Source organism: Exiguobacterium sp. s193, from assembly GCF_018618755.1.
Taxonomy (GTDB): Bacteria; Bacillota; Bacilli; order Exiguobacteriales; family Exiguobacteriaceae; genus Exiguobacterium_A.
Window position 1 is genome coordinate 1 of record NZ_JACSMR010000013.1, and the last position, 57,671, is coordinate 57,671.

Consider the following 57,671-nt stretch of genomic DNA (forward strand, 5'->3'; position numbering starts at 1 on the left):
ACAAGCGAACCGATTTCCTGCACAAGGTATCGACCGAGATCGTCAAAAACCACGACGTCATCGGCATCGAGACCTTGCAAGTGAAGAACATGCAGAAGAATCGCAAGTTGAGCAAGTCCATCTCCGAGGTCAGTTGGTCGGAGTTCTTCCGCATGCTCGGATACAAGGCGGCATGGTACGGGAAGACCGTCGTGAAAGTCGGCAAGACCTTCGCCTCTAGTCAACTGTGCTCCCGTTGCGGACATCAACACAAAGACGTGAAACATCTTGGCTTGCGTGAATGGACATGCCCGAGTTGCGGCATCCATCACGACCGCGATGTGAATGCAGGACTGAACCTCAAACGAGAAGCTGAACGCCTCTTAGCTTCTTCAACCGTCGGGACGACGGGGTTAGCCTGACCAGGTTTCGACCGTTAGGTCGGATGACTCAGGAATCCTCCACCTCTAAGCGAAGCGTAGGTGGAGGTAGTTCAACTAACATTTTTAATTCCACTAATCCACGATGGATCGACATCTCAATCTGCTCGATGTTCGCCACTTCCTTTTTAGATACTCGTGAGCTCCGCTCTACCTTTTCAGCATAGCAGAAAACACTTTGAAAATCGGACAATTGATGTTCCATTTAACCTTACAAACTTGTCATATACTGATTTATCTTCATGTTATAATTCCATTATCAGGATATTCATGTTAAGAAAACGGAGGAACTGAACGCATGCCACACAGACTGCAATTGACGGCCCCCCGGACGCTCGAATGGATCGAGCGCACCTTAGCGCCCTTGCAAGCAGATGAAGTACTCATCGAGACATTACATGGAGCGATCAGCATCGGCGCTGAATTGCCGCAAGTCATGGCGACCGACCGGTCAGACCTCGCCCCGACCTATCCGAAAGAAACGGGATACGAGAGTTACGGGGAAGTGCTGGCGATTGGAGCGGACGTCTCAGACATCCGTGTCGGTGACCGCGTCGTCGCTTTTTACGGCCATCACGACATCGCCATCGTCCGCGCAGCAAAAGTCATTCCCGTCCCGCGCGACCTGCCGCCGCAACTCGCCTTATTGACGATCTTATCGTGTGACGCCGCAAAAGGCGTCCATAAACTCAATCCCCGTCCGTCGGATGCCGTCGCCGTGACGGGGCTCGGGACGATCGGATTATTGACCGTCTTTTACTTACGTCACTATTTCGGTCTCTCGCGCATTGACGCCGTCGACCCGGACGAAAGGCGCCATGCACTCGCAAAACAGCTCGGGGCAACCCGCACGTTGACGTCCGGAAACGACCTCGAGCTGAATACTTATGCCGCTGCCCTCGAATGTTCGGGGCGGCAAACCGCGTTTGCGCATCTTCAGGAGGCACTCGCTCCAAGCGGTCAGCTCTGCATTCTCTCTGACGGCAATTACGACGTCTTGTCGCTCTGTCCAAGCTTCTATGAGAAAGAGTTACGGATCGTCGGATCGAGTGACGGAATCGATTACCGCGCCCATGCGGACTGGTTTTTGCCGGTCGCCCGAAAGACACCTGCCTTAGTCAAGCTGTTTGAACAGTCAGTCGACTGGTCGGAGTTGATTCCATGTTTCGAGGCTTTACAAACAGGCGTAAAACCGTTAAAGGTGTTTGTCAGCTACGACCGGTGAACGTGTTTGTCTGACAGACACACCGTTCGGATCGACGGCTTCGATGTCTTCCCCCGTAAAAATGACTTGCTGTAAGACGGTATGATCGCCAGGCACCGTCGTCACTTCATCGATTGCCCGTCCGAACAACCGCTGCAACTCCTGTTCGAAGCCGATTTGTTTTGTTGACAGCTCAAGCCGTTTCAGTGGTTGATCGTCTGATAAAATCGCATCGTGATGCGTCTGCAGTTCAATCCGGCAGGCGTACGGGGTCTGGATGAACGTCCGCCGTTCATTTGCTTGGATGGTCCAGCCCATCTGTTGTGCACGTTCGAGAAGCAGCGTCCGTTGTTCGGGTGTCACGAGAAAACCGAGATGGTCGAAGCGGACGACTTTCCCGTGACCGAACGTGACGTTGATGGCACCGAGTTTCATCTCGATGATTCGAAAGCGGACTCCGTCGTCCCGGAAGTCATGCCATGTCAACGGTGGGTCAAATGCCGAAAATGCACCGTCGACCTTTCCAATCCGTTGCGTGACCGTAAAACCTAATTTTTCATAAAACTGTTCCGTCGCCTCGACGTTCGGCGTCCAAAGATGATAATGAAACAACATCGGCACTACTTCCCTTCGCGATCAGTTCAGGGAACGTCATCACGTCTACGTCCCGACTATCGTCTAAAAATTGTTTTAATAGCGGTAAATGGGCGGCACCATAGAGGACGAGAATCCGTTCTCCCGGCTCCGCCAAATCAAGAATCCGGTTCGCAATTAACAGATTGCGGTAGTACCAGTACTGGATGACCCACCTCGCCCCGACATGCGTCGCCGGATCAAGCCGGGCAAGTTGTCGGTACGTCCGGTGACTTGCTTCGACCGCCTGTTTGTCATTTAGTTGTTCAAGAAATGAGAGGTAGGTCTGCCCGAGTAATGCCGCTTCGAGTGCCTCGGATTTTTGTTGCTCGGTACGCATCAACCGGTCATACGCGACCGGGTCGAGCTGTTCAAGTTCCGCAAGATTCGGGACACCTTCTACCGTCTGATTCCAGTCCACCGCCTGCAGACTGGTCAGCCCTGCCGAGCGCGCCACCCGAAACCCGAGTTGATGGCGTTCATTCGCCGTCAGCGTATAGGTTTGCTTGAGGTAAGCGGCATAGTCGGCATTTAGCGCGTCCGCCTGCTCAGGCAAAATCTCTAGCGCAACTTCTGTCGGACGAAACGTTTGCAGGACTTCGACGACCTGTTGAATCTCCTGCTGCCGTTCGTCTGAAAACACATCAAAGATGCGCGGACGAAACAAGTCCCCGTTGTCAGGACGGTCCAGATGAACGGTCCCGACGAGTAATACGGTTGCGCGTTGTGCCATCGATACTCCCCCCCTTCTATCATTTCCATTTTACTGTAAACAGGAGGCTAATCCTAGTCGGTTTCTTTAAAATAGACCTCTCGCTAATTATCAGAGGCGACTCGATCTGACTTCCGTCCAAGTAGAAGGAGAAGACGAACTGCGATGCAGAATCCATATACTTGCCGAAAGATTCAATCCGGCAGAAAAACTGAACCGATTCATGTCAGCTCAGTGAATTTAAAGGAATTAAAAAAGTAAGCGCATCAAAATTAATCCGCGAGGAGTATCCGTCTATGAAAATGAACATCCGTCAACTGCCCGTTCATGAGAACCCTCCGATGGAACTTTTGTTAGCAGCAGACCCTTCTCAAAAAATAGTTGATGAATACTTGAAGAGAGGTCGATGTTTCATAGCTGAATCTAGGAATCAACGGATTGGCGTGTATGTGCTTCTCCCGACAAGACCGCAAACGATTGAACTTGTAAATCTTGCAGTAGTTGGGCAACATCAAGGTTACAGCGTAGAAAAATACCTTTTACGGCATGCCATTAAAACCGCGCAAATGATGAAATATACGACAATTGAAATCGGAACAGGCAATTCGAGCATCGGACAGTTGGCACTTTATCAAAAATGTGGATTTCGGATTGTCGGAGTCGACATAAACTTTTTCTTGAGACACTACGAAGAGGAGATGACAGAACACGGTATCCGGTGCACAGACATGATTCGGTTGGCTCAAGACATTTGAAACACCTCCACCTATACTTCGCTTAGAGGTGGAGGTAGCTCAAATGCATTCATCCAATCAGCATCTGCTTAATCAATAACGTCTTCCCGCTACGTTCACGCGGAATCTCACTGACCGCCTGCAGCGAAATCAGCATGTCGCTTCCGAGTAGCCGCTTCAAATAATGACCGAGTTGTTTTTCATCGTTTGTTGAAAAACGTGCGGCATCCGCAATGTATAACAATATGATTTCCCGGTTACTTTTTTGAACATACTGAATTCGTTCGACACTGTTCGGCAACACTTTGACGACACTCGCGAGCTGTCCCTCGAACACTTTTTGTCCGTCTGGTCGGACAAGATAACTTTTCCCGCGGCCGTCAATCGAATCGATGACCGGTCCTTTGTGACCACAGGAACACGTCTTGCCGCTGATCGTCATCCGGTCTCCGACCCGGTAACGGATGAGCGGGGTCCCGTGTGTGTCAAAACTCGTGACGAGGACTTCGCCATCGGTGTCGAGTTCGACGATGCCCATCTCATGATGCAAATGTTTTTGACCGAGCCGACACTCGGATATGATCGGCGCCCCTTCCGACGAGGCATACTGATCAAAGACGGGCGCATGGAACACGTCCTCCAGTAATTGACGCTCCGCTTCCGTCATCATCTCAGCCGTCGGGAAAATCGCCAGTGGACGACATGTCATCTCCATGCCGCTACGTTTCGCATGCCGCGCCAGTTCAATCATCGCCGATGGCAGACCATCGATCGAGTCCGGTTGAAACGTATTGATTGCTGCCAAATACGCCGTCATCGTCGCCGGATTAATCTTTTTGACCGTAAACAGTAATTGATTCAACGCCCGGTTCATCCGCCAATAGACCGGTGTTTGTTGGTGTTCAGCGACCAACACTTGCGCCGTGAAACTAATCCGCCGCATCCCTTTTTTGACGCCATGCGTATATTTAAAATAATCTAAATGTGCCATCCGCCGTTGCATGTCTGCTTTCGTATAGTGGACTTGAATCGATTGTCCCGTCGTCCCACCCGTTTTTCCGAGAACCGGGGCCGCGACATCGGTGCGAATTCGTTCGATTTGGTGGCGTAACGAATCTTTTCGTAACACAGGAATTTGTTTTAATTGATTGAGATCCGTCAAGGGTAACGTGACGTCGTGTCGCTTAAAAAGCTCTTGGTAATAGTTGCTATGCATCGCACAAAACGCCAAAAAAGCATTCAGCCGTTTTAGTTGTTCGGTCGCCACGTCGACAGGTTGTTGTTCTTTTACAATCAATTCTTGAAAGCGATCTTGATAAAACGCACCGTACCGTTCCCGCTGCAAGTGATACCCATGAAGTGTCGTCAATACGTTTTGTAAAAAGATTGGTACGTGCATATAAACCTGTTCCTTGATTCCCATCCCTACACGTCCTTTCTGATAACGATTCACCACGATGCGCCGAGTGCTTCAACACGATTTCTTGATAGGTTGTTTTTACCCGGTATTTCTGACAGGGACATGATAAAAACTCCCATTCAACAATTTCCCCTTAAAGTTTTACACAAAAAAGACTAGCTCTTTTTCAGGGCTAGTCCGTTTAGTTCACTTGTTCACTTTCAGGAATCAACTGTTTAATCAACAACGTTTTCCCACTGATTTCTTTTGGTATTTCGGGAACTGATTTCAACAGGACTTCCATCTGTCCGTCAAATAACCGTTTTAAGACAAAATATAATTGTTTTTCGTGTTCGATTTTGAAGCACCGGTCGTCCGGTACATAAAGTAAAACGACTTCTTCTGTATTTTCCTGGATATATTGGACACGTTCGATACAGTTCGGAAAAGCACGGACGATTCCCGCGAGTTCGCCTTCAAAAATTCGGTGGCCATTTTTTAATTGGATATAACTCCGCCCACGTCCGTCAATCGACGCGATGATCGGTCCACCGTGTCCGCAACGACACGTCTCATGACTGAGCGTCATCCGGTCGCCGACCCGGTAGCGGACGAGTGGTGTACCATGTGTATCAAAACTTGTCACGAGGATTTGGCCATCCGTTTCCACCTCGATGATTCCCATCTCATAGTGGAGATGTTTTTTTCCGTACGAGCACTCGGCGACGATCGGCGCCCCTTCGGACGAGGCATATTGATCAAAGATCGGTGCATGAAACACTTCTTCTACTAAGGACCGTTCATCCCGTGTCATCATTTCAGCAGTCGGAAAAATCGCTTTCGGACGGAATGTACAGACGATACCGTGTTTTTTTGCGTAACGTGCGACTTCTATCATCCCAGACGGTAGACCATCAATCGATACCGGATTAAACCGGTTCAGCTGTTCGATGTAGCCAGGAATCGTCCGGGGGGAAATATTTTTGATTGAAAACAGCATTTGATTGATCGCTTTGTTCGTCCGCCAGTAGACGGGTGACTTTTGATGTTCGGACGCCAAGTGTTGGCCGGTGAAACTGGCCCGACGCATTCCTTGTTCGATACCGTGCGTCCATTTGAAATAATCGAGGTGCGCCATGCGGATTTGCATGTCTTCTTTCGTATAGTGGACTTGAATCGATTTTCCCGTCGTGCCACCTGTTTTCCCGAGAATCGGTGCATCGATTGTCGCATGGACCTCGGCATTACGTGTCCGTAGTGTTTCCTTATCGAGCAAGGGAATACGCTTTAAGTCAGACAGCTGCGTAAACGGAAGCTCAATCCGGTTCGTCTCGAACAACTCTTTGTAGTACGGGCTATAGGTCTGACAAAACAATAAAAATTGATTCAGACGGGATAATTGCTCCTGCTCGGGATCAATCAGTTGGCGCTCTTTTCGCTTCAACTCTTCAAAGCGGGCATGATAAGCAGCCCCATACCGTTCCTGATATAAGACCCGTCCGTAAATCGTCGTTAAGATGTTCTGAATGAAGATTGGTGAATGGAAATAAATCGATTCCTTGAGCTGCATACGTTCACTCCTCTCACATCATTCAATTCGTGTGTTATCCGACAGACACATATTGCTTGTTACTTACATCTTATTTCCAGTCTTTCCGTTAAACAATCAAATCTTAAGGAATAAGCTTAGCTTTTATTTAGATGCTGATTTACGTTAATAAGATTAGTTCACAAACATATCGCACCGTTACTTTAAATTAAAAAAAGTCGACACCGTTTCGATAACGATGTCGACTTTTTTTAATTAATGACCGTCTGATTGACCGAACGAACGGATTTGAATGGCACCGAGTGCGAGTTCAAGTTCCTTCGCTTCCAACTGATCAATGATTTCAATGACAGTCAAGGTCGTTCGTCCATTGTAGAGTTGGACGAGTAATTGCCGTTCGACTTCAATCGACGAATCTTCGACCGGTTCCGCTAATAATTCTTGATAAAAAAATTCACCTGTCTCCGGAAAAAAATAATCGCTGAACAATTGTAAGAGTTGTAGATTACCGGTCGCGAGAAACAAAATGGCTTGAAAGGAATATTCTGTCCGGTGCCGTGTATTCAGTCGTTTCAATATCATTTGGTAACGTGTATGATGACGTTCGTCCATAAAACAGACAGCGTTCATATCCGCTTCCCTCCCCTAAAAAATGATACGATCCATCTAAAAAAAACAGTACAAGTATTGCCATTACTTCTTTTCCCTTTTTTCACAAGATGAAGCATTCGTTTTTACTATACCATTCGTTTGATTAATTCGCAGTTGGTTCGGGTAAAACCTTCTAGTAAGCAGTAAAATTAGGAGGAATCAACTTGACACAGACACGTAAACGACTAGCCCTTGCCGGCGCGACCGGATATATTGGACATAATTTATTAAATGAGTTGAAAAAAAAGTATGACGTCATCGCCCTCTCCCGTAACGGTGACGATAAGGATGACGAATCAAACGTCGAGTGGCGGTCATGCGACCTCTTTTCGTTGTCCGATACGACAGATGGTCTTGCCGGAGCGGACATCGCAATCTACCTCGTCCATTCAATGATGCCGTCCGCTAAGTTGACCCAAGGCTCTTTTGAGGACATGGACTTGATTTTGGCTGATAATTACGCCCGGGCCGCAAAAGCGAATGGCATCCAACAAATCGTCTACTTAAGCGGCATCATACCGGACGACACGGAAAATCTTTCACGCCACTTGAAAAGTCGACTCGAAGTCGAACGTGTCCTCGGTGCATATGGAACACCCGTCACGACGATTCGGGCCGCACTCATCGTCGGACCAAAAGGCTCGTCGTTCCCGATTTTATCAAAACTCGTCAAACGGCTTCCCGTCATGATGTTGCCGCGCTGGACGCGGAACAAAACACACCCCGTCGCCCTGCCGGATGTGATTCACGCTTTAGGCGCAAGTGTCGACCGGGACGACCTGAAAGACCGTGCCATCGATATCGGCGGTCCGGAAGCGATGACTTATAAAGAGATGATTTTAAAGACGGCGGACGTCATGGGCAAAAAACAACCGACCGTCGACCTGCCGTTGATGACCGTTAAGCTGTCGCGTCTATGGGTGACACTTGTTTCCGGTGAACCGAAGGAGACCGTCTATCCGCTCGTCGAAAGTATGGTCCACGAAATGGTCGCCGATCCTGAAAAAATGGTCGACGGAATCAGTAACGGAAAGATTTCCTTCGAACAATCCGTCCGGATGGCGATGGAAGAAGAGTCTGACTCTAAAAAATCAAGTTCTTCCAGCTCGTCTGAGAAACCGCAAGTCCTCGACGTCCGGTCCGTCCAGCGGGTGCGGCTTCCTGACGGTCGAAATGCCAATTGGGCTGCCGACAACTACGTCGAGTGGTTATCGACGTTCGCAAAACCTTTTTTGACGTCTACGACAGCGGAAGAGACGATTGTCCGCATCCATGTGCCGTTCTTGCAAGCGCCATTGCTCGAATTGACGAAGGAACCGTTCGAAGACGCGCAACAAGCAACGTACCGGATCACTGGCGGCTTGTTCGCTGACGTCAAAGAGGACAGCAACGGACGGATTGAATTCCGTCAAATCCCGGGTTCGCAAGAATGTATCATCGCGATTCATGAGTATGTACCGGCCTTACCTTGGTTGCTCTATAAAACGACGCAAGCGAACGTCCATCTCATCGTCATGTATCTCTTTAAACTCCACCTGCTTCGTTTGATGCAGACGACAGAACAACAACCGGACGAATCTGACATGATCGTCCCTGAACCCAACTAAACGAATAAAGCCGTCCTGAGGTCTCTCACTGCCCGTGAGAGCCTCTTTTTTTAAACTGATACGGTTGATGACGAAAGCAAAATAAACGTGATACACTTACACATGACTGTAAGAAAGGGGTTTCAACAGCATGCGCTCATTTGAAGAACGATTGACGAACCACTTAGAAGCAACGGCGCTTCTTTCCACACTGATTCAACCTTCATCCGATCAACTTCGGCTCGATAAATTAGATACATTTTCTAAAAAATTATTACGACGGGACTTCATGATTGCATTTGCCGGTCACTTTTCGGCCGGTAAATCGAGCATGATCAACGCCTTGACCGGTGAGTCGATTTTACCGACAAGTCCGATACCGACGAGTGCGAATATCGTCACGCTCCGCCAAGGCGAAACGGATCAAGCAATCGTTTCATTCCACGATCGTCCTGCGGTTCGTTTAGCATCAGAGGACGACTTGCATCATTTAAGTCAGCTCGGGCGTGACGGATCTGTCAAACAAATCGACATCACCCATGCGACATCCGCTTTACCTCCTGGTCTCGTCCTGATGGATACGCCAGGGGTCGATTCCGTCGATGATGCACACCGGATTTCGACCGAGTCGGCACTGCATGTCGCTGATTTGATTTTTTACGTGATGGACTATAACCACGTCCAGTCGGAACTGAACTTCACCGTCACCAAAGACTTGGTCGCGTCCGTCCCGGAACTATATTTAATCGTCAACCAAGTCGACAAACATCAAGCGTCCGAGCTGTCGTTCGACGCGTTTAAACGTTCTGTCGAGAGATCGTTTGCTGCCCATGGCGTCAAACCAAAAGGCATCTTCTTTACGAGCCTCCGCGATGCCGATTTTGACGGGAACGACTTCGACACCGTCAAACAATTGGTCGACCAAAGCATGCGTGACGCCCAGCCGAAACTCATCGAATCGACACAGACGACGCTCGAAGTCCTGCACGAAGAGCATGTGGACTATTTAGAAGCACAAATCGAAGACGCTACGCAAGTGATGCAGGATACGGTCTCGGCAAACGAACTTGCAGACGCTGCTTCCTTATTCGAGCGTCTCGCAAAAATCGAACATCAGTTGACATTATTTGCACCGGAACAGTGGACTAGCCGCTTTTCGAGCCACCGCGAAAGTTTACTCCGGAATGCGACCTTGATGCCGTTTGAGCTCCGGGAGAAAATGAAAACATTTTTAGAGTCGCGCCAACCGTCCTACAAAGTCGGTCTGTTCCGAAGTGCAAAAAAAACACAAGAAGCACAACAAGTCATCGCGGATGATGTCCTTCGGGCGCTCCAATCGGTCACAGCTTCAGAAATCAACCTCCACATTCGAAAGTTGATGAAACAATCGTTAGCCGAGATTGACTTGTTGTCCGATCACCACTCGTTACGGATCGACCAGCTCCCGCTCGACCTGCCGCTCAGCGTCATCGAGGAAGCGCTCCAAGACGGGATTACGATTACCGGCGAATCCGTCCTGCAGTTCACGAACCGGGTCGTCGCGTCCGTCAGTGCCTGGTACGTCAAGGAGACGAACGTATGGCGGGACGGGATTCGAAAAGAATTAACTGAAGAGACGATTCTCGTAAAAGCAGAACGTGAAACGGAACGTCTGTCACTCAAAGAAAAGACTGCGCGGATTACGGCATTCAACGAAACCGAACGCGTCCTCGCCCGTTACCTGCAACATGCGGATGAGCCGACACCGTCCGACATGGAGGCCGCGCGCGACCAACTCACACAGTGGACACTCGAGTTAGCGCAGTCGACGGCAGACATCCTGCCATTCGAAGGGATCGAAACGGCTGCTGCGCAAGAACAAGACAACACGCCAGAAGTGATTGTAGCGCCCGTTCCGTCGCGCTATCAGTTGGATGATATCCAGCGCATCCAGGCGATTCTCGCTGACGTCCGTGGTTTCGAGGACGCCGCGACTTACCTGCAACAGAAGTTAGACCGTGTCGCGACAAGCGACTTTACGATTGCCTTGTTCGGTGCCTTCAGTGCCGGTAAATCGTCCTTTTGTAATGCCTTGCTCGGTCAACGGGTCTTACCGGTCTCTCCGAACCCGACGACTGCTTCGATTAACCGGATTAAACCGGTTACGGCGTCGCAACCACACGGGACGGCAACGATTCAGTTTAAGTCGGAAGCGGATCTCCTAAATGACCTCAATGAAGCGTTACAACCGTTCGCCATCTCGATGAACACTGTCGCAGACGTCGTGACTTGGCTAACTGCCCGGTCGGCAAACGAGTTGCATGATGCCTCGTTCTTACGGGCGTTCTTACGTGGGTACCCGACAGTCAAGTCCTTCATCGGAACCGAACAAACGGTCGATCAGCCATCGTTCGAAGACTACGTCGCCCAAGAACACCTCAGTTGTTTCGTTGATGTGATTGATCTTTATTTCGACAGCCCGTTGACACGGCTCGGCATCACGCTCGTCGATACACCAGGTGCCGACTCGATTAACGCCCGTCACACGGATGTTGCCTTCGAGTACATCAAAAACGCCGATGCGATATTATTCGTCACCTATTACAATCACGCCTTCGCCCGCGCCGACCGTGAATTTTTGATTCAACTCGGCCGGGTCAAAGATGCGTTCGAGCTCGATAAGATGTTCTTTATCGTCAATGCAATTGATCTTGCGACGTCTGCAGCGGAACAACAAGATGTCTTACAATACGTCGGGACAGAATTGAAACGGTTCGGCATCCGGGCGCCCCGCCTGTTCGGCGTCTCGAGTCTTAACGCACTGGCTGAAAAACAACGTGGAACGGATGAACAATCCGGGATGGAAGCGTTCGAAGCAGCCTTCCACCACTTCTTGAACCATGATTTAAAAGGACTTGCCGTCCAGTCGTTGACGGAAGAAACGGACAAGACGATCCACCGGCTCGACCGTTTGATTGAACAGACGGAGCGGAACATCGCCCGCAAAGACGCCCGTCTCGCAGAACTGGCTGTACTGGAAGAAGACGTCATGACACATTTCACCGATACGCGGGTCGATCTTATGCACCAGGACTTGTTCGCTGAAATCCATGAATTGTTACATCACGTCAACCAACGGATTTATTACCGTTTCCCGGACTTCTTTAAAGAAGCTTACCATCCGGTCCGCTTTGCGAACGAAACGAAAGCCGTCGCCCTGCAACAAGCACTCGTCGAGTTACTCGGGTTCTTGCGCTACGATTTCGAACAAGAATTACGCGTCACGCACTTCCGGATTGACAGTTGGGTACAGAAAGCGGTCGAACGGCGCCTCGAGGAAGAAACAGCCTTCGTGACGAAGTTGAATCCTTCGTTCCAATTGCCGCCGATCGATGTATCACCATTGCCGGCACTGACGTTTAGCGGTCCATTCCAGGATGATACGAACTATCGGTCCGTTAAACGTTATTTCCGCAATCCAAAAGCCTTCTTCGAACGCAATGAAAAGGAACAGCTAAAAGATGCCTTGATGGCCTTAACGAAACCAGATGCCGTCAGCTACCTCGAACACGAGGAATCACGTCTCCGGCAAACGGCGGAGCAGCACCTCGAGGACGTGTTCGCGACAGTCTATCCGCAGTTAACGGACACGCTGTTGAAACAAATCGAAACGGAACGGTCGACCCTGACGGATGCGAATCCGCTGGCCCCATTCAAGGCTGCCCAAGCGAAACTGCATGACGTATTTGAACAATCGGTTCACTAAAACAACGGGCTGACTCACGCTTTCGAATTTGCCTCCATAGGTCCTGAATGAGAAGAATTGACATAGAAAACGCCGATGCTTCCGTGGATGAAACGGAAACATCGGCGTTTTTTTGTTTGACCGGCGGAAAAGAACGACGATTTCTCACGCCTACTCTTCAAACCAGTGATTTCGGATGAAATAAACCGTCATCCCGATTGCGACAAGCGCCATCACGCCCAGCGTAACGAAGTATCCATAACGGACCGTCAGCTCGGGCATGTATTGAAAGTTCATCCCGTAAATGCCAGCAATGAACGTCAACGGCATGAAAATCGTCGTAAAGATCGTCAACGTCTTCATGATGTTGTTCATGCGGTAAGAGTTCAATGAAATGAAGTTTTCCCGGAATTCTGACGTCATCGCCCGATTGTATTCAATCATATCGTTCAGTTTCAGCAAATGATCGTAAATGTCACGGAAAAATGCCTGTTTGTTCGGATGAATCGCAAGCCGTTTCGATTCGATGACCCGGTACAGTAAATCCCGCATCGGTAAGACCGTCCGTGCGAGTTCAAGCAAGTCTGAGCGGATGTCAAAGATATCTTCCATGATCTGTTTGTCATTGCCTGCTTGTTCATAACGACTTTCGAGTGAAAAAATACGGTCCTCCAGATTATGGACAATCGGAAAATAGCCATCGACGATTTTATCCATGATTTTATGGACGACTTCGACTGTAATATGTTCTGCATGGCCCGACAGCTTTTGAAACGACCGAAACACGAAGTCAACTTCCGGTGACGCCTGTTCATGATACGAAATGACATATTGTTCACTTGCGAATAAATTGATTTCCTTGCCTTTTAACGAAGGTTCCTCGACCGCGTGCAACACAAAAAAGCTGTACCCGTCATAATATTCGAGTTTCGGTCGCTGTAAGTACTGAAAACAATCTTCAATCGCGAGCGGATGGAAGGCAAACGCGGAGACGAGCAGTTGCTTTTCCTGTTCCGTCGGTTGATTAAAATCAACGAAGTACCATTTGACATCGGAGCGATTGAGACGCTCGAGATTGCTGTCGATCAAAACTTGATTGTCCTGCGTGATGATGATTGAACGAATCAACGAAAACACCTTCTTTACTTTCTTTTCTGATTTCAGTATGGCAAAAGCCGTTTGAAATAGCCATAACCAAAAAAGAACCGTAGCGAAGGCTACAGTTCCCGGACATCACGAGCGGTTTTGTCGGCTGGTGATGCTCTTTGTTTACCTGAAGTTATCGATCGGGGCAATTGCCAAAAAAACGGTCACCCCCGTTCAAAATAAAAGCCACTCCAGTAGACTTGACGATACGTAAATTCCTTACCACTTTTCGTCGTCACGAGCATTTCATCTTCCGAGACGACGGCGATTTTAATCGGTGTCTCTCCGTGATCGGTCAAATAATTTAAAATCTCAAGGTGACGGTTGAGCCATAAACGACGACGGAACCAACGAAAACGACTGAAGGCGGCACTGAAATGGAGAATCGACAGCAACATGATGATCATCCCAAAAGGTAACGGCACGTTAAACGTGGCGATCAAAAATAAATCAGCGATAATCAAGAACGTAGATAGTCCCATCTCCGTCATCTCCATGAACGATGCTTTATACGTCGCAAAATACGTCATGACACGAAATAAAAGAATGACGGTCAAGTACGGGACAAAGTACAATTGAAACACGTTTTCCGAGCCACTGTTAATGAACATGAGCAAGGGTAAGAAGAAGAGCAACTTCCAGATTAGGATGGCGGAATAAAACAAAGTGTGATCCGTGTAGCGTTTGCGTACGATGGTTTGACTAATGTTCATTGCCTTCCCCTCCTTCAAACGTGACTTCGCGCTAAGCCATTGATGTCGGGACATGATGCCTATAAGGGTATCTTTCCTAATCGGACGCTTTTTAACCGTCTATTTACAGTTTTTTTCATCCGTATATAGAGTATACGAAAAATTCAGAATAAAAGTTTTAATTTCCCATCATTCCCCATATTTTAATGTGCTGATCATGTTAAGATTTGTCGCCAGCGCACTTTTTCTTTAGACTAGAAGAAGAGCCTTAAGAAATGAGTTGAATGAACATGTACACACATATTATCGTCGGTGCCGGGATTTTAGGCACATCGACAGCCTATCATCTCGCAAAACAAGGAGCATCCGTCCTTTTGGTCGACCGTAAAGAACAGGGACGGGCAACTGACGCCGCTGCCGGAATCATCTGTCCCTGGATGACACAACGCCGAAACAAAGCTTGGTACCGCCTCGCGAATAACGGTGCCCACTATTACGATACGCTTATCGCCGAGCTCGAAGCACTCGGTGAGACGGCGACCGGCTATCGAAAAGTCGGGACGATCGCCCTGCATGAGACATCAAAAATCGAAAAAATGCATACCATCGCAACGAATCGGTTTCCGGAAGCACCCGGAATCGGGCGGATCGAACGCCTCGCCCCGTCCGATGTGAAGATGCTGTTCCCATTGATTGACCACGTTGAAGATGCCTTATTCGTTTCTGGCGGGGCCCGCGTCGATGGACGCGCCTTACGCGCCGCACTCGAGCGTGCCGCCATTCATTACGGGGCGACTGTGCTTGATGCCGATGCGCAGCTGCTGACTGAATCAGGCCAAGTGCGTGGCGTGATGATTGACGGTCAACCCCATTACGCAGATCAAGTCATCTTGACGGCTGGTGTCTGGATTAATGAACTATTACGTCCGCTCGAGCTCGAACTCGATATCCGGACCGAAAAAGGGCAAATTCTCCAACTTGATTTAGGGGAGACGAAATCAAACCATTGGCCGGTCATCATGGGGCAACGTGGTCTTTATCTCGTCTCGACGGAAGATGGCCGCCTGGCGCTCGGTTCGACCCATGAAAAACAGATTGATTTTAATTTGCAGCCGACCGTCAAGGGAATGAACGCCCTGTTGACACGGGCGCTTCCGATTGCGCCGCAGCTTGAAGAAACGAACATCTATGAAATGCGCGTCGGGTTACGTCCGTACACGACGAACTCTTTACCGGTCATCGGTCGACTCACTGATTATCCGAATGTCTTCATCGCGAATGGTCTTGGGGCATCCGGGTTGACGATTGGCCCTTATCTCGGACGGGAACTCGCGGAACTGACGTTAGACCATCCGCTCGCGATTCCGTTAGACGACTATAGCCCGACCTATACGCACGAATTCAATTGACGACAGGAGAATGTCCATGCACCCGATTAAGCCAACCGTTCCGCTTGAAACGATGACTGCTTTAGATCTTCGTGTCGGTACGATTCGTTCACTCGTTCGTAACACCGTTGACCCAAGTTTGCTTCAATTGACGCTCGACTTTGATGGTCACAGACAGGAATTTTTACTGAACTGGGTCGAGACACGATTCGAGTTTGAAGAAATTCTCGGTAAACAAGCGCTCGCCGTCTTAAATGTCACCGGTCTAAAAGACGGCTTCACAGGACGCATCCTCGAAGTCGGCCCGCTCGATCAACTGATGCCGATCCTCGTCTGTCCGGAACACCCGATTCCAGACGGGAGTCGGGTCAGCTGAGCTACGAAACGGAAAAACACGACACATTTAAAACGCGAATCGTACCTCTCTCCATATTCGATGAGAGGTACGATTCGCATTTTTTGTCGTTATTGAATGATTTTAGTTCGTCAAGCCGATTAAATACCGCTAGTCCTGTCATGTTAACGATGACCGAAAAACATTCATGTAGAAGTTTTTTCGAGATAATGGACACTAAAATGACCGTTCGGGTCAGTCCAATACGTAACGGACCGAAAACCATTTGTATTCGCGAGCAACTGAAATTCTTCGATACTGTATTTATACGAATTTTCCGTATGGATCGTTTCGCCTTCTTTAAACGTAAAAGCATGCCCGGAAACCTGGACCGTCTGGTCGATTTGGCTTTTAATGTGCATCTCGATTCGTCCTTCTTCTTCATTATAAAACGCGACATGCTCAAAACATGACGGATCAAACGTCCCTGCTAAGACCGTATTGATATGCTTCAAGATGTTTAAGTTAAATGCTTTCGTCACTCCAGCACCATCATTATAAGCAAGGTTGAGTAATTCAGGCTCTTTCTTTGTGTCAACACCGACTAAAAAACCATCCCCGTCTTTGAGGAGTTGAGCTGAGTTCTGTAAAAATCGCCCCGCCTCATCCGGATCAAAGTTACCGATCGTCGAGCCCGGGAAAAAGATGACTTTTTTTAATAGCGGGTCGACGGGTAACGTAATCGGCGTCGAATAGTCACCACAGACCGCTTTTATCTTTAGATTCGGGTAATCCTTTGCGAGCTCGGTTGCTGCTAACAATAAATAGTCTTTCGAGATATCAATCGGAACATATTCTTCGAGTTGATGAAGCGAATTCAGCAAACTTTTAATTTTCCGACTGCTCCCACTCCCGTATTCAATCAAGGTGTGGACGGGCCCAATCCGGTCAGCGATTGCCGTTTGATGCGTCATTAAGATCGTTAGTTCGGTCCGCGTCGGATAATATTCCGGTTGTTGTGTAATCTGTTCAAATAATTCCGATCCCGTCTGATCATAAAAGTACTTCGCATGGAGTGTCTTCTTTGGTTTTGACAGACCAGCAATCACTTCTTCGAGCATCTTTTGTTGCATCGTATACAGGTCATAACTTTTGACTTGTGAACTCATCTTAACGATCACCTGCCAAACGGAATCCGCTGAACTGCCACCGTTTATCAGGCGGGAAGAAGTTACGGTACGTCTCGCGGATATGATCGTCCGGCGTCACACAAGCACCGCCACGCAGAACCATCTGATTACACATGAACTTCGCATTGTATTCGCCAAGCGCCCCCTCGAGTGGACGACTGCCTGGATACGGTGAATAAGCGCTTGCCGTCCATTCCCAGACATCCCCGAACATCGCCTGTAAAGATGCCTCCGTCTCTTCAATTGGACGCGGATGATAGCCACCACGTTCCATCATGTTGCCAGTCTTCTCTACCGCCTTCGCCGCATGTTCCCATTCGGCTTCTGTCGGAAGACGTTTTCCTTTCCAGCGACTAAAGGCATCTGCCTCATAAAAACTGACATGGCAGACCGGCTCATCAAGCGCGAGCGGTTCGACGCCATGTAACGTAAAGATCGACCACTCGCCCGAGTCACCCTTCATCCAATAGAGCGGAGCTTTCCAGCCAAGTTGTTGGATGACTTGGAATCCGTCAGACAGCCAATATTCGGATGTCTCATATCCTCCTGCCTCGATGAAGGCTAAGAATTCGCCGTTCGTCACGGGTCTTGTTGCGAGTTCGAACGGATTTAACCACACTTTATGGACCGGCCCCTCATTGTCAAAAGCAAAACCATGTCCATCATGTCCGATTTCGACTAATCCACCTTCGAATGGTTGGTAGTCCGTCTTTTCAACACCCGTTATTGATTCAACAGCTGTTTTTTCTTGGTAAGCAGGTAACAGCGGATTGACGAAAAAGTTATATTTCACGTCCATCAAAATCAGCTCCTGATGCTGCTGTTCGTGTTGGAGTCCCATTTCGATTAATCCTTCAATCGTTTTTTGGAGCGTTTCCTCCCGATTTTGTTTTAAAAACGATTCGATTGCTGCATCGACATGAGACCGATAGGCGATGATATCCGTCACGGTCGGACGTGACAGTACCCCACGTTGATGGCGTGGTTGATAAGGACCGATTGTATTGTAATACGAATTGAATAAATAATTGTAGCGTTCGTTAAAAACAACGTAGGTCGGATCATATTCTTGTAAAATCATCCGTTCAAAAAACCAGGTCGTATGGGCAATATGCCACTTCGGAGGACTCACATCCGAACTTGCCTGGATGACAAAGTCTTCCGGATCAAGTGGATCAATCAATTCAATCGTCTTCTCACGGACAGTTGTAAATTTCTCGATTAAGTACGTCGTCGTGTCTAAGTACATCTGTAATGCCACCCCTTTTAATGGAATTTTCTGAAAAATGTCCCTCTATCTATTACCCCGATTGGATACATTGTATGCAAAAAAAACTGACGAACCGGCATCATGACCGTTCGTCAGTTTTTAGTGTCCCCATTTCAATTAAAATACTTTATCACCATTAAAGATTGAGTTTTTGACGACGACGTAATCGACGGTCCGGATGGCCGGCAATTTATTTCCGCCCGCATAAGAAATCGACGATTGAAGATCCTGCTCCATTTCAATCAGCGTGTCAGCCAAGCTTCCCTTATGCTCGACAAACATTTTCTTTCCTTCGACATTTTTCTTTTCTCCCTTTTGAAACTCCGATGCCGAACCAAAATATTCTTTGACACGGACTCCATCGACTTCATGTGTCTCACCCGGCGATTCTTCATGTCCTGCGAACAGTGAACCGATCATGACCATCGTTGCGCCAAAACGGACGGATTTCGCAATATCACCATGTGTCCGGATACCACCGTCAGCGATGATCGGTTTGCTGGCAGCTTTTGCGCACCAGCGAAGTGCCGCCAGTTGCCAACCGCCCGTCCCAAATCCTGTTTTAATTTTCGTGATACAGACTTTCCCTGGCCCGATTCCGACTTTTGTTGCATCGGCACCTGCATTTTCGAGCTCACGGACCGCTTCCGGTGTCCCGACATTTCCAGCAATGACAAAACTATTCGGTAATAACCGTTTGATGTGTCGAATCATTTGAATGACAGCATCCGAGTGACCATGCGCGATATCAATCGTGATATATTCCGGCACGAGCCCTGCTTGTGCGAGTTCTTCGATGAATGTATATTCGTCGGTTTTGACACCAACGCTGATCGAGGCGATTAAATTTTTCGTTTGCATCGTCTCAACGAAAGCGCGGCGTTTCTCCGGTTCAAATCGGTGCATGATATAAAAATAACCATTTTCAGCTAAGTACGTCGCAATTGATTCATCAATGATCGTCTGCATGTTTGCCGGAACGACAGGCAATTTAAATCGTCTGCCACCAAATTCGACCGTCGTATCACATTCTGACCGACTGCCGACAATTGATTTTGCAGGAATTAACTGAATATCTTCATAATCAAATACTACATCCATTTTAAACACTCCAAATTACGAATATTTTTAAATCCAAAACTTACAATCGTTCGTACTTGAACACTATATCGAACGTAATGATCCCTGTCAAAGGTTTATCAAATATTTTTGCTTTAAAAACCAATAATGAGTCTATTTTATTATTAAACGTTCGTCTTTAGAGCATTTTTTTGAGTTAATCGATGGAACTAATCTTTAATCCATCTGAAATAGCTCGTTTTGGTTCACTCGACTAAACATATTCCCGGACACGGTCATGTCTTTTGCGGGACGGTCTGTCGGGTCGGTACCGGCATCTTTTACTTTCTTCCTTATGTTAAAAATTCTTCTTTCAGTAACGCAAACAGTAAAAAATCTTCCCAGGATCCATTGATGTATAAACTTTTTTTAGCGAGCCCTTCCTGCCGAAATCCGACTTTCTCAAGGACACGGATTGACCCCTGGTTCTCTGGCATGACTTCAGCACGCAACCGGTGAAAATCGTGCTTGTCAAAAAACGATTCGACTGCTTGTCGGACAGCTTCAGCCATCAATCCACGTCCGTTATATTGCCGGTCAAGCTGATAGCCAATCATACATGTCTGCGCCGGGAATCGTTGAATGAACGAAGCAGAGACCTCTCCGATCAATTCGTTTGTCTCACGTAAAAAGACACCATACGCATAATAACGATCCTCTTGCATTTTGCACGTCGTCTCGCGAATCCGCTTCATGTGTGCTTCTAGCGTATAGTGTTCATCTGTTGGTTTAAGCGGCATCCAGTATTCAAAATGATTACGGTTTCGCACATTCATTTCAAGTAATTCTTGTGCATCTTCTTCTATATAAGGTCTGATAACGACTCGGCTTTCCATACACTTCCACCTTCCTTACAGACTAATTTTAAATATCTTAATATTAAACAGTTCAAGTGTTTAATATTTACCTTCAGGGGAAAACAATATAAACAGCACATAGGAAAATTTCATAATAACCTACTAATAATTTACTTAAGGAGGAGAGCATGCAGACCGACAAAGAATTATTTGAGCAAATCGAACTAAAGAACAGTCATGCCCTCGAGTTGCTATATGACCGGTACGAAACTTCGCTTTATCTTTTACTCACACGCGTCATATCAGATGAACAGCGCATTCAAAAAACGCTAACCCAAATTTTTAAAGCCGTCTGGTCAGAACCACGCCGGCACGATTCCGTTCATGGTTATTTAATTGCTGCGTTGAAACATGTGACCCAGCAACCACAAAAAACATCATGAACGTTCCGCTTTAATTCTTATTCGTCATCTGACCATTGAACCCTTTCATGTCCTGAATACCGTGAAGCGATTTCAAGAGAATTAGTAGAAGTTGACTTTTTTTCTGTTTAATCCTTCCTTTTTTTAAAAGGGCATGATATATTATTAAGTAATTATTGTTGTTCGGTGGAGATAAAAGTGTTTCACTTTAACTCGATGAAATTGATCACGGTAGTAATAATCAGTGTGACTCAGTCGCACGCAGGAGGCAACACACATGGAACAAGGTAAAGTAAAATGGTTTAACGCAGAAAAAGGTTTTGGCTTCATCGAACGTGAAAGCGGCGACGACGTTTTCGTTCACTTCTCAGCTATCCAAACTGATGGCTTCAAATCACTTGACGAAGGTCAAGAGGTTTCTTTCGAAGTTGAAGAAGGTCAACGCGGACCGCAAGCAACTAACGTTACTAAACTTTAATTTCTTTAGAGGATTCGCATTTGCGAATCCTCTTTTTTAATTCTTTTTTCGATTTCCCTTCCCTTCTCCGCTTGGCTATGGTATATTATTAAGTAATTATTGTTGTTCGGTGGAGATAAGAAGTTTACGCTTTAACTCGATGAAATTGATCACGGTAGTAATAATCAGTGTGACTCAGTCGCACGCAGGAGGCAACACACATGGAACAAGGTACAGTAAAATGGTTTAACGCAGAAAAAGGTTTTGGCTTTATCGAACGTGAAAGCGGCGACGACGTTTTCGTTCACTTCTCAGCTATCCAAACTGATGGCTTCAAATCACTTGACGAAGGTCAAGAGGTTTCTTTCGAAGTTGAAGAAGGTCAACGCGGACCGCAAGCAACTAACGTTACTAAACTTTAATTTTTCAAGACCCTGCTGATGCAGGGTCTTTTTTGTTTTTCATTCATGATAAACTGGCTATGGACAAGAGAGGAGAAAAAATATGCAACTTTCTACGCGCGAAGCGCTACAACAAGTCTTACAAGCAAGGCACGATCATTTGATGACTGGAAATCGCGAAGCGATGAATGAACTGTTATCCCCTAATTTTTCTTTCATCGATGGACTCGGCCGGCAATTCGACGCTGAAACGTATCTCGATCATTACGTCGACATTGATTTAATTAAATGGGTTTCTTCTATTGATGAATCAACTGTCGTCGAACTTTTCGAAACGACCGCCCTCGTCCAAACACTGACTGAAGATCAATTCCAATACGGTACGACTTCCTACCTTGGACGTTTTCGGGTCGTCTCACTTTATCAATTGACGGAGCAAGGCTGGAAGTGGCATTTTTCACAGTCCACGTCACTTGACCAAGATGGACGTTGAAGATCACTACATCGTCTCGCTCTTTAAAAACCTCACAGTTGTTGTGAGGTTTTTTTCATACTTATGAATCACGATAGGAACGATTTGAAAATCTGTTTTCATTCCGTTACACTGAAGTTGTATATATTTTCTGAAAATTAAGGGGAAAGAAGGAATTAGATGACTGTCTTTAACTTTTCTGCCGGTCCAGCCGTTTTACCTGAACCAGTGTTACTCAAAGCACAATCGGAATTATTAAACTATCGTGGTTCTTTCCAGTCCGTCCTTGAGCTCAGTCATCGTTCTGCGCTATTCGAAGGAATCCTGGATGACGCGACGTCACTCGTCCGTGAATTACTTAATGTTCCTGATGATTACGAGATTCTATTCCTTCAAGGAGGCGCTACCCTTCAATTTTCAATGTTACCGATGAACCTTGCACAGACAAAACGGGTGGACTTCATCGATACGGGGGGATGGTCACAAAAAGCGATTGCCGATGCTGCACCTTATGCATCGACACGAATTATCGCCTCTTCCCAAGAGGATCAGTACCGGTCGATCCCAACCGGACCGTTCTCTTCCGATGCGGACTACTTGCATGTGACGTGGAACAATACGCTTGAAGGAACGACTTTTCGTGAAGTACCACAGGTCGGTGTCCCGCTCGTCGCTGATTTTTCATCTTCGATTTTATCGGAACCGATTGATGTCAGTCAATTTGATGTCATTTATGCCGGGGCGCAAAAAAATCTCGGTGCTGCCGGGATGACGCTTGTCATCATGAAAAAGAACTTGTTACGGCGGACACCGGATGCTCTTGGCTCCTACTTGCGGTATGACATTCATGCAAAACACCATTCGCTCTATAATACGCCGCCGACTTACAGTATTTATTTGACGAAACTCGTCCTTGAGTGGATGAAAGAAGAAGGTGGTCTCAGTGCCATTACAGCACGTAACCGTGCTCAAGCGGCCGCACTTTATGACGCCTTAGACCGCTCCACACTTTTTTCAAATCATGTCGTACACGAAAACCGGAGTTTAATGAACATTCCGTTTTCGACGGGAGACGAAACACTCGATCAAGCTTTTTTAACGTATGCGGAACGACATGGCCTGGTGAACCTAAAAGGGCACCGATCGGTCGGAGGAATGCGTGCCAGCCTGTATAATGCGATGCCGGATGCCGGTGTCGAGGCCTTGATCACCGTCTTACATACATTTGAACAGGGGGAACGGTAAATGTATCAAATTCAGTTGTGGAACGACCTGTCCGAAAAAGGGCTGAGCCGCTTCACGGACGCATATCGTGTCCACCGTGAAGTCGAGGCACCGGATGCCTTTCTCGTCCGAAGTAAAGATTTACATGGCATGCCATTCGCTGATTCTTTAAAAGCCGTCGCCCGGGCTGGTGTTGGTGTCAATACGATCCCCCTTGAGCAACTCGCGAATCGGGGGATCCCTGTTTTTTCGACGCCTGGCGCGAACGCAAATGCCGTCAAAGAGCTTGTTATCGCCAGCCTTTTTTTAACGGCCCGTAAATTGGTCCCGAGTATCCTTTGGACGAATAACTTACGTGGACCTGATATCCCGGAACGGATTGAAGCGAACAAACGGCAATTCGTCGGGACCGAACTGTTAGGAAAACGGATCGGAATTGTTGGTCTCGGGGCAATCGGGGCGAGTCTTGCCAATACGTTACATGAACTCGGGATGACCGTGTCCGGGTACGATCCGCACATGTCGGTCGAATCGGCATGGCGTGTATCGAATCAAATCCAGCGTGCGACCAATCTTGAAGAGTTGCTTGCGACGAGCGATTATGTCACACTCCATCTCCCTCTCGTCGATGCGACCCACCATCTGCTCGACGAACGGTTGCTCTCAAAAGTGAAACAAGGCGCGACGTTGCTGAACTTCTCGCGCGGCGAATTGATTGACGAAGCAGCGCTTGCGACCGTTCTCAAGTCCGGTCGTCTCGCGAACTATGTGACCGATTTCCCGAATGCCTTCATCCTCTCGTTACCGCGCGTCATCCCGTTGCCGCATATCGGGGCATCGACGGCTGAAGCGGAAGAAAATTGTGCCATCATGGCCGTCGATCAGCTAAAAACGTTTCTTGAGACCGGCAACATCCATAATTCCGTCAACTTCCCATCGGTCGAACTCGCCTATTCCGGGAAACGCCGATTGACGATCGCCCATCAAAACATTCCGAACATGGTCGGCCAAATCGCCTCGGTCCTTGCGACGGAACGCATCAATATCGCCAATATGATTAACGGCAGTAAAGGACCGATCGCCTACACGATCATCGATATCGACAACCATCTCGATGAAACGATTTCCTTGAAACAGCTCGATGCGATTCCTGGCGTCTTAAAAACACGATTACTGTAAAGGAGTGATGGTATGCCAACGTTCGAACCTTTCCAAGCATTACGTCCGCAACAAAAATATGCAGAAGCTTTCGCCGCTTTGCCTTATGATGTCGTCAACCGTTCAGAAGGACGGGCAGAAGTCCGTCGCCATCCGTTATCGTTTTTACGGATTGATAAAGCCGAGGTGACGTTACCTGATTTGATTGATGATCACGACCCACGTGTGTATCAACAAGCGGCACTTCATTTCAAGGAGGCGCGCGACAGTCACATTCTCGAGCTTGACGCAGACGAGTGCTACTATTTATATCGTTTGCGTGATGGGCAACACATCCAGACCGGTTTTGTCGGTTGTGCCGCCGTCGAAGATTACGACGCCGGACTGATTCGGAAACATGAGTTCACACGTCCTGATAAAGAACGGGACCGCGTTCGCCAAGTCGATGCCTTACATGCACATACCGGCCCTATCCTTCTTGCCCACGAGCCGGACAACGAACTGGACCGGATCGTCACGGAACAGACGGCACAAGATCCACTCTATCAATTCATCGCGGACGACGGGATCGAGCATACGATCTATAAAGTAACGGATCGAACCGCTATGTTGACAATCGGTAGCCAGTTCGCCCGTCACGATGCACTCTATATTGCAGACGGGCATCACCGGGCAGAAGCAGCGTCGCAAGTTGCAAAGTTACATCCGGACAACGAGGCGGCTCAACTGTTTCTCACCGTGTCTTTCTCAAGCGACCAATTAAAAATTCTCGGCTATCACCGCGTTGTTGAAGACCTGTACGGACAATCAGTCGCAGAATTACTTGAGCGGATCCGCCACCGCTTCACAGTCACACCAGGTCGCGCCGAATCAACTGCCAAACACCGGTTTGAGATGTACCTTCAACACCAGTGGTACACGCTCGACTATATCGGCGAAAAGGCATCGGTCAAGGACAGTCTTGACGTGTCCATTCTTCAACATGACGTATTGACGCCGCTCTTAGGAATCGAAGATCCTCGGACCGACGCCCGGATTCAATTCGTCGGCGGAATCCGTGGTTACGCAGGACTCGAACAGCTCGTCGACAGCGGGACGATGGCCGTCGCCTTCCATTTACATCCGACCGATTTGACTGATTTGATGCAGGTGGCAGACGCGAATGAAGTCATGCCGCCAAAATCGACGTGGTTTGAACCTAAACTCCGGAGTGGTTTATTGATTCACCCCTTCTTTGCCTAATCAAAAAAGGATTGACGCTGGTTCGCGTCAATCCTTTTTTCATTCACTCATCTTTTAGGCGTAAAATCGTACCACGCACAGGAGCCAACCGGATTTCAGTTTCATATTCCGTCCCGTCGAGCAAATCGACGGCCTGACCTGGTAACGTAAATGAAACTGCTTCTTGCCCGTTGTTGATGACAATCAGATAGTCTCCTTGGGTGGACGTTCTGCGAATGACGAAACATGCGTTGGAATCATCTACTTGTTCGAATGTATACGTCCCGTCATTTGCTAGCGTCGGATGCGCTTTTCGGATTGCAATCAAGTTCGTGACATAGGCAAGTAAGTCCCTATCTTGTTCATCAGGATTCCACTCCATGCATTTTCGGTTAGCAGGATCCTGTCCCCCGGCCAGTCCGATCTCATCCCCATAATAAATGACCGGACTGCCGGTAAACGTTAATAAGGACAACAATAGCAGTCGCATCCGGGCTTTGTCTCCGTTCGCACGCGTCAGTGCCCGCGGTGTATCGTGCGAACCAACGAGGTTGAACATCACTTCATTGACGTTCATCGAGTTCCCGTTTAAATTACGGACGACCGCATGACTGAATTCAGATGCTGTCGTTTCTCCCGTCGCAAAAAATGTTAAAAAGGCTTCTGTCAGTCCATAATTCATGACAGCATCAAATTGATCTCCGAACAACCATTCTTGCGAATCCGTCCAGCATTCCCCGACGATATAAGCTTCCGGGTTTGCTGTGCGGACTTCATTTCGAAATTCACGCCAAAAAGCATGGTCGACTTCACTCGCGACATCTAGCCGCCAGCCGTCAATCCCAAACTCTTCGACCCAGTATCGCCCGACTTTCAGCAGATAGGCTTTGACATCCGGATTGGCCGTGTTCAACTTCGGCATATTGGCTTCAAAAGCAAAGACTTCATAGTTCGGGTGCGGGTCCATCTGGATCGGAAACGAATCAATCATGAACCAATCGGCATATTCTGAGTCAGCCCCTCGTTTGATGACATCCTGGAACGTCGGGTGGTCGACGCTGACATGATTAAAGACGGCGTCAAGCAGTACACGAATCCCGTTCGCATGTAGCAGTTCGACCATCTCACGAAACTTTTCTTCCGTTCCAAACGCCGGATCGAGCTTCAGATAGTCGAGCGTGTCGTATTTATGGTTTGATGGTGCTGCAAAGACCGGGCAGAAATAAATTCCACTAATACCAAGTTTTTTCAAGTAATCAATGTGATCAATGACACCTTGGAAGTCGCCCCCGAAGTGGTTCTCGTACGCCGGTGCTTCAGAAGCCCACGGGACCGTTCCTGGACGATCGTTTGTAACGTCCCCATTCGCAAAACGATCAGGGAAAATCTGATACCAGACCGTTTCTTTGACCCATTCCGGCGCATCAAATACGTCGACAGCATTCATGTAAGGAACGGCAAAATAATAGCCGGGATGGTCAAGTGGAATCTCGTCGTACCACCCACGTTCCGTATAGATTGCCGTCTCCTCAGCTGTCATCAATTTAAATCCATAGCGGACACGTTTTCGACTCGGTTTTATGGCGACGAACCAATAATCGTGCGTCGCATCAGACCCAGTACGGATCATATCTGTTTGTTGCGTTTTCCAAAACTTCTCTTTATCCGGATCAAAATTCCAGTCGCGGTCCTCTTCTCGTTCCGCATCCCACTCGTATGGATCGCCATGAATGAGACGGATTTGGTCGACATCCCCTTTTGCTGTCGTCAACCTGATATGAACCGTTTCTTGATCGTACTTATAGACATACGGCGACATCGCCCGGTGAAAAACTGCCTGCTTATTAATGATCCGTCACCCCTTCAGAATAGCTGTACATTTATTCCTTGTTCCCGCATTCACACTATATGTAAACGTCTACCCCAAAAAGTCAGGTCTTCCCCTATCATTTTGATTCAGCATCGGGCTGTTTTTGATGTATACTGATAACGCAGAGGAAGCCAGCTGGTTTCCAACTAAATCGAAGTCATGTGAAAGAGAGTGGATTCTGATGGGTCGTAAATGGAATAACATTAAAGAAAAAAAGGCGTCTAAAGACAAGAACACGAGCCGGATTTATGCAAAATTCGGTCGTGAGATTTATGTCGCTGCGAAACAGGGTGAGCCGGATCCCGAGTCGAACCAAGCACTCAAAGTCGTTCTCGAACGTGCGAAAACATATAACGTACCTCGCGCTATCGTTGACCGGGCAATTGAAAAAGCAAAAGGTGGCGCAGAAGAGAACTTTGATGTGCTTCGTTATGAAGGATTCGGGCCAAGTGGTTCGATGGTCATCGTTGAAACGTTGACGAACAACGTCAACCGGACAGCCTCAGATGTGCGGGCCGCCTTCGGTAAAAACGGTGGCAACATGGGCGTCAGTGGTTCTGTCGCCTATATGTTTGACGCGACAGCAATTTTTGCGTTCGAGGGGAAATCAGCAGATGACGTCCTCGAATTGATGATGGAAGCGGACATCGACGTCCGTGACATCTTAGAAGAAGAGGAAGCCGTCATCATCTACGCGGAACCAGATCAGTTCCACACGGTCCAGGAGACGCTTAAACAGGCTGGTGTGACCGATTTTTCAGTTGCCGAACTCGTCATGCTCGCTCAAAACGAAGTCGCGTTATCAGAAGAAGATGTCCAACAATTCGAAAAAATGGTCGATGCACTCGAAGATTTGGAAGATGTGCAGCAGGTCTATCATAACGTTGAACTTTAAACAAAAAAAAGCAGCCGATCGGCTGCTTTTTTTCGTTTTAAGCTGACGCCCGGAAGGTATTTCTCCAGTCACGCGCTTTCTAATTCCAAAATACGCTATGAAACCCGTTTCATAACAAGCAAAAAAAAAGATTCTTTTTAGATGTTTACTTCTTCAATTTAATGGGAATAATAATTAACGGAACGGTTAATCTTAGGACTAGCTCGTTTTTTGTTGGTTAATGAAGAAGGAGGAACAATCATGTCTTATCCCGTTATTGAAACATTCAAACACATCGTCAACGAAGCAAATCGCTTTAATCGAGTCGACTTTGGTGGTTATGATATTTATATGCAAACGAATGATGGCCGTTTAATCACTGCCCATATCCGCTTCGATGGTGGTGGGCAAGATCAGAACGAAGCGTACTTACTCCTCGAATCGAGTACCGGTCAACGTCGCATGACGACACTGACCTTGCATCAATTCGAACACCTCTCGTCGTATACAGCACACAGTGAGCGCATACAGGCACTCGAGACGACAAGTGCTTAATCAATAAACAGCGCGCCCTCAAACGAGGACGCGCTGTTTTATATTATTCTTTCTCGAGTTGTTCTAGTTCAGCATGCGTTTGTGGGAAACCATTCGCTTGCCAATCCGACCGTTGGATAGAATCGAGTTGTGTCAAGCCGACTTCCGCCTCATCATGCGGTTGATCGACGCTAGGACGTCGGTCGATTTCAGCTGAGTCACTGATGCTTTGTCCGTCATTCACACAAGCACGCTTGTATTGTTTAATCACTACCATTGTTAAGGCTACACTACCTGCTACTATGAGTCCCCTCTTTAATGTGTTGTTCACGACTACATTCCCCCATTATCCTTAGTTGACATTACTTGTTTTATGTTCCCCGAAACGATTAATCATAATCCTTTTCTTCATCACAAGAAAAATTTTTTAGTCTTTTTTTCATTTTTTTCACCCGTGTTCCTACATATTTAATATTTTTTCTGAAAACTTACGCATCCATTGATTCATGAGGGTTCAAGTCATGCAGAGACGACGAATTTACGCTATACTTTTATCAGGTGCTCAAACATATAATCGAATGGATATGGCTGAGAGGACAAGTCCCAAGCAGAAAAAAAGCTTGCGTACGAAGTCCTTCTTTCATTTATTCGGTTCATTTCAAAGGAGGGAATCTTGTGTCATTGCTTCACTTGGCCATCTTGTTGCCATTACTTGCTAGTCTATTTATTCCGTTCTTGTACAAACAGTTTCGCTCCGTGCACACGGGATGGTTCGTTTTGCTCGTCCCTCTTACACTCGTCATCTACTTTAGTCAGTACATCAGTCAAACGATGGCCGGGGAAACCGTCACGCAGTCGATGCAATGGATTCCATCGCTTGGAATTAATTTCGTCGCCTATCTAGATGGGCTCGGATTATTGTTTGCGCTGTTAATCACAGGAATCGGGACGCTCGTTGTTCTTTACTCCATCTATTACCTGGATGCGAAAAAAGAAGCCCTGCATAATTTTTATGTCTACCTGCTCCTCTTCATGACGGCGATGCTCGGAATCGTTTTATCCGACAACATGATCGTCTTGTACATGTTCTGGGAGATGACATCGATTTCGTCATTCCTCTTGATTGGGTATTGGTATGAACGCGAACGTTCACGCTATGGTGCTCAAAAATCGATGCTGATCACCGTCTTTGGTGGACTCTCGATGCTCGGTGGGATTTCGATTCTTTCTTTACTGTCCGGCTCCTTTAGTATCCGCGAGTCGTTCAGTACGCTCAGTACGTATAGTGACGACCCGTTATTCCTTGTCGCACTCGTCCTCTTTTTGTTAGCGGCCTTTACGAAATCGGCTCAATTCCCTTTTCACATCTGGCTACCGGATGCGATGGAAGCTCCGACACCTGTCAGCGCCTATCTTCACTCGGCGACAATGGTCAAAGCCGGTCTCTATCTTGTCGCCCGGATGAGCCCGATCTTTGCTGAGACGCCGCTCTGGTTTTATCTCGTCTCGGGTGTCGGGATGTTCACCTTGTTCTGGGGATCACTCAACGCCGTCAAACAAGTTGATTTGAAGGCGATACTCGCCTACTCGACCATTTCGCAACTCGGTCTCATCATGTCACTCCTCGGCTTAGGGGCTGCCGCACTACAAGTCGAAGCCTTGCCCGACAGTCTCTATACGATTGCGACTGTCGCCGCCGTCTTCCATTTGATTAATCATGCGACCTTTAAAGGAAGCTTGTTCATGATGGCTGGGATTGTCGACCATGAGACGGGGACACGTGATTTACGGAAACTTGGGGGGCTCTCTCAGTTGATGCCGGTCACATTTACGATTGCGATGATCGGAACGTTGTCGATGGCAGGTGTTCCTCCATTCAACGGGTTCTTGAGTAAAGAGATGTTCCTGACAGGTGTCAATCAGGTTTCGGAATCTGGTTTATTCCACTTGGAAACGTTTGGTTTCCTGTTCCCGCTCTTCGCGGTCGTCGGAAGTATCTTTACGTTCGTTTACAGTTTACTGATCGTCTACCGGACGTTCCTCGGACCTAAACAACATGACAAACTTCCGAAAAAACCACACGAGGCACCACTCGGGATGCTCGTGTCTCCGATTTTCTTGGCGTCACTCGTCATCTTGATCGGACTGTTCCCGAACCTCTTGTCTAACACGTTGATTCGTCCTGCCGTTGAAGCAATATTACCGCAAGTCCTGGCTGCCGGCGGTGAAATCGATGTTCATATCAAACTCTGGCACGGCTTCAACACCGAACTGTTATTCACTTTCATCATCATCACGGTCGGGTTCCTCTTGTTCAAGACGTTCCCGAAATGGCAATCGCTCTATCACCGGATGCCAAAAAGTTTCTCCTTGAATCATCAATATGACGGATTGTTACGCCGGGGCGAAAACGTTTCGACCGGAATTCATGATGCGGTCATGACCGGCTACATGCGGTCCTATCTCGTCTATATTTTTGGCTTCATCGTCCTACTTGTATTATCGAGTTTGTTTTTCTTCGATGCCTTTGCCTTTGACGTGGATCCGTTAAGTTCGATTTCCACTTACGAAATCATCTTAGTCCTTGTCCTCGTCAGTAGTGCACTCTCGATCACGTTCGCCCGGTCGCGCCTGACATCGATCATCTTACTCGGTGTCGCTGGATATACGGTCGCCTTGTTCTTCGTCTTGTTCCGGGCACCTGACCTTGCGTTGACGCAACTCGTCATCGAAACGGTCTCTGTTGCGCTATTCTTGCTTGTGTTCTACCACATGCCGGAGATTAGCCGAAAAGAAGAGCGGATCAAATTTAAATTAGGAAATGCCGCGATTTCAATCTTGGTCGGGCTCAGTGTGACACTTGTCGCCCTCGCCTCGCTCAGTCAACGGTCATTTGCTTCGATTGCTAAATACTACATCGACAACGTCGCGGATCTTGCAGCGGGCGGCAACATGGTCAATGTCATTCTCGTTGACTTCCGTGGTTTTGATACCTTGTTTGAAATCAGTGTCCTCGCGATTGCAGGACTCGGGATTTATGCGATGATCCACTTTAGAAAGACAGGAGGGATCGATAAATGAAAAAACCAATGAAAAAGAATACGAACGACGTCATTTTAGAATCAGCGACGACGTTCATCACGTTCATTATTTTCTTATTTGCCGTCTACCTGTTTTTCGCCGGACACTACACGCCGGGTGGTGGATTCATCGGCGGACTCGTGACTTCATCCGCCCTCGTCTTGATTTTGCTTGCCTTTGACATCAAGACACTTCGGCAAATCCTGCCGTTCGACTACAAGATGGTGACGGCCGTCGGGATGTTGATCGCTGTCTTGACTGCGTCCGGCGCCTTGCTTTTTAATGTGCCGTTCTTCACCCACGCGCACGGTTATTTTGAATTACCCTTGTTCGGAAAAACATCTTTGCATACGGCCATGTTATTTGACCTAGGGGTCTACTTCGTCGTCGTCGGTGTCACGATGACGATCATTCAAACGATTGGGGAGAGTGATTAAAAGATGGAGATTATCATGGCGATAGCTGCAGGCATCTTGACGATGTGTGCCGTCTATCTCATTCTTTCAAAAAGTATCTTACGCATCATCATCGGGACTGGATTACTCAGCCACGCTGCCCACCTGATCGTCATCACGATGGGTGGACTGAAGACCGGGGCAGCTCCCGTTCTTGAAGAAGGTGTGACGAAATATACCGATCCACTCCCGCAAGCACTCGTCTTGACCGCAATCGTCATTAGTTTCGGGGTAACGGCATTTTTCCTCGTTCTTGCCTACCGAGCGTATCAGGAGCTTGGGACTGATAATATCGAGGAAATGAAAGGAACCGATACGAATGATTAATTTACCGTTATTACCGATTTTAATTCCACTTCTGACCGGCGTCTTATTGATGTTTTTCACGAAACAACTCTGGATGCAACGGATTGTCTCATTTTTGTCGACGTTATTGACGATTGGTGTTTCCTTGTATCTTGTCTTTCAAGTCAAGGCGCAAGGGATTCTGACCGTCACGCTCGGGAGTTGGCCGGCACCGTTCGGCATCACACTCGTGTCAGATATGTTGTCGGCGTTACTCGTTTTAACGACGAGCCTACTCGTCTTCTTCGTCATCTGGTACTCGATGACGTACTTGTCGGAACAACACCAGCGTTTTTATTACTACATCGCCGTCCAGTTTTTGCTCGTCGGTGTCAATGGCGCCTTTACGACAGGTGATATCTTTAACATGTTCGTCTTCTTTGAAGTCTTCTTGATTTCATCGTATGTCTTGATCGTACTCGGAGGGAAACCGGCTCAATTGCGCGAATCCTTGAAGTACCTATTGGTCAATGTCATTTCGTCTGCGTTGTTCGTCATGACCGTCGCCTTTTTATACGGCATCATCGGCACGCTCAACATGGCAGATATCTCACAAAAGATTGCCGAAATCAATCAGCCTGGTATCTTAAGTGTCATCGCTATCCTATTTTTAGTCGTCTTCGGCTTAAAAGGGGCAATCTTTCCACTTTATTTCTGGTTACCGGGTTCATATCAAGTACCGCCGACACCGGTCCTCGCCTTGTTCGGCGCCCTGTTGACGAAAGTCGGCGTCTACGGCATCTTGCGGACGTATAGTTTGTTTTTCTCAAACGAAGTCGGGATCATCCATTCGCTCCTTGGCGGACTGGCCCTCGCGACGATCATCATCGGTGTCATCGGTGCCCTCGCGACGAAGGATGCGAAACAAATTTTAATCTACAACATCATCGTAGCGGTCGGCGTGATTCTTTACGGCGTTTCCGTCATGACACGTCAATCGCTCGAAGGTGCGGTCTTCTACTTGTTACATGACATGTTGATTAAAGCAGCACTCTTCTTACTCGTCGGAATCATGATTGGGATCGCGGGCTCGAGTCGCTTAAAAAGTATGGGCGGGATGATTAAAGATTATCCGTTGCTCGGCTGGACGTATTTCATCGCTGCGCTATCGCTTGCCGGTATTCCACCGTTCAGTGGATTCATCGGGAAGCTGCTGATTGTCCGTGGCGGAATCGAGGCCGGTGATCTGGTCGGACCGTTCATCGTGCTCGCGTCAAGCCTGCTTGTCCTCTATTCTGTCATGCAAATTTTCATCCGTGGATTTTGGGGCACACCAAAGACCTATACGGGCTCACGACGACATCTCGTTAAACAACTGATTGCTCCGACGATTCTCTTAGTGACGATTACCGTCGCTTACGGGGTTGGTGCGGAAGCGGTCCGGCCGTTCATCACCCAAGCCGTTGATCCGCTCGTCGACCCATCAATTTATATTCAAGCTGTACTGAAGGGGGGCTAAACGATGCCATTCCAATTAATGCTCAATGCTTTTTTAGCCGTTCTCTGGATGTTTCTCTCGAACACCTTTACGACTTCGTCATTCATCGTCGGTTACCTCCTCGGGCTAATCGCGATGTTTGCGATGCGTCGTGGCTTTAGCAGCCGGTTTTATCTCGGTCCCGTCATCGCCCTCGTACGACTATCGGTTCGTTTTTTATACGAACTCGTCGTTGCGAACATTCAAGTTTTGACGGTCATCTTAAAACCGCGCCTCGACATCCAGCCCGGAATCTTTGCGTATGAGACGACCTTAAAGAAAAACTGGGAGATTACATTGCTTTCAATGTTGATTACATTGACACCAGGTACACTCGTCGTCGATATCTCAGATGATAATAAAACGCTCTACATTCATGCCCTGCATATGCCCGAAGCGGACGAAGCCGTCGCGGCCATTCGGAACAGCTTCGAAAAAGCCATCTTGGAGGTGAGTCGTTGATGTTTCAGTTCATCATTTACCTCGCCTTAGGAGGCGTATTCCTGTCGATGCTCGGACTGTTCTATCGTGTCATCAAAGGACCTTCGGTTGCTGACCGTGTTATTGCACTCGATTCGATCGGGATTAGCTTAATTTCGATTGTCGGCTTAGTGTCGATCCTCTTACGGACGAGTGACTACCTCGAAGTCATCCTCTTGATTGGTATCTTAGCCTTCATCGGGACAGTCGCCTTCTCGAAATTTATTGAGAAAGGAGAGATTATCGAACGTGATCGCAATAAATGAGTTTTTCGTAGCCGCCTTTGCCTTGATTGGTGCATTTTTCAGCATCGTCGCGGCCCTCGGGTTGATTCGCCTTCCCGATGTCTATACTCGCGCACACGCAGCCTCCAAGAGTGCTACGCTCGGCGTGATGAGTATTCTAATTAGTGTCATCTTGTTTTTTGTCACAGAAGAAGGGTTATTCTCGTCCCGGACGTTTCTCGGTATTTTATTCGTTCTGACGACGGCTCCGATCGGAAGTCACCTGATTGCCCGTGCTGCTTACTATAGTGACGTCCCTTTATGGAAAGGATCGGTGCAAGACGATCTCTCTAAGAATAAGGAACATGTGACGCCTAAAAAACGTTCGACTCGAAAATAAGCAAAAAAAGACATCATCTTCCGAATCCATTCGGGTCAGGTGATGTCTTTTTTTCTCGTTTCACTTACTTCTCATGAATGAACGGATGACGGTGAAGCGTCAAACAAAAGTGCCAACTCGTCTTTGTTTGCTACGAGTTCTGCTAACGTATGCTGTTCCAGTTCCTTCAAAAAGGCACGTAAGGCGCGTCCGAGTATTCCTTTTAAGTGACAACTCGGTTCAATCACACATCGCCCTTCTGCTGAAAAACATTCCACGATGTCCATCGGCTCCATCTCACGGACGACTTGTCCGATGTTGATCTCTGCCGGATCCTTCACGAGTCTCAGTCCACCCGTTCGTCCCCGTGTCGACTCGACATATCCAAGTTTCGTTAACTGTTGCGTCACTTTCATCAAATGATTCGCTGAGATGCCATAGTGATTGGCGATTGCCGGCATCGGCGTAATTTTCCCTCTATGAACGCCAAGGTAAATCAAGACCCGCAGGCCATAATCTGTGTATTGTGTAATCCGCATGCGCGCACCCCTTCCGCTGATGATGCATCAAAAATCATGCTCATCCTAATTCGCTTTGTTTAGCGTACCATTTTTTGAATAAAATTCTAACATCAAATGGACGATTACATTGCAAATCAACTGCTTCTTTAATTAGTGAGCATACGTATCCCATTCGAAATTGGATTGCTATTTTTTAAAATAGAACCAAAAAAGATGAAGCTGACTGTTACGTCAACCCCATCTTGGATGAACACTCCGTTATTTCTTTTTCATTTCGCGCATTACTTCGTTGAACCGGTCCGCGTAGTTCGTAAAGACGCCCGTCACCCCGTATTCGAGCATGCGTTCCATGTCGGCTTTCTCATTGACTGTGTAGGGATGGAGCAACAGCCCACGCTCCCGAATCATCGCTGTGTTTTCACGTGTCAACCCTTTAAAGGAAGGACCGAGTCCGACTGCGTACGTCTGAAGCTGATCGAGTGCCTCTGGTGTCATCGCTTTGACCGTCGCTGCATCCATCAATTGAACGAGTGGGAGACGTGCGTCCAGCTGTTTGACTTTCAACAAACTTTCTTGACTGAACGATTGAATCATCACTTGGCCCGGTTTGACGCGATCGCTTGACAGACCATGACGTTGTAACGTTTTCAGTAATTTTTCTTCCATCCCCGGGTAGACTTCAGGTGATTTTGTTTCAATATAATAATTTGCATGTTTGCCATACGTATCAAATATCTCATCGAGTGTCGGAACTCGAAGTCCCTTATATTCAGCCTTCGCGTATTCAGGATTCGCCGTATTAAACCAGCTTCCTGCATCAAGTCGCTTGATCTCTGCTAATGTCTTATCTTTGACAGCACCTGTTCCGTTTGTCGTCCGGTCGACCGTCTCATCGTGCATCGCAATCAGCTTACCATCTTTCGTCATCTGTAAATCGATTTCGATGTAGTCGGCTTTTAATTTTTTATGACTTAATTGGTATGCAGTCATCGTATGTTCAGGTGCATAACCAGAAGCACCACGGTGGGCGATGTTGACGACACGATCCGGATCGAGTAACCTGTGTTTCTGTTGATGTGCCGAAGCATCGATACTCCCAAAACTCGTTGCAACGATCGCTCCTGTAAGTACGGTAACGCCAATCTGTTTCATCATGTTGAATTTCCCCCTTAAAAGTAACTTACAGATTGAATCTTACGCTGTGACTGTGAAGGAAAGATGTAGTTCGGGTGAAGAAGTTTTTAGAAACGATGACAACCCTGTAATTATCGTTGTCCTATCATTCCCGGACAGACGAAAAGGCGTCCTCCCGATTTAAAGGAGAACGCCTCACATGTATCGTTAATTACGCTTCAAAAATCAACGATTCTGGATCTTCAAGTAAATCTTTGATGTGTTTCAAGAACGTCACGGCTTCTTTTCCGTCAACAATCCGGTGATCATATGAAAGCGCGACATACATCATCGGACGGTTTGCCATTCGTTCTGCATCGATTGCGACAGGACGTAAGTTGATTGCATGCATCCCGAGAATCGCAACTTGAGGACCGTTCAAGATTGGTGTCGACATCAATGAACCAAATGTCCCACCATTCGTGATTGTAAACGTCCCACCCGTTAAATCAGACAATCCTAATTTATTATCGCGTGCTTTAACCGCCAGACTGATGATATCTTTTTCAATCTCACCAAAGTTCTTTTTGTCCGCGTCACGCACGACCGGTACGACAAGTCCGTCTGGTGCAGACACGGCAATCCCGATATCATAGAATTTTTTAAGAACGATTTCATCGCCTTGGATTTCAGCATTCAAGTACGGCATTTTTTTCAATGCTGCGACAGCCGCTTTCGTAAAGAAGGACATGAACCCAAGTTTGACATCGTTGTCTTTCACGAATTTTTCTTGACGCCGTTTCCGTAACGCCATCACGGCCGACATATCGATTTCGTTGAACGTCGTCAACATCGCCGCCGTCTGTTGCACTTCGACGAGACGGTTGGCAATCGTCTTACGACGACGTGACATTTTAATCCGCTCTTCCGGTTTACCAGGAGCTGCTTGTGCTGGTGCTTTCGGTGCCGGTGCTGCTTTTTCCTTTACAGGTGCTTGCTCGCGTGGTGAAACTTCGAACGTCGCAACGTCTTGGACACGAATCCGACCGAGCGGGTCTTGTGTCGCCACTTGCGCGAGATCAATCCCTTTTTCCCGTGCCAATTTCCGTGCCGCTGGAGAAGCAATCGGACGATCAGCCGCTGACGTTTTTTCAGTTGCTGCGACTGCGACCGGTTGCTCTTTTTCAGGCTGCTTGACTTCTTCTTGCTTCGGTTCTGCCTTTGGCGCTTCTGCTTGTTTCGGAGCTTCTGCTTCTCCGCCAACCGTGATGATGGCGATGGTTTCCCCGACACGCACCGTATCACCTTCTGCTGCCATGACTTCTGATAATGTTCCTGTTTCATCGGACGGTACTTCGATGTTTACTTTGTCCGTTTCAAGCTCAACGATTGCTTCCCCTTTTTCTACGTGATCGCCCGGTTGTTTTAACCATGAAGCGACCGTCCCCTCTGTAATTGATTCGGCAAGTTCTGGTACTTTGATTTCCATCGTTTTTGTCCCCCTATGACTATGGTTCAATCTCTGCTAAATCACTTTTTACGCGTTCGTGTTTGATGTTTCTTGTTCGTTTTCCGTCCGTGCTGTCGTTCGTGTCAACGCATCGTTAATGATACGTGCTTGTTCGACTTTGTGACCGGTCGGATCTCCTTCAGCCGTACTCGACCGGCGTCTGCGACCGATATAACGGACTTGTGTGATCCCGTTTGGTGCGACAGATTCGAGTCGTGGTTCAATATAAGACCATGCGCCCATGTTTTTCGGTTCTTCTTGGACCCAAACGATTTCTGTGACATTCGGGTAACGCGCGACTAACTCTTTCAACTGTTTCGCCGGGAACGGATAGATTTCCTCGACGCGGACGATATGCAGCCAGTCATATGATTCGTCCGACTTCGCAAGCGCATCCGCTAAATCAATCGCGACTTTACCCGTTGCGAATACAAGACGTTCGACGTGTTCCGGTGATTGACCTAACCCGTCTTGTTCGACGATTCGTTTGAACGAACCGGATGTCAACTCCGACAAGTCGGATGTCGCAAGCGGATGACGAAGTAAACTCTTCGGCGTCATCACGACGAGTGGGCGGACTTCTTCTTTACCAAGAATCGCCGCTTGACGGCGTAATAAGTGGAAATACTGTGCTGCACTCGTGACGTTTGCGACGGTCCAGTTCTTTTCACCGGATAACGTCAAGAAACGTTCTAAACGACCACTTGAGTGTTCTGGACCTTGCCCTTCATAACCGTGCGGCAAGAGCATGACAAGACCTGATGTTTGACCCCACTTCGCGCGGCTCGCCGCGATGAATTGATCGAAGATGACTTGCCCCGAGTTTGCGAAGTCGCCGTATTGCGCTTCCCACAAGACGAGCGTCTCTGGTGCAAAGACGTTATAGCCGTATTCAAAGCCGAGTACACCAGCTTCTGATAATGGACTATTGTAGACAGCAAACGATGCCCGTGCAGAAGTCAAATGATGCATCGGTGAAAACGATTTCCCTGTCTTGACGTCATTTAAATTAATGTTCCGTTGCGCAAATGTTCCCCGCTCTGAATCTTGACCACTGAGGCGGATTGGTGTACCGTCTGACAAAATCGAAGCAAAGGCAAGCGTTTCAGCATGACCCCAGTCGATTCCGTTTTTTGTCGTCAAGGCATCAGTCCGACGTTTTAAAACTTTTTCGAGTTTGTGGAAAACGCTGAACCCACTTGGCCATTCAAGCAGTTGTTCGTTGTAACTGACCAACTGTTCTTTTGCGACACCTGTCTCGATTGTCGGAACCCCTTTAAAGACGACGTCCGGCATGATGCCACCATATTCTTTTTCAACGTTCGGTACTTTTTCGCGCGCCGCTTTCATCGTGTCGCTAATGTCACTTTCGATGGTCTTAACTTCGTCTTGCGAGACTTCCCCATGCTCGACAAGATGTTTTGCATAGAGGACACGCGCTGTATCATGGTTATGAATCAAATCATATAAAACCGGGTTCGTATTCATCGGTTCGTCCATTTCATTGTGCCCGAACCGGCGATAGCCGATTAAATCAATCAAAACGTCTTTATTGAATTTCGCACGGTATTCGCTCGCCAAAAGCGCGACTGCTAGACAGCTTTCGGGCTGATCGGCATTGACGTGGAAAATCGGAATCTCATACCCTTTCGCCAAATCACTTGAATAGCGTGTCGAACGGGAATCGGTCGGTTCCGTCGTGAACCCGATCGTGTTGTTGGCGATGATATGAATCGTACCGCCTGTGTTGTATCCTTTTAGGTTCGTCATGTTCAACGTCTCAGCGACGATTCCTTGACCTGGGAATGCGGCGTCACCATGAATCAAAATCGCTGCTGCTTTGTTTTGAACTTGTTCCGGTGCCCCTTTAACGGACCGATCGTCTTGTGCTGCCCGTGTGAATCCTTCGACGACCGGATCGACGAACTCTAGGTGTGATGGGTTGTTCGCAAGTGTCACGTGGACGTTACTTGATTGTTGTTCCATCTTCCGGTTAAGACCGAGATGATATTTGACGTCTCCCGTCCACCCGTATGTGATGCCGATCGATCCTTCCGACGGCACAAGATCGTGGTTCGGTGCGTGCTGGAACTCTGCAAAAATCATTTCGTACGGTTTCCCGAGGACATGAGCGAGCACGTTCAATCGTCCACGGTGAGCCATGCCGATGTTGATTGTTTCAGAACCATTCGTGATCAAGTGACCGATGATCGTATCGAGTAACGGAACCATCGCATCCAGTCCTTCAATCGAAAAACGTTTTTGACCGACATAGGTCTTATGGAGAAACTTCTCGAACAACTCCGTTTCAGCCAGTCGCTTGAACAATTGTTTCTTTTGATCACGCGTCAGTTTTGCCGTCAACGCCCCTTGTTCGACTTTTTGGCGTAACCATTTCTTTTCTTCTAAGTCGTCGACGTGTTGCAGTTCAACGGCAGCTGCTCCCGTATATTGCGCTTTTAAGTGTTCAATCGCTTCAAACGCATCCGACAGACCAGTTGGCGGATCTGGACAGACGAGCGAAACCGGCATCTTTCGTAAGTCCGCTTCCGTTAACCCGAACTGATCCAACTCAAGCAATTCCACTTCCCGCGGATGGTCCTTCAGCGGATAAATGTCAGCCGCAAGATGACCTTTCGCACGAATGCGTTCTGCGAGGCGGTGCGCTGCTAAATATTTTTCGAAATCCCCTGTTTCTACCTCTAGCGGTGTGACCGATTCCGTCACCGGAGCACCGTGTGTTTCAAAATAAGTCCGCGTTTCTTCGTCAATCGAAGACGCATCCTCTAAAAATCGTTCGTACATTTCGATGATGTACCCAAGGTTCGGTCCATAAAATGCTTGTTGTTCCTGTTCCCGGCTTGCCATGTACGGTTCCCCCCGTTTCATTCTTTCACCCTTTGTCCTGCCCAAGACAGTCCATTTCCAGCTCTCTACCTGTTAGCGCTTTCAAATATCGTGGCATAAAAAATCGACAATGGCACGTCCTCTATAAATGAAGTAGGATGACCACGATTGAAGGCGTTTATACCATAGTGTTTGCCTTAGTTATTATCTTACTACTTCTGAGCCCTCAGTGCGTTTCGAATTCCCAATTTCTCTGTGGTAAATGTATAAGTTTTTCTTATGATGTCACCTTCAGTAATTTATGATACAAACATTTCTTTTTTATTCGATGAAAAAGAACATAAGTGTTCTCGCTAGAGACACTTGTGTTCTCAGCGTGTAGACAAACGCTTATGAAGCGTGAAGATGCGATATCGAGAAGCAATCCGTTCGCGCTTCCCTGTCTCGCCTCGTCTTCAAAGCGGCAATCGGTCGCGCCGTTACAGCAAAGCTGCAGGGTCGCGACCGATTGCTTTTCGCGGTTCTAAGCGATTCAAGACGGATTGCGCCCTAAACCTAAACCGTCTGCATGCCGGGCCTTCCGTCACGGCGTTACCTGAAAAGCGTCATGTTTCGTTGACTCCTACGGGGAAAAGTGCGTTTTTAACGCACGTTCAGAGGCAGGCAAGACCCTGCTCGTTGTCCGTGAGGATCAAGGAGCAACGGCTTGCGCCTCGCCCGAGGAAAGCAACGAATAAAGACGCTTGATCTTCCGATCGCACGTTGTCTACAGTCTGAGAACACAAGTATCCTCGACGGAGAAACTTGTGTTCTGTATTCATAAGACTTTGCTTAAGAACGATTGTGTCCGTTCGTGTTGCGGGGAATCAAAAAGTTGATCCGGCACATTTTCTTCGACGATGTACCCGCCGTCCATGAAAAGGACCCGGTCTCCGACTTCCCGTGCGAAGCCCATCTCATGGGTCACGACGATCATCGTCATCCCTTCGAGCGCCAATTGTTTCATGACTTCAAGCACATCTCCGACCATCTCGGGATCAAGGGCTGAAGTCGGTTCATCAAACAACATGATTTTCGGATTCATCGCGAGCGCTCGTGCAATCGCAACCCGTTGTTTTTGTCCACCGGATAATTCACCTGGGTAATTGTCTGCTTTTTCGCGAAGCCCTACTTTATCAAGCAATTCAAGCGCTAATTTTTTGGCTTGTGTTTTATCCGTTTTGCGTACTTTGACCGGCGCAAGCATGACGTTATCAAGCACTGTCTTATGCGGAAAAAGATTAAAGTGTTGAAAGACCATTCCCACTTCTTCCCGAACTTTATTGATATCGACTTTCGGATCCGTGATATTGTGTTGATCGATGATGACCGTGCCACCCGTGATATCCTCGAGTCGGTTCAGGCAACGCAAAAACGTACTTTTACCGGAACCGGACGGACCAATCACACAGACGACTTCTTTTTCCTGAATTTCGACCGAGATATCTTTTAAGACCTCATTTTGCCCGAATGACTTTTTTAAATTGTCTACTTGAATGATGCTCATCGTAGTGTAAACCTCCGTTCCAAGAATTTCGCTAACATCGACAGTAAATAGATGATGACGAAATACATTAAACCGACGACGGACCAGACGATGAACGGTTCAAACGTCGTCGCTTGTTGGACTTGTCCTTGCTGCGTCAAATCAGCAATGCCGATGATCGATAACAGCGACGTGTCCTTCAAGCTGATGATTGACTGGTTCGTAATCGTCGGTAACATTCTTCGGAATGCTTGGGGCAAAATGATTTGAACCATCGTTTGTCGCCCTGTCATCCCGAGTGACCGAGATGCTTCGGTCTGGCCTTTGTCGATTGACTGAATGCCGGCCCGGATGATTTCAGCAAAGTAAGCACCAGCATTAATCGCGACCGTTAGAATCCCGGCATACATCCGGTCCATCGATAACCATTCGAGTGAATTCAAACCAAAGTAAATGAAGAACAATTGGACGATGAACGGCGTCCCACGAATGACATCGATATAGATGATCGCAATTCCGTTTAAAATCTTCAAGGGTGACAAACGCATTAAGGCGACGATCAAGCCAATTAAAAACCCGGCAATGACTGCGATGATGAAAATATATAACGTAACTTGTAGTCCCTCTAAGAAAAACGGAAACGCAGCTTTTGCCACTTCCATCAGTAGCTCAACTCCCTCATCATACAATTCATTATTTTAGATAACGATCGACGATTTTGTCATACTCGCCACTTTCTTTTAGATTTGCTAATCCTTTATTGATTTTTTTCATTAAGTCGTCGTTTTCTCCTTTAAGGACGGCAATGCCGTAGTTATCCCCGTTTAAACGGTCGCCGACGAGTTTTAATCCGAGGTTTTGTTGTTTATTGGCATAAGAAATGACCGGATAATCTTCAATCAAGGCTGCCGCATTGCCATTTTTCACTTCTTGGAACATCGCCGGACTATCATTGAATTGGGTTACTTTGATCCCTAGTTTATCTGCATTATCCGTCGCATACTTTGCACCGGTCGTTCCTTTTTTGACGGCTACCCGCTCACCCTTTAAATCGTCCACTGACTTGATTTTGTTATTGTCCTCTTTGACGACAAGAATCAGTCCGGCTTCGAAATAGGGGTCAGAGAACGTCACGACTTTTTTACGTTCTGGCGTGATACTCATACCTGCAATCGCGACATCAAGCTGGTTTGCTTGAAGTGCCGGGATAATCCCACTAAAATCCATCGCTTCAAACTTAATCTTGAAATTTTGATCTTTTGCGATCGCTTTAATCAAATCAATGTCAATCCCTTTGTAGGTATCTCCATCTTTGTACTCAAACGGTGGATAGGTTACATCGATGCCGACTTTGTATGTCTTATCTTCTGACGACGAATCATCATTGGAACCGATACTACATGCACTCAACACGAACAGACAGCTCATCAGTAAAAATAAGACAGAAAAACGTTTTTTCATCATTTATACCCCCTTCGTTTGAAGGCACAGCCCTCTATTAAGATATTTCCCTTTAAAGTAGTCCTGTTGAAACGTCTTTTCACCAAAAAAATCTGAATTAATCGAAAAAACTGATTTTTCCCCTGGATTGACCGATGACCCGTGACTCGGCCGAAAGCACTCTGCCTACCTTCCCTTGATTTCCATACAAAAAGGGACAACATCGATTTGATGTTGTCCCTTTAATATCTTCATATACTGAATATTTGATAATGCCGCCGAGAGGACTTGAACCTCCACGGTGTTGCCACCACTAGATTCTGAGTCTAGCGCGTCTACCAGTTCCGCCACGACGACATGACGTATATGATATTAGAATACGGAATGGACGAATTTTTGTCAATCCATTCCGCTTTTTCTTATATTTGAACGTCTCTAGCTAGCAAAACACGCCGAACGAATGCCTCGACGACTTCATCGTATCGATCTGGTGCTTCGAAATAAGCCATCGCATGTGCTGCATTCGGAATGACGACAAGTTCTTTCTCCGTCTGGCAGGCATTATACAGTTCATAGACCATCGAGGTCGGAACGAACGTATCTGCATCCCCATGGATGAATAATATCGGCACCGTTGCCTTTTTGACTTGTTTTAATGCTGAGGCTTCACTGAAGAAGTAACCGGCTTTTAATTTCGTCAGCACACTCGTCATCGCAAGGAACGGGAAGTGTGGCAAACGATACATCCGCTTCATTTGATAAGCGAGCACGGCATTGACAGATGTATAGGCGCAGTCAGAGATGATACCTTTGACTTGAGCAGGTAACGTTTCTCCGCTCGTCATCAAAACCGTCGCACCTCCCATTGATACACCATGTAAAAAGACGGAAGAAGTCGTTCCAACGCGTCCGACTAAGTAGTCAATCCAGCGCAGACAGTCTTGCCGGTCATGCCAGCCGAAACCGATGTAATTTCCGTCACTTTTTCCGTGACCGCGATTATCCGGCATCAACACATGAAAACCGGCTTGATGATACAGATAAGCAAAGCCCGCTAAATCCGTTCCGACCCCACCATACCCATGGACAAGGATAACGACGCGGTCGGACGGCACGAGGGGCGGTAAGTAATGTGCCCGAAGCGTCAATCCATCATGCGCTTGAGTCTCGACGAGTTCTAACGGTTGCTCCTTGATCCATGTCTGCCCAGGTTGCATCAGACGGACCATCTCGTCACTCAAATCCCGATTGTTCGTCAAAAAAGGTTTTGGATTCGTCGCGATGGCCATTTCATAAAAATAATAACTTGCTGCTAACATGCCAGAACCAAGCAGTCCTAAGCCAATTTTTGTACCTGTCCTCATCTGACCTTCACTCCTTGTTGTCTAAAGTTCGATTTCTAACTGTGCTGAGGATTCAGGATGGTCATCTTGCAGGATTTGCTGACGTAGCCGTTGTTCATGTTGCGCCTTTCGATACGCAAACTCGCGGACGAGTTCTTGCCCAACGAATCCTTCCTCAACGATTTGCGATAATAATTCGGTCTCCATCTCGACCATTTCATCTGGATTGCGCATGACGAGTACTTGCCCGACTTGCGCAATCATCAATTCGTCCGTCAGCCCGAGCGCATCATAAAAAGGCTCCGGTAACGTCATCCGCCGTGTTTCCGGATTAATATAGATTCGTTTATATGCACCGAGCGATTGAAAACGTCGTGTCGCCATTTCAAAACCCCTTAATTGAATGTCATGTCGAGCCGTGAATCTTTTCCTTGAAGCGTCACCGTTGCCGTCGCACCGTTGACGAGTGTCATTTGTGGCGGCTGATGACCGATGTCCAAATCATAAAAAATTGGTAATCCCGTCTCTTTCATGATGGTTGTGTAGACATCAAGCAATGTATAATCTTCGACGGTCTTTCCTGCACCTGTTCGTCCGAACAAGATACCGCTTGCATGATTGAACCACCCGGCGAGATACATCTGCATCAACGTGCGGTGAAGATCGGTCGCACTTGCTTGGCAAGCTTCAAAGTACCAAAGAATCGGTTCACCTGCTAGATGTTGCGTTTGAAACGTCCGGACATCACCGTAAGGAGTTCCGATTAAATGCCGAATCGTTTCAAGACATCCACCGAGCAATCGTCCTGTCACTTGCTTGGTGGATGGGTCGAGGGTTTTCCACTCGGTCGTTTGATCAAAATGGAACATATAGCGCTCCGGCCGGACATCATGGTCCCAGTTCGTTTGGTACTTGGACGACATCCATTGCGTAACGGAACCGTCATTTGGAGTCGCAAGAACTCTGCGCCAAGCAGCAGTCGTCTCATCCCACTCCTCGCTTCTACACTCAAGCAGATTCGGTCCGTGGGCCGTCGCGATTCCTGTTTTTACGGTGATCGCGAACAAAACCGTACTCGTATCGGAGTATCCGAGCAGCCACTTCACCGGTAACTCTGAAAATGCGAGGTGTGGTAACAGATCCAGTGCACGTTCGCCTCCAAAAGGTGGAATGATGGCATTGATGTCTGGATGTTGCATCATCTGCATCAATTCAGCTGCCCGGACCGCCCCTGGTGCACTTTCGGCTTTCGTTTGTGTCCAGACCGTCTCACCGACTACCGTCTGCATCTGTCGATCCTCTAACCGTGATTTTGCTTCTTCGAGTAAAGGATGGAGTGCATCAGGTAGCCCGGAAGATACTGCCGTTATACCAATCGTTTGCCCTGTCCAGCCGAAAAATGGATACCTCATGTTCTTCCTCCTTTAAGTGTCCGTTACTTTTCTGAATCAACCGCTTCTGATTTTACAAACGCTCCAATCTGTTCTACGCGTTGACGGAACCGTTCGACCGGAACAATCCGTGCTTCACGATGCATCTCTTTCCCATCTAAAAATAACAACAGGACGGGCGCAGTGAAAATGGATAACTCACCGGCGATTTCCGGAACATCAGCTACATCGACTCGGGCAGACCGGATTTCCGGGTGTGCCAACAGGATTGGCTCGATTTGCGGAAACAAGGATTCACAAACTGAACAATTGGGACTTGAGACATACAAAAAACGAGCATCCGGACTTGCATACCATGATTTCACTTCGTCAATCGTGGTCAGTCGTGCAAACTCAGCCATGATGAAGACCTCCTTTTAAAAAATGTTGTCCTCATTATACCGCTCTTCGAACAGAGAAACAAAATTTCGTGTCCTCTCGTTACAACGCAACTAAACAAAAAAATACCTGACGGGCGAGTTGTGTAGTTAGTCAACCACACAACTCGCTATCAGGTATTTTTAACCGTTACGTCGCTTCCGCTTGTAACGCTGCGTATTCCTCGTCTGTAAAGGCACGGGAACGGGTCAAAAAGCGTTTTCCTTCGACCCCTTCCAAAGAAAACATACCGCCTCGTCCATCGATGACATCAATGATGAGTTGCGTGTGTTTCCAGTAGGTGTATTGGTCCTCATGGATATAGAATGGACAGTCCCCGATCGCTCCGATCAACAAGTCGTGATCGGCGAGAAATAAATCACCTTCTGCAAAACACATCGGTGAACTGCCATCACAACAGCCGCCTGATTGATGGAAGATGAGGGGGCCGTGTTTTGTCCGTAACTTTTCAATCAACTCGAGAGTCGCCGCTGTAGCAAGGACACGTTCGACCATCTGGGCACTTCCTTTCTTCGTTTAGAAGAAACCGAGTTTGTTCGGGCTGTAGCTGACGAGTAGGTTTTTCGTCCGCTGGTAATGATTGAGCATCATTTTATGATTTTCGCGACCAATCCCGGACATTTTATAGCCGCCGAATGCCGCATGGGCAGGATACTGGTGGTAACAATTCGTCCAGACGCGCCCTGCTTCAATCGCCCGTCCGAAACGATAGGCACGGTTCATGTCGCGCGTCCACACACCAGCTCCGAGACCATACAACGTATCATTCGCAATCTCAAGCGCTTCCTCATCCGTTTTGAATGTCGTCACGGAAAGAACCGGACCAAAGATTTCCTCTTGGAAAATCCGCATTTTGTTATGTCCTTTAAAAATCGTCGGCTGGATGTAGAACCCGTTTTCGAGATCGCCCTCCATGTGGTTCCGTTCACCACCAATCAGACATTCTGCCCCTTCCGATTTCCCAATTTCTAGATAAGACAGGATTTTTTCCATCTGTTCGCTCGATGCCTGTGCACCCATCATGACATCGCCGTCAAGCGGATTACCAAGTTTAATCGCTTTGACCCGATCAAGGACACGTTCCATAAACGGCTCGTAAATCGATTCTTGAATCAACGCCCGTGATGGACACGTACAGACTTCACCTTGATTCAATGCGAACATCAGCAAGCCTTCAATCGCTTTATCGAAGAAGGCATCATCCGCATCCATGATGTCTTCAAAGAAGATGTTAGGTGATTTTCCACCGAGTTCGAGTGTGACGGGGATGATGTTTTGTGACGCATACTGCATGATGAGACGTCCTGTCGTCGTTTCACCTGTGAAGGCAATTTTGGCGATTCGTTTACTCGACGCGAGTGGTTTTCCCGCCTCTAATCCGAACCCATTGACGATGTTCAAGACGCCTGGCGGAAGCAAGTCTTCAATCATCTCCGTCAAGAGTAAGATACTTGCTGGTGTCTGTTCTGCCGGTTTTAAGACAACACAGTTTCCGGCAGCTAACGCCGGTGCCAGTTTCCAGACCGCCATCAGGATCGGGAAGTTCCACGGAATGATTTGCCCGACAACACCGAGCGGCTCATGAAAATGATAGGCGACGGTATCGTTATCCAGTTCTCCGACCGATCCTTCTTGTGCCCGGATGACACCAGCAAAGTAACGGAAGTGGTCAATCGCTAGTGGCAAGTCTGCGTTTAATGTTTCCCGGACCGCTTTACCGTTTTCAAGCGTTTCAGCGTACGCAAGAAGTTCTAGATTTTCTTCCATCCGGTTGGCGATTTTATTTAAGATGTTGGATCGTTCCGTGACCGATGTTTTACCCCACGCCTCTTTTGCTGCATGAGCGGCATCGAGTGCAAGTTCGATATCTTCTTTCGTTGACCGCGCAACTTGACAAAGAACGTTCCCGGTGACCGGTGTGATGTCATCAAAATACTCTCCATTGACAGGTGCCGTCCATTTTCCATTAATGAAGTTTTCATACCGATCTCTGTACTGTACTTTTGACCCTTGCGTGTTTGGAATCTCATAAATCATGAATGTTTTCCTCCCTCAAATAAAATGGTCAAACCCGAGAAGTTCTTTGTATGCGCTTTCATTTTTAAATAACGTAATAAAAACCCCTCAACTCCATCCTAACAAATGATTTTAAAAAGTCAAAATTTTCCGTTATTTTTCGAATAAAAAACAGTGATCCGTTCTCAAACCGAGTCCAAATCACTGTTTTTTATTTTTTTTTACGATCGTGTTGTATCGATTCCATCTTCGTTATCTGATGGTGAATCTGAATTGCCAAAGTCACTGACTTTGCTGAAACCATCTGTGTCTCCATCGATGTCTTTCCCTGTCGCGGTGACTGACGGATCAAGCACATCTTCTTCGACTGGTCGCGCGTCACGATTGCCGCCTTCACGTTCTGCTTCTTCTTTTGCATGTTCGATGCACAACAGCGTCTCCGGAATGATATCAAGACGCTCCAGCTCGATTTCTTTACCACATACTTTACAGATGCCGTATGTTCCTTCTTCGATTGCTTTCAGGGCTAGATCGACATCCGATAACATGTTCGTTTCGAGATCCGTGATTGCTTGGTCACGTTCACGTAAGAATAATTCATCCCCAGAATCTCCAGGATGGTTATCATAACTCGAAAGTTCACCCTCATCGTAACTTGTTTCCCGGTTTTCGATGTTCGACTCCGTTTTCTCTTTTTCTTTAAGTAATCGTGCCTTGAATTCTTCGACTTGTTTCGTTGACAACATGCTCATCATCTCCAATTCTCTATTCTGCTCTAATCATGTTTTAGCCGAATTGGAGTGATCTTAAACGTTTACGAGCATTTATACGATCGAATAGAGCCACGGTAATCACAGATGACCGTCATACATTCCTGTCCATCATGAAAACAAATTTGATGACTTCTGCCATTTTTAGACGTCGTAATGTCATCAATCCACAAGCGTGTTGCATCCGCTGACGTCAGCATCGCAACTTTCTCACGGATCGAGAACAAATCAAACGGTAACAGGTTTAACGATTGAACGATGAGTCCATTTTTTCGAAATAACGGATCGAGTTGATAGTGCGATAAACTATACAAACTTTTTTCTGATCCGCCGATGAGTAGCTGAATCGAGTGGGACGGTTCATGGCTATCGATTCGTTCCTTCAACAGAATGATTCTTCCCGTCACGCCTGATTCGTCGAAGATACTTTGCACTCGGTCCTGAGTAAACCGTACACTTGATTCTTTGACGCGGAGAACGATATGTGCGAATTCCGCAAAATCGGGTTTCCCGATTTCAAGCGACGGAATATGACGGACTTCTTCCCGCTCGATGATTTCAATCAAATCACGTTCGATTTGAGGATTGACCGTTGACTCCGCATATACACGAACATCGACGACATACTGATCGATGACGGTATTGACTTCCAGTGTATATTTTAGTCCCGTGTTTTTATCTTGCTCCATCATTAATCGGTTCAAAATCAATGGATGGAGTAAATCGACAGGTGTATAGGAAAGAAATTGACTCGCATAAATCAAGTTCTTGACGTTATTCGTTTTTCCGTTTTTTGGTCGAGAACCATTTATCATATAGACGTTCACTTTATAATTCAGCATGTCTCCACCTTCTTATAGATAAAAATCGAAACAACTAGGTTCCGTTTCTATAGCGTACAATCTATTCAATAGAAATTATATTCGTTTTCGAATATTCCAAATCTCTTATACAAATTGCCCGTCATTTATGTTAGCAGATTTCCAATTTCATATAAAAAAGCCGATCACCCACTTAAAATAGTAGGATAATCGGCATAAGGAGTCATAGGTCGTACAATATACGATTTAGGCAATCGAATTAACGGAATCATTCATTTGAACATACTGGCTCATGATTAACTGACTGAGCCGGTCATCCGGACGCAGATCAAGATATGTCACTACCGTTTCTTCAATCCCATTTTTATCGATGAACGCTTTTAATTCAGAAGATTCCGAATCATTTGGATCGAAATAGGTTAATGCCGCTGCAATTCCGAGGGCAAGCCCATTTGCTTCAATCCCGCGGTCCATCAATTCCCGGGCCGGTTTGACGAGGCGATCACTCGGACCTAACTTTCGGATTGGTGACCGTGCGACCCGGACGATTTCATCGTGAATCCGCGGGTTCTCGAACCGTTTTATATTTTTTTGGATATACGCGCTATGGGTTTTGGCATCAAACCCGTATTTCTCTAAGAGGAGCCAGCCCGTCTCATAAAGTGCCGTCTGCACTCCCCGCCGGACTCGGACGTCTTGTAAACTTTCAGCAATCGTCTCTTTTCCGAATAGAGCGCCGAGATATGAAGCAATCGCATGTCCCGTATTGACGGTAAACAACTTCCGTTCGATGAACGGTGTGATGTCATCGACATACGTGACACCTTTTAGGATAGGATAATCGGACGGTAGTTGTTTCGTCTCGACGACCCACTCGAAAAATGGCTCAACCTCGACATACAGGACATCGTCATGACGCTGCAACGGAACGATCCGATCCACTGCAGCATTCGGGAAGTAGACGATGGCCGATGTCACATCCGTCTCGCGTCCGACTAGTTTTTCGAGGTGACTGGATCCGCCAATCATGTTTTCACAAGCAATGACGTACAAGGGATGGTCTCCTCGTCGCTGACTAATACCTGCCGCAATTAAAGGCGCCACTTTCTCGAGCAACGCTGGACCGACCGCCGTCGTGACGAGATCGGCTTCAGCGATTGCTTCGATCACGGTCTGTGACTCCGTCAGACTATTGAGTGCCGTCACCCCTGTCACGGTCTCGTTCGCCATCCCTTCCGCGGCATACCCTACTTCATAGGCTGCTCTAAATTTTAATGCGTCGACCAGTTCCGGATTGACGTCGACAAAACAAACATCGTATCCCGACTTAACGAGTTGTAAACCGATGAAACCACGCCCGATATTCCCTGCTCCAAAATGAATGGCTTTCATCGTTACACCTCCATCGTCAAGAGATCGATGATTTCTTGTTTCGTCTTGGCTTGGATCAACCGTTCGACGTTTTCTTCATCAGAACATATGATGGCGATATTCGATAAAATCTCTAAATGTTCGTCGTTCACACCGGCAATCCCGATGATTAATTTAGCTTGTTCCGCCCCGAACGGAACCCCTTCCGGTGCTTGAAGAATCGATATTCCTGATTTTGCGACCTCATGCTTTGCGTCTTCCGTACCATGGGGAATCGCAACATGGTTGCCGATATATACACTCGAAAGCTGATGACGTGCCTGCATTGCTTCGACATAAGCCGGACGGACGAACCCGTGCTCGACGAGGAGTTCCCCCGCCGCACGGATTGCTGCTTCATCCGAATCAAACCGTTGATTGAGTAAGACCATTTCTTCAGTCAATTTCATTGCTGTTGCCATCGTAAATTCCTCCTCTATTTGTTTAGGAAATTTTATTGCGGGCCGTCTCGATTTCATGGACCAACTGATCGTAATAGCTTGCGTTCAAGAAGTTTTCCACAGAACGGTGCTCAGCCCGTGGTACTTGTTCAATCGCACGTTCCGTCAAATCTTGGTGCGTAATGACAAATTCGGCATCGGCTGGCAGATTACTGATTGACGTGTTCGTGACCTTAATCGGTAAGCCTGCTTTGTTGATTTTATTTCTAAGAACAGAAGCACCCATTGCACTTGACCCCATACCCGCGTCACACGCAAAGATGATGTGCTCGACATCTGCAAGGGATGTGTTTGATTCGGCAGAAACGAGCGATGACGCGATCGCGTTCTTGCCTTTCATCGCGCTGACGTTTGCCGTCGCTTCCTCAAGCGATGTTTCCTTCGCTTTACTTGTCTTGAGTAAGACTGCAGAGACAACAAATGTGACGGACGCAGAAACGAGAACACCCGCAATCAATCCGACGTACGATCCACGTGCCGCCATCGCAAGTACGGCGATGATGCTACCTGGAGATGCCGGAGCGACAAGACCGACGTCGAAGAGGACGAATGTCAAGATTCCGCTCATTCCACCTGCGATCATCCCGAGCAAGAGGACAGGCTTCATTAAGACATACGGGAAGTAAATTTCGTGAATCCCACCGATGAACTGGATGAACGCTGCTCCCGGTGCCGTCTTTTTCGCAGCACCCGAACCAAAGATTGAGTAGGCAAGTAATAAACCGAGTCCTGGTCCCGGGTTTGCTTCGAGTAGGAACAGCACGGATTTTCCTGCTTCACTCACCTGGTCGAGACCAAGTGGACTAAGAATGCCGTGGTTGATGGCGTTGTTTAAGAATAAGATTTTCGCTGGTTCAATGAAAAGACTCGCAAGCGGCAATAATTGTGCACTGACGATTGCGCCAACCGCCGCTGCCATGACATCATCTAGACCTGTCATGATCGGACCGAAGATTTTAAATCCACCCATCATCAGCAATCCACCGATGATTCCGACAGAGAAGTTGTTGACGAGCATCTCTAATCCCGGCTTCACTTTTCCTTCAATCAAATGATCGAATTTTTTGATGATGTATCCTCCAAGCGGACCCATGATCATCGCACCGAGGAACATCGGAATCTCTGTTCCGACGATAACCCCCATCGTCGCGAGCGCCCCGACGACACCACCTCGAACGTCATGCATTAATTTACCACCCGTAAATCCAATCAAGAGCGGTAACAAATAGGTGATTGTCGGACCGACTAATTCTGCTAAGCTGGCATTCGGTGCCCACCCCGTCGGAATAAATAATGCTGTGATGATCCCCCACGCTATGAAAGCACCAATGTTCGGCATGACCATGCCACTCAAAAAGCTTCCAAACCGTTGGACTTGTACGCGTAATCCGCGTGCCCTTGTCGTTGTAGTTGCCATTGCTGTACCCTCCGTTTCTTAAAATCGATTAATAAGTGCTTGTCTACACATTGATTGTAAGCTGACTGCAAGCGCTTACTCAATCATTCCTAGTTCAAGCTTTGGCAAGCTAGTTGGACAACTTGAAAAGATAGACTGGCACGCAAAAAAGCTTTCATCGCAGAACGATGAAAGCTTTTTTAATTGGACGAACGTTCCCTTACGTCTCAGACGCATTTAATTCCCGTTCAATGACTTTACGGAATGTTTCATTTAAGACGATTTTTACTTGCGCTTCATCCCCATATTCGAATTGTGTCGTCCGTTCGTCACTCTCGATGATCGCGCCACTGATTGAACTGAGCAGCTGAAGCAATTCATCCGATGCTTGTTCCGGTGCGACGAGGACGAGAATCCGTTCGATGGGATGAAACAGTTGATCCATCCCGAGCAATTCGATCGTTCGATTCAACTCAAATATCAAAAAGGCACCATGACGAATCGAGTCGTCCCGTCCATGGAACAACGCAAGCCGCGTCCCCGGAATGCCGAGACCTGACATTTCGTGCCGGCGTAAGAGTTGTGTTGATAATTGGACGGCAGAATGGGCGATTTCTTTCGTCACCATGACTGTACTCACCTCAAGCAACAATTCTTCTAACCCTTCTGAACGCGAAGAAATCGTTTCAATCGAAAAGCGTTCCGCTAACTCACGTGCCGTCCGGACAAGCTGTTCCAATCGCTGTAAATCAAGCCAACCGGGTGTATCCTTTCGAAGCGGTTGTTGGAAGGATTTTGGTAAGGACACGAGCAACTTTCTGACACGAGCAACTTCGTCTTGGGGCAATAACGGATTGACGAGCAGATGGGGTTGGCTGATGTCTGGCAGTGGAACAGTGGATAAGACGAAGTCGTATTCCGACAAATTCAACCGATCGATACCGAACAATGAAGAATTTTCGATTTGCTCAAGTTCCGGGAATTCTTGGCGCAACCGGTTCATCAATAATTTTGACGATCCGAGTCCCGCTGAACAGACGACGAGGACCCGGTATGGCGTCTTCGGCACGGGTTTACTTAACACGGCCCCAAAATGCATCACCCAAAAGGCAAGATCATAATCCGCAAAGGCTTGGTCTGAGAATACGGTTTCAGCCGCTTGTTTGACGGCATCGAACAGACGCGGATACTCGCGTTCGATTTGTTTGATGACATAAGCAGGATTGACGACATTTTGCCGGGTATAGGACATGATGTGTGAGATCAAACCTCGTTCTAACGCCGAATCCTCAAGAAAAGATTCCCCATACAGCAAAGAAACATGGTCAATTAACCGTTTGACCCGTAAGCGAATGACAAGTTCTTCCGACGTATCCAGATGATCCTGTTGAAAATTCCGTAGTTCTTCCGATAACCACTGCCGCTCCGCGATGTTTAATGCATAAGGTAAGCGTTGCTCCAATCGATCGACCCGCTGCAACACTTCAATCGGATACGCCTTCAACTCATAATGCATCGAAAACTCATCCATTCGTAATGCTTGAATCGTTAAAGCAATCGTTGCCCGCATGATCAGACGGTCACTGACATCGTGTTGCTTCGTCACCGGAGCGATGACGGCATACGATTGATTAATCGCCTCGATCCAGCGCTTACGTTCAGCTTGAAGCAAGGACGGAATCTGATCGAGGTCCCCCTGCAATAAACGGTAAAACGACAAGACATCCCATTGTGTAAAGATTAAGGAAATCAATAAACGCCGTTTATCGATTTCGGCACCGATGACTTCGGCACCGATTCCCTTTTTTCGGCGTAACTCGAGGTCGTACTCTTGAAACCATTCATCGATGCGCTCTAAGTCTTGGCTGACGGTACTCGGTGCGACATACATCGCATGCGCGAGTGCCTGTAATTTCATCATGCCGGGTTCTTGCAACAGCCGGTAAGCAAGCTCGACTTGTCGGTCGTCCGTCGAGGGCAGCATTTTATGGGATAACAATAGTGCCTCCCGCAGCTGACGTTTACTACTTTCATCCCCGACTAGGACGAGTCCGCGACCACGTATGTAGTCGAGCTGTAGCTGGAATGCCTCGATCGACTGTCCGATGCGCTCCCGTTCACGTTGGATCGTCCGCTCTGACGTCCCGAGCGTTTCTGCGACATCCTGGACCTGGACAGGATCGGTTTTCGTCAACAAATAAAATAAGATGTCCCGTTCTCTCGTTGAAAATTCAATCAAATCGACTCAACTCTTTTCTCAGTGTAATGATGACATCATCATATGCCGCTTCTATTAAAACTTGATTGATGAAAAAGACATGATCTCCCGCTTTTCGTAAGACGTTCCGAATGATTCGTTCCGGACCGACGATGAAGGAGGCATCGGATGGAAGTTCTTGAACCCGATAAGTCCGAACCGTCACCTGTAATTTTTCCTGTTGTAACCGTTTCCGTAAAACTTGTGCACCCATCACACTTCCGACTAACCCAGATTCACAGACAAATGCAATTTCGATTGCTTTCATGTCATCTTCTCCCCATTTCTCCTTTATCGTAGCGGATATGACTGCAAATGTGTGAACTTCTGATTCCGATATCAGAAGTTCTTTTTTCTGAAGTGTCACGGATGATGGACAGACAAAAAAATAACAAAAAAAACCATACAAAGAAACAGCAAACGTTTCGTTGTATGGCTTTACATCATTCATCCTGTCCGCGTCATGAGTGACAGATGGTGTTCGACCGCTTCCGCAACTTCTCGCCCTTCCCGGATTGCCCAGACGATTAAGGACTGTCCGCGCCGGGCATCCCCTGCCGCAAACACACCTTTACGGTCTGTCGCATACCGGTCCGTCTTGATTTTTCCTTGTTCCGAGGAAACCGCCAGTTGTTCCAATACCGTCTGTTCGACTCCACTGAAGCCGATCGCAATCAACATCAAATCGACTGGATAATATTTTTCCGTCCCTTCGATCGATCGAAATTCAACGGTTCCATCTTCATGCTTGATTTTTTCATTATGAATCGTCCAGACCCCCGTCAAGCGAC

At 47.5% G+C, this 57,671-nt stretch carries 57 protein-coding genes and 1 tRNA gene (1 of these 58 running past the window's edge); 23 read left to right on the forward strand and 35 right to left on the reverse strand.

Annotated features, from left to right (window positions below; genetic code table 11):
• The coding region (locus KNQ04_RS13515) for an RNA-guided endonuclease TnpB family protein (protein WP_214851382.1) at positions 1-401 on the forward strand (401 nt) is incomplete at its 5' end.
• A 316-nt stretch (positions 402-717) separates the two neighbouring features.
• Positions 718-1,644, forward strand: coding sequence for a zinc-binding dehydrogenase (locus KNQ04_RS13520; RefSeq protein ID WP_214851383.1), 927 nt, complete (start codon positions 718-720; stop codon positions 1,642-1,644).
• Here the strand turns inward: KNQ04_RS13520 and KNQ04_RS13525 are convergent.
• Together KNQ04_RS13525 and KNQ04_RS13530 are read right to left on the reverse strand one after the other, a co-directional pair.
• Positions 1,615-2,238 (reverse strand): VOC family protein, encoded by a 624-nt coding sequence (locus KNQ04_RS13525; RefSeq protein ID WP_214851384.1) that lies wholly within the window; start codon positions 2,236-2,238, stop codon positions 1,615-1,617. The genes KNQ04_RS13520 and KNQ04_RS13525 overlap by 30 nt on opposite strands.
• Positions 2,180-2,989 (reverse strand): DUF5694 domain-containing protein, encoded by an 810-nt coding sequence (locus KNQ04_RS13530; protein WP_214851386.1) that lies wholly within the window; start codon positions 2,987-2,989, stop codon positions 2,180-2,182. Before KNQ04_RS13530 ends, KNQ04_RS13525 begins: the two co-directional genes overlap by 59 nt.
• Positions 2,990-3,270: 281 nt before the next feature.
• Here KNQ04_RS13530 and KNQ04_RS13535 point away from each other — a divergent pair, with 281 nt between their 5' ends.
• Entirely contained in the window at positions 3,271-3,723 is a 453-nt protein-coding gene (locus tag KNQ04_RS13535) for a GNAT family N-acetyltransferase (protein ID WP_214851459.1), read from the forward strand.
• 49 nt (positions 3,724-3,772) lie between these two features.
• Here the strand turns inward: KNQ04_RS13535 and KNQ04_RS13540 are convergent, their stop codons facing one another.
• The 3 genes from KNQ04_RS13540 to KNQ04_RS13550 form a co-directional block, all read right to left on the reverse strand.
• The gene (locus KNQ04_RS13540; protein WP_214851388.1) at positions 3,773-5,125 is read right to left on the reverse strand and encodes a phenylacetate--CoA ligase family protein; all 1,353 of its coding nucleotides are present in this window, start codon (positions 5,123-5,125) and stop codon (positions 3,773-3,775) included.
• 178 nt (positions 5,126-5,303) lie between these two features.
• Positions 5,304-6,671: a phenylacetate--CoA ligase family protein gene (locus KNQ04_RS13545; RefSeq protein WP_214851390.1), complete on the reverse strand. Its 1,368-nt coding sequence runs from the start codon at positions 6,669-6,671 to the stop codon at positions 5,304-5,306.
• Between the two features lie 234 nt (positions 6,672-6,905).
• On the reverse strand, positions 6,906-7,280 hold the full coding sequence (locus KNQ04_RS13550; RefSeq protein ID WP_214851391.1) for a hypothetical protein: 375 nt from the start codon (positions 7,278-7,280) through the stop codon (positions 6,906-6,908).
• 185 nt (positions 7,281-7,465) lie between these two features.
• Between KNQ04_RS13550 and KNQ04_RS13555 the strand changes: the two genes are divergently transcribed.
• Together KNQ04_RS13555 and KNQ04_RS13560 are read left to right on the forward strand one after the other, a co-directional pair.
• Positions 7,466-8,908: an NAD(P)H-binding protein gene (locus KNQ04_RS13555; RefSeq protein WP_214851393.1), complete on the forward strand. Its 1,443-nt coding sequence runs from the start codon at positions 7,466-7,468 to the stop codon at positions 8,906-8,908.
• A 130-nt stretch (positions 8,909-9,038) separates the two neighbouring features.
• The gene (locus tag KNQ04_RS13560; RefSeq protein ID WP_214851395.1) at positions 9,039-12,632 is read left to right on the forward strand and encodes a dynamin family protein; all 3,594 of its coding nucleotides are present in this window, start codon (positions 9,039-9,041) and stop codon (positions 12,630-12,632) included.
• A 150-nt stretch (positions 12,633-12,782) separates the two neighbouring features.
• On the opposite strand, the gene corA is transcribed toward KNQ04_RS13560, so the two are convergent.
• Together corA and KNQ04_RS13570 are read right to left on the reverse strand one after the other, a co-directional pair.
• Entirely contained in the window at positions 12,783-13,739 is a 957-nt protein-coding gene (corA, locus tag KNQ04_RS13565; protein ID WP_214851398.1) for a magnesium/cobalt transporter CorA, read from the reverse strand.
• Between the two features lie 182 nt (positions 13,740-13,921).
• A complete protein-coding gene (locus KNQ04_RS13570; protein WP_214851399.1) occupies positions 13,922-14,470 on the reverse strand; it encodes a hypothetical protein in 549 nt (182 codons plus the stop codon).
• Positions 14,471-14,739: 269 nt separating this feature from the next.
• Here KNQ04_RS13570 and KNQ04_RS13575 point away from each other — a divergent pair, with 269 nt between their 5' ends.
• Complete coding sequence (locus tag KNQ04_RS13575; RefSeq protein WP_214851400.1) at positions 14,740-15,858, forward strand: NAD(P)/FAD-dependent oxidoreductase; 1,119 nt, start codon at positions 14,740-14,742, stop codon at positions 15,856-15,858.
• Positions 15,859-15,874: 16 nt separating this feature from the next.
• Positions 15,875-16,213 carry a hypothetical protein gene (locus KNQ04_RS13580; protein WP_214851401.1) on the forward strand — a complete coding sequence of 113 codons (339 nt, stop codon included), beginning with the start codon at positions 15,875-15,877 and terminating at the stop codon, positions 16,211-16,213.
• A gap of 164 nt (positions 16,214-16,377) precedes the next feature.
• Here KNQ04_RS13580 and egtD read toward each other — a convergent pair whose 3' ends face one another.
• The 4 genes from egtD to KNQ04_RS13600 all read right to left on the reverse strand — a co-directional run bounded on the left by egtD (position 16,378) and on the right by KNQ04_RS13600 (position 20,586).
• Positions 16,378-17,340: an L-histidine N(alpha)-methyltransferase gene (gene egtD, locus KNQ04_RS13585; protein ID WP_214851402.1), complete on the reverse strand. Its 963-nt coding sequence runs from the start codon at positions 17,338-17,340 to the stop codon at positions 16,378-16,380.
• A 1-nt stretch (position 17,341) separates the two neighbouring features.
• Positions 17,342-18,610, reverse strand: coding sequence for an ergothioneine biosynthesis protein EgtB (gene egtB / locus KNQ04_RS13590; RefSeq protein ID WP_214851403.1), 1,269 nt, complete (start codon positions 18,608-18,610; stop codon positions 17,342-17,344).
• Between the two features lie 138 nt (positions 18,611-18,748).
• Positions 18,749-19,732, reverse strand: a complete 984-nt coding sequence (guaC, locus tag KNQ04_RS13595; protein ID WP_214851404.1) for a GMP reductase — start codon at positions 19,730-19,732, stop codon at positions 18,749-18,751.
• A gap of 311 nt (positions 19,733-20,043) precedes the next feature.
• Complete coding sequence (locus tag KNQ04_RS13600) at positions 20,044-20,586, reverse strand: GNAT family N-acetyltransferase (protein WP_214851407.1); 543 nt, start codon at positions 20,584-20,586, stop codon at positions 20,044-20,046.
• Positions 20,587-20,735: 149 nt separating this feature from the next.
• Here KNQ04_RS13600 and KNQ04_RS13605 point away from each other — a divergent pair, with 149 nt between their 5' ends.
• The 7 genes from KNQ04_RS13605 (at position 20,736) to KNQ04_RS13635 (ending at position 25,923) form a co-directional block, all read left to right on the forward strand.
• Positions 20,736-20,990 carry an RNA polymerase sigma factor gene (locus tag KNQ04_RS13605; protein ID WP_214851409.1) on the forward strand — a complete coding sequence of 85 codons (255 nt, stop codon included), beginning with the start codon at positions 20,736-20,738 and terminating at the stop codon, positions 20,988-20,990.
• A 256-nt stretch (positions 20,991-21,246) separates the two neighbouring features.
• Positions 21,247-21,447 carry a cold-shock protein gene (locus KNQ04_RS13610; protein WP_012370557.1) on the forward strand — a complete coding sequence of 67 codons (201 nt, stop codon included), beginning with the start codon at positions 21,247-21,249 and terminating at the stop codon, positions 21,445-21,447.
• Positions 21,448-21,647: 200 nt separating this feature from the next.
• Entirely contained in the window at positions 21,648-21,848 is a 201-nt protein-coding gene (locus tag KNQ04_RS13615) for a cold-shock protein (protein WP_029330387.1), read from the forward strand.
• 82 nt (positions 21,849-21,930) lie between these two features.
• Complete coding sequence (locus KNQ04_RS13620; RefSeq protein WP_214851410.1) at positions 21,931-22,320, forward strand: nuclear transport factor 2 family protein; 390 nt, start codon at positions 21,931-21,933, stop codon at positions 22,318-22,320.
• Positions 22,321-22,479: 159 nt separating this feature from the next.
• Positions 22,480-23,544: a 3-phosphoserine/phosphohydroxythreonine transaminase gene (serC, locus tag KNQ04_RS13625; RefSeq protein ID WP_214851411.1), complete on the forward strand. Its 1,065-nt coding sequence runs from the start codon at positions 22,480-22,482 to the stop codon at positions 23,542-23,544.
• Positions 23,545-24,702, forward strand: a complete 1,158-nt coding sequence (locus tag KNQ04_RS13630; protein ID WP_214851412.1) for a phosphoglycerate dehydrogenase — start codon at positions 23,545-23,547, stop codon at positions 24,700-24,702.
• A 12-nt stretch (positions 24,703-24,714) separates the two neighbouring features.
• Positions 24,715-25,923, forward strand: a complete 1,209-nt coding sequence (locus KNQ04_RS13635) for a DUF1015 domain-containing protein (RefSeq protein WP_214851413.1) — start codon at positions 24,715-24,717, stop codon at positions 25,921-25,923.
• A gap of 43 nt (positions 25,924-25,966) precedes the next feature.
• On the opposite strand, the gene KNQ04_RS13640 is transcribed toward KNQ04_RS13635, so the two are convergent.
• On the reverse strand, positions 25,967-27,751 hold the full coding sequence (locus tag KNQ04_RS13640; RefSeq protein ID WP_214851461.1) for a glycoside hydrolase family 13 protein: 1,785 nt from the start codon (positions 27,749-27,751) through the stop codon (positions 25,967-25,969).
• Positions 27,752-27,953: 202 nt separating this feature from the next.
• On the opposite strand from KNQ04_RS13640, the gene KNQ04_RS13645 reads away from it, so the two are divergent.
• Together KNQ04_RS13645 and KNQ04_RS13650 are read left to right on the forward strand one after the other, a co-directional pair.
• Positions 27,954-28,667: a YebC/PmpR family DNA-binding transcriptional regulator gene (locus KNQ04_RS13645; protein ID WP_214851414.1), complete on the forward strand. Its 714-nt coding sequence runs from the start codon at positions 27,954-27,956 to the stop codon at positions 28,665-28,667.
• A gap of 240 nt (positions 28,668-28,907) precedes the next feature.
• On the forward strand, positions 28,908-29,201 hold the full coding sequence (locus KNQ04_RS13650; protein ID WP_214851415.1) for a hypothetical protein: 294 nt from the start codon (positions 28,908-28,910) through the stop codon (positions 29,199-29,201).
• Between the two features lie 43 nt (positions 29,202-29,244).
• Here KNQ04_RS13650 and KNQ04_RS13655 read toward each other — a convergent pair whose 3' ends face one another.
• Entirely contained in the window at positions 29,245-29,511 is a 267-nt protein-coding gene (locus KNQ04_RS13655) for a hypothetical protein (protein ID WP_214851417.1), read from the reverse strand.
• A gap of 344 nt (positions 29,512-29,855) precedes the next feature.
• On the opposite strand from KNQ04_RS13655, the gene KNQ04_RS13660 reads away from it, so the two are divergent.
• Genes KNQ04_RS13660 through mnhG form a run of 7 tightly spaced genes read left to right on the forward strand, consistent with a single transcriptional unit; the run spans position 29,856 to position 35,642 of the window.
• A complete protein-coding gene (locus tag KNQ04_RS13660) occupies positions 29,856-32,261 on the forward strand; it encodes a Na+/H+ antiporter subunit A (protein WP_214851418.1) in 2,406 nt (801 codons plus the stop codon).
• Positions 32,258-32,698, forward strand: a complete 441-nt coding sequence (locus KNQ04_RS13665) for a Na(+)/H(+) antiporter subunit B (protein ID WP_214851419.1) — start codon at positions 32,258-32,260, stop codon at positions 32,696-32,698. Before KNQ04_RS13660 ends, KNQ04_RS13665 begins: the two co-directional genes overlap by 4 nt.
• Before the next feature lie 3 nt (positions 32,699-32,701).
• Complete coding sequence (locus KNQ04_RS13670; protein ID WP_214851420.1) at positions 32,702-33,043, forward strand: Na(+)/H(+) antiporter subunit C; 342 nt, start codon at positions 32,702-32,704, stop codon at positions 33,041-33,043.
• Positions 33,036-34,520, forward strand: coding sequence for a Na+/H+ antiporter subunit D (locus KNQ04_RS13675; protein WP_214851421.1), 1,485 nt, complete (start codon positions 33,036-33,038; stop codon positions 34,518-34,520). Before KNQ04_RS13670 ends, KNQ04_RS13675 begins: the two co-directional genes overlap by 8 nt.
• A gap of 3 nt (positions 34,521-34,523) precedes the next feature.
• Positions 34,524-35,000, forward strand: a complete 477-nt coding sequence (locus tag KNQ04_RS13680) for a Na+/H+ antiporter subunit E (protein ID WP_214851422.1) — start codon at positions 34,524-34,526, stop codon at positions 34,998-35,000.
• Positions 35,000-35,284, forward strand: coding sequence for a Na(+)/H(+) antiporter subunit F1 (locus KNQ04_RS13685; RefSeq protein ID WP_214851423.1), 285 nt, complete (start codon positions 35,000-35,002; stop codon positions 35,282-35,284). Before KNQ04_RS13680 ends, KNQ04_RS13685 begins: the two co-directional genes overlap by 1 nt.
• Positions 35,268-35,642 (forward strand): monovalent cation/H(+) antiporter subunit G, encoded by a 375-nt coding sequence (mnhG, locus tag KNQ04_RS13690; RefSeq protein ID WP_214851425.1) that lies wholly within the window; start codon positions 35,268-35,270, stop codon positions 35,640-35,642. The genes KNQ04_RS13685 and mnhG overlap by 17 nt, the downstream gene beginning before the upstream one ends.
• Positions 35,643-35,713: 71 nt before the next feature.
• Here mnhG and KNQ04_RS13695 read toward each other — a convergent pair whose 3' ends face one another.
• The 22 genes from KNQ04_RS13695 to KNQ04_RS13800 form a co-directional block, all read right to left on the reverse strand.
• Positions 35,714-36,160 carry an Rrf2 family transcriptional regulator gene (locus KNQ04_RS13695; RefSeq protein WP_214851426.1) on the reverse strand — a complete coding sequence of 149 codons (447 nt, stop codon included), beginning with the start codon at positions 36,158-36,160 and terminating at the stop codon, positions 35,714-35,716.
• A 240-nt stretch (positions 36,161-36,400) separates the two neighbouring features.
• Positions 36,401-37,297: a glycerophosphodiester phosphodiesterase gene (locus tag KNQ04_RS13700; RefSeq protein ID WP_214851428.1), complete on the reverse strand. Its 897-nt coding sequence runs from the start codon at positions 37,295-37,297 to the stop codon at positions 36,401-36,403.
• Positions 37,298-37,487: 190 nt separating this feature from the next.
• The gene (odhB, locus tag KNQ04_RS13705) at positions 37,488-38,744 is read right to left on the reverse strand and encodes a 2-oxoglutarate dehydrogenase complex dihydrolipoyllysine-residue succinyltransferase (RefSeq protein ID WP_214851430.1); all 1,257 of its coding nucleotides are present in this window, start codon (positions 38,742-38,744) and stop codon (positions 37,488-37,490) included.
• Between the two features lie 48 nt (positions 38,745-38,792).
• Complete coding sequence (locus KNQ04_RS13710; protein ID WP_214851432.1) at positions 38,793-41,654, reverse strand: 2-oxoglutarate dehydrogenase E1 component; 2,862 nt, start codon at positions 41,652-41,654, stop codon at positions 38,793-38,795.
• A gap of 775 nt (positions 41,655-42,429) precedes the next feature.
• A complete protein-coding gene (locus KNQ04_RS13715) occupies positions 42,430-43,158 on the reverse strand; it encodes an amino acid ABC transporter ATP-binding protein (RefSeq protein WP_251137062.1) in 729 nt (242 codons plus the stop codon).
• Positions 43,155-43,799 (reverse strand): amino acid ABC transporter permease, encoded by a 645-nt coding sequence (locus tag KNQ04_RS13720; protein ID WP_214851434.1) that lies wholly within the window; start codon positions 43,797-43,799, stop codon positions 43,155-43,157. The genes KNQ04_RS13715 and KNQ04_RS13720 overlap by 4 nt, the downstream gene beginning before the upstream one ends.
• 31 nt (positions 43,800-43,830) lie before the next feature.
• Positions 43,831-44,598, reverse strand: coding sequence for a transporter substrate-binding domain-containing protein (locus KNQ04_RS13725; RefSeq protein WP_214851436.1), 768 nt, complete (start codon positions 44,596-44,598; stop codon positions 43,831-43,833).
• A gap of 252 nt (positions 44,599-44,850) precedes the next feature.
• A tRNA-Leu gene (locus KNQ04_RS13730) sits at positions 44,851-44,934 on the reverse strand.
• Between the two features lie 62 nt (positions 44,935-44,996).
• Positions 44,997-45,941, reverse strand: a complete 945-nt coding sequence (locus KNQ04_RS13735) for an alpha/beta hydrolase (protein WP_214851438.1) — start codon at positions 45,939-45,941, stop codon at positions 44,997-44,999.
• A gap of 21 nt (positions 45,942-45,962) precedes the next feature.
• On the reverse strand, positions 45,963-46,304 hold the full coding sequence (locus KNQ04_RS13740) for a hypothetical protein (RefSeq protein WP_214851440.1): 342 nt from the start codon (positions 46,302-46,304) through the stop codon (positions 45,963-45,965).
• Positions 46,305-46,315: 11 nt separating this feature from the next.
• Positions 46,316-47,332, reverse strand: coding sequence for a S66 family peptidase (locus KNQ04_RS13745; RefSeq protein ID WP_214851442.1), 1,017 nt, complete (start codon positions 47,330-47,332; stop codon positions 46,316-46,318).
• A 23-nt stretch (positions 47,333-47,355) separates the two neighbouring features.
• Entirely contained in the window at positions 47,356-47,712 is a 357-nt protein-coding gene (locus tag KNQ04_RS13750) for a thioredoxin family protein (protein WP_214851443.1), read from the reverse strand.
• 166 nt (positions 47,713-47,878) lie between these two features.
• On the reverse strand, positions 47,879-48,244 hold the full coding sequence (locus tag KNQ04_RS13755) for a DUF779 domain-containing protein (protein ID WP_214851444.1): 366 nt from the start codon (positions 48,242-48,244) through the stop codon (positions 47,879-47,881).
• 21 nt (positions 48,245-48,265) lie between these two features.
• Complete coding sequence (gene adh / locus KNQ04_RS13760; RefSeq protein WP_214851445.1) at positions 48,266-49,786, reverse strand: aldehyde dehydrogenase; 1,521 nt, start codon at positions 49,784-49,786, stop codon at positions 48,266-48,268.
• 200 nt (positions 49,787-49,986) lie between these two features.
• Entirely contained in the window at positions 49,987-50,511 is a 525-nt protein-coding gene (locus KNQ04_RS13765; RefSeq protein WP_214851446.1) for a TraR/DksA C4-type zinc finger protein, read from the reverse strand.
• A gap of 68 nt (positions 50,512-50,579) precedes the next feature.
• On the reverse strand, positions 50,580-51,377 hold the full coding sequence (locus tag KNQ04_RS13770) for a hypothetical protein (protein ID WP_214851447.1): 798 nt from the start codon (positions 51,375-51,377) through the stop codon (positions 50,580-50,582).
• A 225-nt stretch (positions 51,378-51,602) separates the two neighbouring features.
• Positions 51,603-52,748 (reverse strand): mannitol-1-phosphate 5-dehydrogenase, encoded by a 1,146-nt coding sequence (locus tag KNQ04_RS13775; RefSeq protein WP_214851448.1) that lies wholly within the window; start codon positions 52,746-52,748, stop codon positions 51,603-51,605.
• Between the two features lie 2 nt (positions 52,749-52,750).
• A complete protein-coding gene (locus KNQ04_RS13780) occupies positions 52,751-53,188 on the reverse strand; it encodes a PTS mannitol transporter subunit IIA (RefSeq protein ID WP_251137063.1) in 438 nt (145 codons plus the stop codon).
• A gap of 22 nt (positions 53,189-53,210) precedes the next feature.
• Complete coding sequence (locus KNQ04_RS13785) at positions 53,211-54,644, reverse strand: PTS mannitol transporter subunit IIBC (protein ID WP_214851449.1); 1,434 nt, start codon at positions 54,642-54,644, stop codon at positions 53,211-53,213.
• Positions 54,645-54,843: 199 nt separating this feature from the next.
• On the reverse strand, positions 54,844-56,862 hold the full coding sequence (locus KNQ04_RS13790; RefSeq protein ID WP_214851450.1) for a BglG family transcription antiterminator: 2,019 nt from the start codon (positions 56,860-56,862) through the stop codon (positions 54,844-54,846).
• Entirely contained in the window at positions 56,855-57,148 is a 294-nt protein-coding gene (locus KNQ04_RS13795; protein WP_214851452.1) for a PTS sugar transporter subunit IIB, read from the reverse strand. The genes KNQ04_RS13790 and KNQ04_RS13795 overlap by 8 nt, the downstream gene beginning before the upstream one ends.
• Before the next feature lie 179 nt (positions 57,149-57,327).
• On the reverse strand, positions 57,328-57,671 hold the 3' end of the coding sequence (locus KNQ04_RS13800) for a glutamate synthase subunit beta (RefSeq protein WP_214851453.1). 1,123 nt of this gene lie beyond the right edge of the window; the window shows 344 of its 1,467 coding nt (coding positions 1,124-1,467); the start codon falls outside the window, past its right edge; it ends in the stop codon at positions 57,328-57,330.

What these genes read in the sequence shown, in the direction of transcription:
- KNQ04_RS13520 (WP_214851383.1), top strand. Translation starts at nt 718, where the DNA reads ATGCCACACAGACTGCAATTGACGGCCCCCCGGACGCTCGAATGGATC.
- KNQ04_RS13525 (WP_214851384.1), bottom strand. Translation starts at nt 2,238, where the DNA reads ATGTTGTTTCATTATCATCTTTGGACGCCGAACGTCGAGGCGACGGAA.
- KNQ04_RS13530 (WP_214851386.1), bottom strand. Translation starts at nt 2,989, where the DNA reads ATGGCACAACGCGCAACCGTATTACTCGTCGGGACCGTTCATCTGGAC.
- KNQ04_RS13535 (WP_214851459.1), top strand. Translation starts at nt 3,271, where the DNA reads ATGAACATCCGTCAACTGCCCGTTCATGAGAACCCTCCGATGGAACTT.
- KNQ04_RS13540 (WP_214851388.1), bottom strand. Translation starts at nt 5,125, where the DNA reads ATGGGAATCAAGGAACAGGTTTATATGCACGTACCAATCTTTTTACAA.
- KNQ04_RS13545 (WP_214851390.1), bottom strand. Translation starts at nt 6,671, where the DNA reads ATGCAGCTCAAGGAATCGATTTATTTCCATTCACCAATCTTCATTCAG.
- KNQ04_RS13550 (WP_214851391.1), bottom strand. Translation starts at nt 7,280, where the DNA reads ATGAACGCTGTCTGTTTTATGGACGAACGTCATCATACACGTTACCAA.
- KNQ04_RS13560 (WP_214851395.1), top strand. Translation starts at nt 9,039, where the DNA reads ATGCGCTCATTTGAAGAACGATTGACGAACCACTTAGAAGCAACGGCG.
- KNQ04_RS13570 (WP_214851399.1), bottom strand. Translation starts at nt 14,470, where the DNA reads ATGAACATTAGTCAAACCATCGTACGCAAACGCTACACGGATCACACT.
- KNQ04_RS13575 (WP_214851400.1), top strand. Translation starts at nt 14,740, where the DNA reads ATGTACACACATATTATCGTCGGTGCCGGGATTTTAGGCACATCGACA.
- KNQ04_RS13580 (WP_214851401.1), top strand. Translation starts at nt 15,875, where the DNA reads ATGCACCCGATTAAGCCAACCGTTCCGCTTGAAACGATGACTGCTTTA.
- egtD (WP_214851402.1), bottom strand. Translation starts at nt 17,340, where the DNA reads ATGAGTTCACAAGTCAAAAGTTATGACCTGTATACGATGCAACAAAAG.
- egtB (WP_214851403.1), bottom strand. Translation starts at nt 18,610, where the DNA reads ATGTACTTAGACACGACGACGTACTTAATCGAGAAATTTACAACTGTC.
- guaC (WP_214851404.1), bottom strand. Translation starts at nt 19,732, where the DNA reads ATGGATGTAGTATTTGATTATGAAGATATTCAGTTAATTCCTGCAAAA.
- KNQ04_RS13600 (WP_214851407.1), bottom strand. Translation starts at nt 20,586, where the DNA reads ATGGAAAGCCGAGTCGTTATCAGACCTTATATAGAAGAAGATGCACAA.
- KNQ04_RS13605 (WP_214851409.1), top strand. Translation starts at nt 20,736, where the DNA reads ATGCAGACCGACAAAGAATTATTTGAGCAAATCGAACTAAAGAACAGT.
- KNQ04_RS13610 (WP_012370557.1), top strand. Translation starts at nt 21,247, where the DNA reads ATGGAACAAGGTAAAGTAAAATGGTTTAACGCAGAAAAAGGTTTTGGC.
- KNQ04_RS13615 (WP_029330387.1), top strand. Translation starts at nt 21,648, where the DNA reads ATGGAACAAGGTACAGTAAAATGGTTTAACGCAGAAAAAGGTTTTGGC.
- KNQ04_RS13620 (WP_214851410.1), top strand. Translation starts at nt 21,931, where the DNA reads ATGCAACTTTCTACGCGCGAAGCGCTACAACAAGTCTTACAAGCAAGG.
- serC (WP_214851411.1), top strand. Translation starts at nt 22,480, where the DNA reads ATGACTGTCTTTAACTTTTCTGCCGGTCCAGCCGTTTTACCTGAACCA.
- KNQ04_RS13630 (WP_214851412.1), top strand. Translation starts at nt 23,545, where the DNA reads ATGTATCAAATTCAGTTGTGGAACGACCTGTCCGAAAAAGGGCTGAGC.
- KNQ04_RS13635 (WP_214851413.1), top strand. Translation starts at nt 24,715, where the DNA reads ATGCCAACGTTCGAACCTTTCCAAGCATTACGTCCGCAACAAAAATAT.
- KNQ04_RS13645 (WP_214851414.1), top strand. Translation starts at nt 27,954, where the DNA reads ATGGGTCGTAAATGGAATAACATTAAAGAAAAAAAGGCGTCTAAAGAC.
- KNQ04_RS13650 (WP_214851415.1), top strand. Translation starts at nt 28,908, where the DNA reads ATGTCTTATCCCGTTATTGAAACATTCAAACACATCGTCAACGAAGCA.
- KNQ04_RS13665 (WP_214851419.1), top strand. Translation starts at nt 32,258, where the DNA reads ATGAAAAAACCAATGAAAAAGAATACGAACGACGTCATTTTAGAATCA.
- KNQ04_RS13670 (WP_214851420.1), top strand. Translation starts at nt 32,702, where the DNA reads ATGGAGATTATCATGGCGATAGCTGCAGGCATCTTGACGATGTGTGCC.
- KNQ04_RS13675 (WP_214851421.1), top strand. Translation starts at nt 33,036, where the DNA reads ATGATTAATTTACCGTTATTACCGATTTTAATTCCACTTCTGACCGGC.
- KNQ04_RS13680 (WP_214851422.1), top strand. Translation starts at nt 34,524, where the DNA reads ATGCCATTCCAATTAATGCTCAATGCTTTTTTAGCCGTTCTCTGGATG.
- KNQ04_RS13685 (WP_214851423.1), top strand. Translation starts at nt 35,000, where the DNA reads ATGTTTCAGTTCATCATTTACCTCGCCTTAGGAGGCGTATTCCTGTCG.
- KNQ04_RS13695 (WP_214851426.1), bottom strand. Translation starts at nt 36,160, where the DNA reads ATGCGGATTACACAATACACAGATTATGGCCTGCGGGTCTTGATTTAC.
- KNQ04_RS13700 (WP_214851428.1), bottom strand. Translation starts at nt 37,297, where the DNA reads ATGATGAAACAGATTGGCGTTACCGTACTTACAGGAGCGATCGTTGCA.
- odhB (WP_214851430.1), bottom strand. Translation starts at nt 38,744, where the DNA reads ATGGAAATCAAAGTACCAGAACTTGCCGAATCAATTACAGAGGGGACG.
- KNQ04_RS13710 (WP_214851432.1), bottom strand. Translation starts at nt 41,654, where the DNA reads ATGAAACGGGGGGAACCGTACATGGCAAGCCGGGAACAGGAACAACAA.
- KNQ04_RS13715 (WP_251137062.1), bottom strand. Translation starts at nt 43,158, where the DNA reads ATGAGCATCATTCAAGTAGACAATTTAAAAAAGTCATTCGGGCAAAAT.
- KNQ04_RS13720 (WP_214851434.1), bottom strand. Translation starts at nt 43,799, where the DNA reads ATGGAAGTGGCAAAAGCTGCGTTTCCGTTTTTCTTAGAGGGACTACAA.
- KNQ04_RS13725 (WP_214851436.1), bottom strand. Translation starts at nt 44,598, where the DNA reads ATGAAAAAACGTTTTTCTGTCTTATTTTTACTGATGAGCTGTCTGTTC.
- KNQ04_RS13735 (WP_214851438.1), bottom strand. Translation starts at nt 45,941, where the DNA reads ATGAGGACAGGTACAAAAATTGGCTTAGGACTGCTTGGTTCTGGCATG.
- KNQ04_RS13740 (WP_214851440.1), bottom strand. Translation starts at nt 46,304, where the DNA reads ATGGCGACACGACGTTTTCAATCGCTCGGTGCATATAAACGAATCTAT.
- KNQ04_RS13745 (WP_214851442.1), bottom strand. Translation starts at nt 47,332, where the DNA reads ATGAGGTATCCATTTTTCGGCTGGACAGGGCAAACGATTGGTATAACG.
- KNQ04_RS13750 (WP_214851443.1), bottom strand. Translation starts at nt 47,712, where the DNA reads ATGGCTGAGTTTGCACGACTGACCACGATTGACGAAGTGAAATCATGG.
- KNQ04_RS13755 (WP_214851444.1), bottom strand. Translation starts at nt 48,244, where the DNA reads ATGGTCGAACGTGTCCTTGCTACAGCGGCGACTCTCGAGTTGATTGAA.
- adh (WP_214851445.1), bottom strand. Translation starts at nt 49,786, where the DNA reads ATGATTTATGAGATTCCAAACACGCAAGGGTCAAAAGTACAGTACAGA.
- KNQ04_RS13765 (WP_214851446.1), bottom strand. Translation starts at nt 50,511, where the DNA reads ATGTTGTCAACGAAACAAGTCGAAGAATTCAAGGCACGATTACTTAAA.
- KNQ04_RS13770 (WP_214851447.1), bottom strand. Translation starts at nt 51,377, where the DNA reads ATGCTGAATTATAAAGTGAACGTCTATATGATAAATGGTTCTCGACCA.
- KNQ04_RS13775 (WP_214851448.1), bottom strand. Translation starts at nt 52,748, where the DNA reads ATGAAAGCCATTCATTTTGGAGCAGGGAATATCGGGCGTGGTTTCATC.
- KNQ04_RS13780 (WP_251137063.1), bottom strand. Translation starts at nt 53,188, where the DNA reads ATGGCAACAGCAATGAAATTGACTGAAGAAATGGTCTTACTCAATCAA.
- KNQ04_RS13785 (WP_214851449.1), bottom strand. Translation starts at nt 54,644, where the DNA reads ATGGCAACTACAACGACAAGGGCACGCGGATTACGCGTACAAGTCCAA.
- KNQ04_RS13795 (WP_214851452.1), bottom strand. Translation starts at nt 57,148, where the DNA reads ATGAAAGCAATCGAAATTGCATTTGTCTGTGAATCTGGGTTAGTCGGA.